This window comes from Hymenobacter fastidiosus (genome assembly GCF_039539565.1).
Taxonomy (GTDB): Bacteria; Bacteroidota; Bacteroidia; order Cytophagales; family Hymenobacteraceae; genus Hymenobacter; species Hymenobacter fastidiosus.
The window spans coordinates 1-49,844 of record NZ_BAABDJ010000019.1 but is presented as its reverse complement, the minus strand read 5'-3'; the positions used below and the strand labels follow the sequence as shown (position 1 = coordinate 49,844).

The window sequence follows — 49,844 nt, the reverse complement described above, 5'->3', positions numbered from 1 at the left end:
GCGCGTCCGTAGCGCCTGGCGGGCCTACGCGCCCGATAAACTCACCAACCAAGTCGAATAAGGTCTACTACAACGCAACCATTTCTGCCGGGCCAGGGCTCTTGTAGTTGTCTCACCTTTGTTTCACTATCATTCCTGTTGACTATGCGAATTTCTCTCCTCTTGATCGGTGTAGTAGGACTACTCAGCGGCTGTAAAAAAGAAGAAGCGGCTTCCTCCATTCAGAATACCCGCTGGATGTTGGTGCAGGTAGAGGATTTCGCCATCAATCTATCCAGCTACTCGCCCACCTTCAACTCGTACGTGCAGTTCAACCCCGACAACAAAACGAATGGCTTGGCTCCTTGCAACTCGTTTGGGGGTACCTATACCTTGGGCCGCGACACCCGGCTCAATGTGAGCGTACAGGCTTCCACCCGGGCTACCTGCGCCGCGCAAAGCATAGAAGACCGGTATCTGAGCGCTTTGCCGCGTACTGTGCGCTACGAGCTCAGTGGCCAGGAGCTGCGCTTGTTCGATGCTGACTCCGTAGCGCCCATTCTTATTTTCAGGGCCGCCGAATAGCGCGGCGTCCCATAGTACGCACCCAAGTGCGCTACGAAGTTACCCGCCGCAACAGCCCGGCAACGTTCCAAAAAACCGGAGCGTTGCCGGGCTGTTGATTTGCCAGGATGCGGTAAGGAAGGTGGGGCGTTCCGACGGTCCGGGCGCCGGGGCAGCTACGGCAGCAGCTCCTGAAAAGTACCGTATCATGGGTCGCATCCCGTTGTGCTGTCGCATTACCAATAGCTTGGTTTCAACTTGCACATTGAAACTCGCGTCGGCAAGCAAAGGCTGCCTTGTAAAGCGATAGGTTCCGATAATATTTAACTATCGCTATCTTCGATTTTCGAGCCGTTTTTTGCTCGGCTACTCCTTTATATACAGGGTACATGAAACTCGACCCGTTCCCGGTACCCGTTTCCCCGACCATGGACTCGCTGGCGGGCCTCTCGGAGCAGACGGCCCGCTACGTCGAGGCCGGTTTGCAGGGTGCGCCCAATACGGCGCGGGCCTACGCCTCGGACCTGCGGCACTTCACCCACTGGTGCCTGGCCAACCGAGTGGAAATGGTGCCGGCAACGGTAGACACGCTCGCCGGCTACGTTACCTACCTGGCCGACGCGGGCAGGTAGGTAGCCACCATTCACCGCCTCTCGGCCATCGGCAAGGCCCATGTACTACGCGGACTGGACTGCCCGACCGACAACAAGCAGTTTCAGGTCTTGCTTGACGGCATTCGCCGCGTGCACGGGGTACGGCAAAAGCAGGCGCCGGCCTTTACGCTCGCCCAGCTCAAGGGCCTGGTACGGGTCATCGATGCGAAGACTACCACCGGATTGCGGGATCGGGGCATTTTGCTGCTCGGCTTTACCGGGGCGTTCCGACGGTCCGAGCTGTCGGCCCTGAACGTGCAGGACCTGCGCTTCACGGAAGATTGCCTGATTGTCTCACTGGCGAAGAGCAAAACCAACCAATTGGGCGAATACGAGGAAAAGGCCATTTTCTACTCGCCCGAAGCCAAGGTCTGCCCGATTCGCTCCCTGCAGGCCTGGCTGCGCCAACTCGGGCGCGAGTCAGGACCGGTGTTTGTGTCGCTGCGCAAAGGCGAACGGTTGACGCAGGCGCGGCTTTCAGACAAGAGCATCAATGCCGTGGTGCAGCGTTACCTGGGGCCCAGCTACTCCGCCCACTCGCTGCGCGCTTCCTTCGTGACCGTGGCCAAACTGGCGGGAGCCGACGACAGCGAAATCATGAACCAGACCAAGCACAAGACCAGTTCGATGATCCGGCGCTATACCCGCCTGGATGATGTGCGGCAGCACAATGCAGCGCAGAAGTTAGGTCTGTAATGCTCACTCGCAAAAACGGTATAATCCGAACCTCACACCTGCCCTGTGCTTCTGCATGGTTCAGGTCCTGTCTCATTGAGGTTCTCTCATCGCCGGGTGAAACCAACTCCATATACACGGTGACCGGTACTTCGCAAGTAAACGGTAAAACGGCATTCAACTTTCAGCCAGAAACCAGCAGCCAGCCCATGCCCAGCAGGCCCGCCGCCAGCGCGGCCAGCAGGGTGGGCAGTAGGGTGTTGGCCAGCACGGCTTTGTGGTCTTTGATGTTGGCCACCGAGGCCGCCGCGATGATGTTGAACAAACAGATGGCATTGCCCAGCGATGCCCCCACCAGTTGCAGGGCGAGCACCAGCGGCGGACTGATGCCCAGCGCCACCGCCGTGTGCTGCTGCGACGCCCCGAATACCAGGTTGGAAATGGTGGTACTGCCCGTGATGAACGTGCCCACCACCCCAATAAAGGGCGCAAAAATCGGGTACAGCCGCCCCAGCCCGCTCAGCAGCTCGGCGAGGTAGCCCACCATGGACGGCTGCGTGACGCCCGAATTTATCATGAGCTGCGCGATGACCACCGATGGAAACAGCACCACAAATACGCTGCCCATCTTGCCCAGCGGCTCGCGCAGGGGCAGCGCGCCGGTTTTGCGTACAAAAGCCACGCCCAGCGCTACCGCCACAAACGGCAAGAACGGCGACTGCAGCGGCTTGATGCCGCCCCGGATGCCCGAGCCGAACAAGTCCTCAAATGCCAGCTCCCAGCTGAGGGCCTCGCGCAGCGGCGGCAGCAGCCTGGGCAGCAGCAGTAGCAGGGCCAGCCCGCCGTAGGGCAGCCAGGGCCACAGGTTCAGCCGGGTGCCTTTTTGCCGGAAATACAGCACCGCCAGGGCCAGCATGAGCAGGGCGCCCAGCACCGTAGCCAGCTCGGGTACCAGCCAGGCCAGCCCGCAAAACGGCAGCATGATAAACGCATACAGCAGCAGCACCTGCGGCCGGTTGGCCAGCGGGCCCTGCGCCCGGCCCACCAGCCGCAGCACCAGCGCCAGCACCACCAGCCCCGCCACGGCAATGAGCAGCGCCGCCGCCACGCCGATGGTCTTCACCTCGGCCAGGGCCAGGTTCAGCGGCACCTTCAGGCCGATGAGTACGGGCGTGCCCACCGCCCCAAACGCGGCAAACAACCCGTTGAGCAGCAGCACCACCGACACCGACAGCACTGCCTCGAACCCCAGCGCTATGAGAATAAGCGGCACAATGGCGCCGGGCGTGCCGAAGCCCGCCACGCCCTCAAAAAAGGCGGTGAGGCCAATGGCCAGCAGGAAAAAGCGCAGCTCTTTGGACGGGTGCAGCTCGTCAAGCGAATGCGTGAGCTGCGTTATCAGCCCGGTGTGCTGCATCACGCTGTAGAGAAATACCGCCCCCAGCACTATCAGCAGGATATTGACCGTGGTGAGCAGCGACACCGCCAGCGTGCCCAGCAGGTGGCTGCCGCCCGCGCCCCAATAGAAGAACAGGCCCGTGGTCACCGCGCAGCTGACCAGCACCGCCGGTTTCACGCCTTTGGTCAGGGAAATGGCCACCAGCAGCAGGATGGGCAGTAAGGCGAGGAGGTAGGTCATGAATACAAAACGTCAGATAAAAGGAACGTCGTGCGGCGATGGGCGCTGCACGACGTTCCTTTTATGGACCAAAAACGAACAACCAACCTTAAGCCTCCACGGCATTCACCAGCTCTTTCTGCTGCTCGAAGTCGCTGATATTCTGGAGTGTAATCTGGGCGATGTTGTGCATGGCATCGGTGGTGAAAAAGGCCTGGTGGCCGGTGATGAGCACGTTGTTGAAAGCCAGCAGGCGCATAAATACTTCGTCCTGAATGACTTTGTTGGAGAGGTCTTCGAAGAAAAGGTCGCCTTCTTCTTCGTACACGTCCAGGCCCAGGTACTTTATTTTCTCGCTTTTGAGGCCTTTGATGACGGCTTTGGTGTCGATGATAGCGCCGCGGCTGGTGTTAATCAGCATCACGCCGGGCTTCATTTTGGCAATGGCCTCAGCGTTTATCAGGTGGTGGGTTTCGGGCGTGAGCGGGCAGTGCAGCGAGACGATGTCGGACTCGGCGTAGAGTTGGTCGAGGCCGGTAAGCTCCACGCCCAGGGCCTCGGCTTCGGCGCTGGGCTGCACATCGTAGGCCAGCACCCGGCAGCCGAAGCCACGCAGGATGCGGGCCGTTATCAGCCCGATCTTGCCCAGCCCCACCAGCCCCACGGTGCGCCCGTACAGGTCGAAGCCCAGGAGGCCCGTGAGGGCGAAATTGCCTTCCCGGATGCGGTTGTAGGCCCGGTGGGTTTTGCGGTTCAGCGTGAGAATAAGGGCTAGGGTGTGCTCGGCCACAGCGTGGGGCGAGTAGGCCGGCACGCGCACCACCACGATGCCGTGGGCGGCGGCGGCCTTCAGGTCCACGTTGTTGTAGCCGGCGCAGCGCAGGGCCAGTAGCTTCACGCCGGCCGTGGCCAGCAGCGCCAGCACCTCGGCGCTCACGGTGTCGTTGACAAACACGCACACCGCCTCGGCGCCCTGGGCCAGCACGGCGGTGTGGGGGTCCAGCGGCACTTCCAGGAAGCGCAGCTCGTGCCCAAAGTCCTGGTTTACCTCGTCGAACGACTCCTGGTCGTATTTCTTGGCGTTGAAGAAGGTGATTTGCATGGTAAAGGAAGGGGTTAAGCGAGGCCGACTCCTGGGGGTGGACGAAGCCGAAGCGGTGTCGGCAAAGGTCAGCCCAATTGGCGTAGGAATCCGTTCAGCTAAACGTACCTGTTCTGATACGCCTGCCTGGAAAGTACGCTCAACTGGTCTACGGCGCGTTTTGCTGGTTCAGCGTAGAATTATGTCTACATACTAACTGCTGTTACGCAGTCTGTTTCTTGTTGCTGGTTGCTTGTTTCTGGTTGGCCGTTTTTTGGGCGCCCATTCAACCAGAAACGAGAAACAAGCAACGAGAAACAACTTGAAACACCAGTTGCCAAAGTTGCCTGCGTAACAGCAGCTACTAAAAGAACTCCGGTAAGCAATGCCCCACCAGCTAACCGTTTTCGACCGGGCCTGGTTTCCAGCCGCTTCAAGCCCTTGTAAAGCGGCAAGATTCGACTGTACAGCACTGGGTTGGAAGCCCGAGGGAAGAAAACGAAATCAGCTGCCGGAAGGTGCTCGGCGGCTTAAGTGCCGATATCGCGCGAGCAGCCATTACACTGGTGTTATACTCGTCACGAAGTGAAATGCGAAAAAGAAAGAGGTGAGGGTACGGGGACAAGCCCTACCGGGTACGACCCCGTGCCCTACGGCGGTTTTGCAAACCACTTCGGGCTGCGTGTAACAGCGCGTGACAAAATTAACTGATTCCGCAAAAATGTCACGTTGGTCTTGTGACACCATTTGCTAATCGATTTATTTTGTCACGCAGTCCGAGGGCAGGGCGGGCGGGCGGTGGCGGGCGCTGCCGGGAAGTAATTGTCCCACAAGTACTGGCGAAGTTCGGTCGTAAAATGCCCTCCATCACATCCTGGGACTATACACCTAATCCTTCTGTAGATATGCTATTCAAGGTAGCGGGCGGCACCTGACAGACAGCCAGCATTTCGGCAGTGGCATTTCAGTGCAGCCCATGCAGGTGTACCAGTACGTACTGGAAATATATAAGCGTCCCTCGGGGTTGGCGGTACATCAGGGACGCAGAAAACGGCTTCTTTTTTACAGGCAACGCAGACGAATAAGCCCAGCAGGAGACTTAAAAGCCGAAAACCGAACAAAAACTCATTTGGCGAAAATCTGGACATCGACGATAATTTGGCGACGTAACGGCACTCGCACCTTAATGAGACTTGATTCGGAAAAGGGTGCTAAGTTAACTCGTGCGAGGCAGCCGTAACTTTGGGGATGGATTACATCTGCCTACGCGAGAAGCCGCGCCAGTTCCTTGCCCTGACCAGCCTACACGTGGCCGAATTTGACGATTTACGCACCGATTTCGCCCCGGCCTGGGAGCGCTACCACCGCTGGCACACGCTCGAAGGCAAGCGGCGGCAGTTTGCGGCGCATCGCGAACGGCCCAATGCCGTGCTGGCGGGTAGCGACGTGAAGTTATTTTTCCTGCTTACCTATCTCAAAAACAGCAGCTTACAGCAGCATCAAGCGGCCAGCTTCGGCATCTCGCAAGCGCGCGTGAGTCAGTTGAGCACGGCGCTGCTAGGCGTACTGAACCAGGTGCTGGCCCGTCGCGGGCTGCTGCCCGTGCGCGATGGGGGCGCGTTAGCCCAGCACCTGGCCGCCCATGGCGAACTGGTTTTCGCCTACGACGGGGTCGAGCGCGGCGTGCCGCGCAACCAGGACCGCGAGGCCCAGGCGGAAGAATACAGCGGAAAAAAAAAGCCCACTGCCTAAAAAACATGACTTTGTGCGATTCAACGCAGTACGTGCACTACCTCTCGCCCACGGAAGGCGGACGCTGCTACGACAAGCGCCTGGCCGACGAGTACGCGCTACGGCTGCCCGCTGGCAGCGTGTTGCGCCAGGACCTGGGCCTACTGGGCCACGCCCCGGCGGGGGTGCTGGTGGAGATGCCCCACAAAAAGCCACCGAAACAGGAATTGACGTTTTTACAAAAGCTTTACAATCAGCTGATGAGCCCGTTGCGCGTCGTCATTGAGCACGCCCACAGTGGCATCAAGCGCTTGCGCATGGTCCAGGACACGCTGCGTTTACGCGGCGAGTGGCGGCGCGACACGGTGATGGCCGTGGCCTGCGGCCTGCACAACCTGCGCGTCCGTAGCGCCTGGCGGGCCTACGCGCCCGATAAACTCACCAACCAAGTCGAATAAGGTCTAATTGCAGAACTGAAAAAGATTGCAGCCAAATATGGAGGCATGAGAGGAAACCAGAGTTAAAACATCCGCCCCGCTTACCCGTCTGCCTGCTCATGAAGATCAAAGCAATTCTGACCGGGGCCACCGGCATGGTGGGGGAAGGCGTGCTGCTGGAATGCCTGAACAGCCCCGCCGTGGAACAGGTGCTCAGCATCAGCCGCAAGCCCAGCGGCCATACCCACCCCAAGCTGCGCGAAATCATCCACGCCGACTTCCACGACCTGACGCCCATCCAGGACCAGCTCACGGGCTACCACGCCTGCTTTTTCTGCCTGGGCGTGTCGTCGGTGGGGATGAAGGAGCCCGAGTACCGCCGCGCCACCCACGATCTGACCCTGCACTTCGCCCAGACGCTGCTGCCGCGGAATCCCGGCCTCACGTTATGCTACGTGTCGGGGGCGGGCACTGATAGCTCCGGACACGGCCGCAGTATGTGGGCCCGGGTGAAAGGCCAGACGGAAAACCAGCTGCTGGCCGCCGGCTTTGCCGGCGCCTATATGTTCCGCCCCGGCTTCCTGCGCGCCACCCCCGGCCAGCGGCACGTGCTGTCGTACTACCAATACTTTGGCTGGCTCTACCCGGCCCTGCGGAGTCTGGCCCCGAAATACGCTTCCACGCTCACGGAGCTGGGCCAGGCCATGCTGCACGCCGTGCAGCACGGCTACTCCAGGCCGGTGCTGGAGGTGCCGGATATCGTGGCGCTGGCGAAAGGGTAGGGAGAAGGGCAGGGAAAAAAAGAACGTCATGCTGAGCGAAGCCGAAGCATCTCTACCGCTTCGTTGTGATGGTAATTACTACTGCGGTAGAGATGCTTCGGCTTCGCTCAGCATGACAATGACTATTGCAACGATACCACGCGAGATTCCTCGGTCCCTGGCTTGATACGCCACATGCTCAGCATGACGTTCTTTTTCTCACCCTGCCCTGCCCGCCGGGTCCCGGCCGCAATCCGCTACCTTTGGCCGGTACCCAATCCGCCGCATGATCCGCACCGTCATCTTCGACATGGACGGCGTGCTCGTCGATACCGAGCCGCTCCACCACGACGCCTTTTTCCGCCACTTCGCCGAGCTGGGCATTGCCATGAGCCGCGAAGACTACGCCACCTTCCTGGGCTCCTCCACCCGCAACGTGTACCAGCAGCTGCGCCAGCAGTTTGACTTGCCGCAGGACGTAGAAACCCTGATACTGCGCAAGCGGCTGCACTTTGCCAAGGCCTTCGAGGAAGATGCCGCCCTGGAGCTGCTGCCCGGGGCCCGGGCCCTGATTGAGGAGCTGCACGCGGCCGGCGTACCGCTGCAGCTGGCCTCCTCGGCTTCCAAGGAAACCATCGGCCGCGTCTTCACGCGCTTCGAACTCCACCCGTACTTCGATAATCTGGTCAGCGGCGAGGACTTCCCGCGCTCCAAACCCGACCCCGCCATTTTCCTGCACGCCGCGCAGCTGGCCGGAATGCCGCCCCACGAGTGCCTGGTGATTGAGGATTCGGCCAACGGCGTGACGGCCGCCAAAGCCGCGGGCATGTACTGTGTGGGCTACAAGAGCGAGCATTCCGAAGGCCAGGACCTGCACCACGCCGACCATGTGGTAGCGCACCTGGGCCAGCTCAGCGCGGCGCAGCTCCTGGGGTTTGGGGTAGGTGATTAATTGGCAGGTACTTACCCCGGTTCTGGTGGTAGGCCCGCATGCGTCCGCCTGCGGCCTTGCCGCCAGCGCCACTGCGAATGCCGTACTTCGTACGGCCGGTAAAATTATGGCCTGCCATCGTTGCCGACGCTAGTCCGGGCTACTTTTGTGGCCGTGCCAGTCCATTTGCCGCCGTTTCCAGATTCATCCCCCATGTCCATCCGCCGCACCTTCGACCTGCTTGCCCACCTAGCCGCCACCACGCCTCGGGCCGATTGCCTGGTGGAGAAAAAATCCGGCACCTGGCAGCCGCTGAGCGCGGCCCGGGCGCAGGAGCTGAGCGACCACGCCAGCCTGGGCCTGCGCCAGCTCGGCCTCGGCCCCGGCGACAAAGTGGCCATCATCTCAGCCAACCGCCCCGAGTGGGTGGTGGCCGACTTCGGCATCGCCCAGCTCGGGGCCGTGAGCGTACCCATGTACCCGACCATCACGGTGGAAGACTACCGCCATATTTTCCAGGATGCCGGCGTGCGGGTGGTGCTGGTGGAAAACGAAAAGCTGCTGGCCCGGGTGCAGGAAGCCATAGCCGGCCTGCCGGACGGCCCCGAGCACGTCATCACCTTCGACGAGGTGGCCGGCACGCGCTCCTTTGCCGGGCTGCTGGCCCTGGGCCAGGCCGCCGACCCGGCCAGCCTGGTCCCGCTGAAAGCCGCCGTGCAGCCCGACGACCTGCTCACGCTCATCTACACCAGCGGCACCACCGGACGGCCCAAGGGCGTGATGCTCAGCCACCGCAATATTCTCTTCAACTGCGAAAACCTCACCGGCCACCTGCCGCTGCCGGCCGGCAGCAAGGCGCTGAGCTTCCTGCCCCTGAGCCATATTTTCGAGCGCACGGCCACGTATCTGTACCTGCTGCTGGGCTTTAGCATCTGGTACGCCGAAAGCGTGGAGCTCATTGCCGACAACCTGCGCGAGGTGCAGCCCCAGGTGTTCACCACCGTGCCGCGCCTGCTCGAAAAGATTTACGATAAGATCGTGGCCAAAGGCCAGGAGCTGACCGGCGCGAAGAAAAAGCTGTTCTTCTGGGCCCTGAATCTGGGGCTGCGGTACGACACCCAGCAGGATCAGGGCGGGTGGTACAATGCGCAGCTGGCCCTGGCCAACCGGCTCGTATTCAGCCAGTGGCGCGCGGCAATGGGGGGGCAGGTGTGCTACATTGTGAGCGGGGGCGGGGCCTTGCAGCCCCGGCTGGCGCGGGTGTTCTGGGCCGCCGGCATCCGGGTGATGGAAGGCTACGGCATGACCGAAACCTCGCCCGTGATTGCCGCCAGCCAGCCCGTGCCCGCGGGCAATCTGATCGGGGCCGTGGGGCCGGTGCTGCCGGGCGTGGAGGTGAAAATCGCCGCCGACGGCGAAATCCTGACCCGCTCGCCCTCCGTGATGCAGGGCTACTACCGCCGCCCCGACCTGACCGCCGAAACCATCGACGCCGCCGGCTGGCTGCACACCGGCGACATCGGCGAGCTGGTGCAGGGCCGCTTCCTCAAAATCACGGACCGCAAAAAGGAGATGTTCAAGACCTCCAACGGCAAGTACGTGGCCCCGCAACCCCTGGAATCGCGCCTTTCGGAGTCGCCGCTGGTGGAGCAGGTGATGGTGGTGGGCGAGGGCGAGAAGTTTGCGGCGGCGCTGCTGGTGCCGGCCTTCGGGGAGCTGCGGGCCTGGGCCGGCCGCCAGAATCTGCCCACCGACCTCTCCGATGCCGCGCTGGCCGCCCACGCCCAGGTGCAGCAGCTCTACGAGCAGCTGGTGCAGCAAACCAACGCCGCCTTCGCCCAGTGGGAGCAGATCAAGAAAGTGGCCCTGCTGCCCACGCTGTGGAGCGTGGAATCGGGCGAGCTGACGCCCACGCTGAAGGTGAAGCGCAAGATTATCAGCCAGAACAATCAGCAGCGCATTGAATCATTGTTCCGGTAAGCCGGGGCAAGAACTACCGCAATATCTGGCCGCCGGCAAATCTTTCCGCGGCGGCAGCTGTTACTTTTACGTACCATCACCTTCTGCTATCATGCGTAAAGGCCTCTTCGATTTCGGTCCCGCTCTCGGTTATTTCTTCCGCAAAAACGACCCCAACCGCCAGACTAACTTCAATCTGCGCAGCATGCACTTCATCAATAAGCTGAGCATGGCCATGTTCCTGGTCGGCCTGTGCGTGGTGCTTTACCGCCTGTTTACGAGGTAGTAGTTGTCAGCGGAAATAATACCAGAACGTCATGCTGAGCGAAGTCGAAGCATCTCGCGTGCTTCGTTGCAGTGCCAACTCAACGAAGCGGGCGAGATGCTTCGACTTCGCTCAGCATGACGTTCCTGAAAACCATATTTCGCATGAACATCGAAGACTTTCGCGACTACTGCCTGCTCAAGCCCGGCGTGACGGAGGAAACGCCCTTTGGTCCCGAAACGCTGGTGTTCAAGGCCGGCGGCAAAGTCTTCGCCCTCACCGACATCGACACCTTCGGCAGCATCAACCTGAAGTGCGACCCGGAACGGGCCGCCGAACTGCGCGACGAATACGACTACGTGCTGCCCGGCTACCACATGAACAAGAAGCACTGGAACACGGTCCGCATCGGTACCGGCGTCACCGACCCGCAGCTGCGCGAATTGATCGACCATTCCTACGACCTGATCATTGCGTCGCTGCCCAAAGCCAAACGCACCGAGCTGCTGGCTGGTTAGGTAAACTGCTCCCAAAAAATCGTCTGTCATCCTGAGCAAAGCGGAGTGAAGGACCTTCCTCTGCGTGTACTGCCCGCATCTTTCAATGCACAAAGCCCTTTGCCATACGCTGGTAAAGGGCTTTGTGCATGTATATGGCTTTCCGCCAGAAGGAGGAAGGTCCTTCATCTGGCGTACGCCAGATGAAGGATGACAGACGAGTGGGTCGGCTACTCTACACCACCACGTTCACCATGCGGCCGGGCACGACGATGAACTTCCTGGCTTCCTTGCCGTCGGCAAACCGCACCAGGAAGTCGGAGGCGCGGACGGCGGCTTCAATGTCGGCGGCCGTGGCGGTGGCCGGGAACTGCAGGGTTTCGCGCACCTTGCCGTTGATGGCCACGGGGTAGTTTACGGTGTCTTCCACCAGGTATTCCTCGCGGAACCCGGGGTAGGCGGCCTGGCTGATGCTGCCGGCCGCGTGGCCTAATTCCACCCACAGCTCCTCGGCCAGGTGGGGCGCGTAGGGCGAAAGCAGCACCACCAGTGGCTCCAGCACGGCGCGCTTGTGGCAGTCGAGGGCCGTGAGCTCGTTCACCGTAATCATCAGGGCGCTGACGGTGGTGTTGAAGCTGAACTTCTCGATGTCCTCCTCAACTTTGCGGATGGCCTTGTGCAGGGCCTTCAGCTCGGCGGGGGCCGCGGCTTCGTCGGTCACGGCGAAGTCGCCGTCCTGGGGATGGTAGAGGCGCCAGAGCTTCTTGAGGAAGCCCGCCACGCCGCTCATGCCGTTGGTATTCCAGGGCTTGTACTGCTCCAGCGGCCCGAGGAACATCTCGTACAGCCGCAGCGCGTCGGCCCCGTACCGTTCAATCAGCACGTCCGGGCTCACCACGTTGTACTTTGATTTCGACATCTTCTCGACTTCCACGCCGCAGACGTAGGTGCCGTTGTCTTCGAGGATGAATTCCGCGTTGGCGTATTCCTCCCGCCACTTTTTAAAGGCTTCCAGGTCGACCACGTCGTTTTCTACGATGTTCACATCGACATGCAGCGCCGTGGTTTCGTGCTGGTCCTTTTTGCCGAGCGTCACGAACGTGTTGGTGCCGTTGATGCGGTACACGAAGTTGGACCGGCCCAGAATCATGCCCTGATTAATGAGCTTCTGAAACGGTTCATTGGCCGTCACCAGGCCCAGATCTTTCAGGAACAGGTGCCAGAAGCGGGAGTAGAGCAGGTGGCCGGTAGCATGCTCGGCGCCACCGAGATATAAGTCAACATTCTGCCAGTATCGCTCGGCTTCTTCGCCCACGAAACGCTCGGCGTTGTGCGGGTCCATGTAGCGCAGGTAGTACCAGCTGGAGCCGGCCCAGCCGGGCATAGTGCTCAGCTCGTAGTCGTAGAGGCCCTTGTACTTCCAGTCCTTGGCGCGGCCCAGGGGCGGCTCGCCGGTTTCGGTGGGCTTGTACTCGTCGATTTCGGGCAGCACCAGCGGCAGGTCGGCTTCGGCCACGCCGTAGGCCACGCCGTCCTTGTAGTAAATTGGAATCGGCTCGCCCCAGTAGCGCTGCCGGCCGAAGATGGCGTCGCGGATGCGGAAGTTGGTTTTACCTTTGCCGATGCCGTTGGCTTCGAGGTGCTGAATCAGCTTGTGGGTGGCTTCCTTGTAGGTGAGGCCGTTGATCAGCTCGGAGTTGATGTAGCGGCCTTCCTTGGTCGGGTCGGCCTGCTCCTCAATCTGCTGGGCATCGGTAACGGCAATAATGGGCAGGCCGAAGTGCTGGGCAAATACGTAGTCGCGCTGGTCGCCGCTGGGCACGGCCATCACCGCGCCGGTGCCGTAGCCGGCCAGTACGTAGTCGGCAATCCAGATCTGCACCGGCTCGCCGCTGAGCGGGTTGATACCGAAGGAGCCGGTGAAGGCGCCCGAAACGGTCTTGGTGTCGGCCATCCGGTCGCGCTCCGAGCGGCGCTTGGTAGCATCGATGTAGTCCTGGATGTGCTCCTTCTGCTCCGGCGTGGTCAGCTCCGCTACCAGCTCGTGCTCGGGAGCCAGCACCAGAAACGTCGCGCCGTAAATCGTGTCCACGCGGGTGGTGTAGACCTTGATGGTTGGTTGTTGGGTATTGGTTGTTGGTTGTTGGTCCTCGGCGGATTCCTCAGCTGGATTCTGAATTCTGAATTCGACTTCGGCCCCGATGCTTTTGCCGATCCAGTTGCGCTGCATTTCCTTCACCGCGTCGGGCCAGTCGAGGGTGTCGAGGCCCTGCAGGAGGCGGTCGGCGTAGGCGGTGATGCGCAGGTTCCACTGGGGCATCAGGCGGCGCTCCACGGGGAAGCCGCCGCGCTCGGAGAGGCCGTCTTTTACTTCGTCGTTGCTTAACACCGTGCCCAGACCGGGGCACCAGTTCACGTAGGTATCCTGCTGGTAGGCCAGGCGGTAGGGATGCACGGCCTGCAGGCGCTGCTTCTCGCTGAACAGCTTCCACTGCCCGTTGGTGAAGCTGTGGTGCTCCTCTTCGTCGCCGGCCGCGCGGATACCGTCGCTGCCGTTTTCGGCGAACTTAGCGAGCAGGGTTTTCAGCGGCTCAGCTTTGTTCGTGTCGAGGTTGTACCAGGAGTTGAACAGCTTGAGGAAAATCCACTGCGTCCACTTGTAGTAGGCCGGGTCGGAGGTGCGCACCTCGCGGCTCCAGTCGTAGCTGAAACCCAGGGAGCTGAGCTGGCGGATGTAGGTGCCGATGTTCTGCTCGGTGGTGAGGGCCGGGTGCTGGCCGGTCTGGATGGCGTACTGCTCGGCGGGCAGCCCAAACGAGTCGAAGCCCATGGGATGCAGCACGTTGAAGCCCCGCAGCCGCTTGTAGCGCGACACGATATCGGAGGCGATGTAGCCCAGCGGGTGCCCCACGTGCAGCCCCGCCCCGGAAGGGTACGGGAACATGTCGAGCACGTAGTATTTGGGCTTTTCGGAGGCGTTATCGGCCCTGAAGGTGCGGTGGTCTTTCCAGTGGGCTTGCCACTTCTTCTCGATTTGCTGGGGACTGTAGCCGGGCATGGGCTTCCAATTAGAGTTGGTGCTGAGCTGGCGAAAGTAAGCGGAAATGCCGGGAAAGCGCCTCATCCCCGGCCTCCGCTCCGAAAAAGGCGCGGGGGAGCCGGCCGATAGGGGCGTTGGGGGCGGGGTGTTTGGGGTTGGGCGGAAGCAGTTCGATACGGCGGTTTACCGCGGTTTCCCGGTGGGTGGGGGCCGAAAGCTGCCCCGGCGGCAGCCCGCTTTGCCAGAGTGCGGCCGGGGGCTGCTATATTCGGGCCGACAGTAGCTGCGGCCCGCTGGCCCCGCCCCGGACGAAATGCAGCGCTCCTTAATCAGTCTTTACGCCCATGTTTACGCGCCAGTACCTTCAATCCCTGGCCTCGCCGGCGAGCTTCGCGCGGGGCGAAGCCTATTTCCGCGACGGCTCCGTGGGTAGCATCAGCCGGGAGGCCGACACGTTCACGGCCAAGGTGCGCGGCTCCTCCGGCCGCTACCAGGTGAAGCTGACGCTGCTGCCGGCGGGTGACCGGCTGCGCTGCACCTGCCCCTACGATTTTGAGGGCATCTGCAAGCACCGGGTGGCGCTGGGGCTGGCGGTGCTACACAAATTCGGGCCGCAGCTGCAAGCCGCAGCTTTACCGAATTCCCTGGAAAACAGTCCCAAAGCGTTGGAAACCGCCCTGCGCGATACCGCCGCCGACACGCAGCTGGCGTTTCTGGCCGAGCTGCTGCGCGCCCGCCCCGACCTGCGCCAGCAGTTTCTGGCCCGCGTCGCGCCCGCCGGAGCCGCCGGAGTCGCGCCGCCGGTCGCCGCTGCTGCCCCCGCCGAAGCCACCCCCGACAGCATCAGCACCGAGGTGTACGAAGCGTTGTCGGACCTGGCTTTTGATGACGAGCAGCTGAGCGAACACGCCGAATTTTACGAAGACTACCGCTATGACGAGGGCGACGGGATGCTGGAGCTGGCCGACGCGGCCATTGCCGAAGTGCTGGAACCCTACGCGCTGGCCGTGGCGGCGGCCGTGCAGGGCGGCCGGCTAACCGAGGCGCTGCGCTGCTGGATAGGCGTGTGCGAGGGCGCGGCCGCGGCCACCGAGCCGGCCGACGACGACTACGACCTGTTCAGCTACGAAGGCTACCCGCAGCACGTGCTCGAATGCTGGCTGAGCCGGCTGAGCGAGCTTGGGGTGGAGGCGCTATTGGAAACGCGGCCGTTTGCGGCCGCCGAAACCGAAGCCGCGCTGGCGCTGCTGTTTGGGCGCTATCCGGCCCCGGCGCCGCTGCCGGCCTATTTCCAGCCGCTGCTGTACGGCCTGGCCCACGACCCGGCCACGGCCACCCGCCTGCTGCCGCTGCTGGCACAGACGCCGATAACGACTATCGATCTGGCCCACGTGCTGCTGCGCGTGGCCGAAGTGCTGGCCGACGACGCGCTGTGGCTGCGTACGGCCGAGGCGTTTGCCGACCAGGACGTCGCGCTGACCATCCGGCTGCTCGACCACTACCGCCAGCACCACGACCGGCCGAATATGCTGCGCGTACTCAGCCAGTGGCAACCGCGCTTCTACCCGCAGCTCAACCCGTATATTCTCACCCACCTGACGCCCGCCGAAGACGAGCCCCTGTACCTGGCGGCCCTGGAGCAGCGCTGCCGCAACGCCCACAGCCTCGACGACTACCACGAGCTGAAACGCTACTGGAGTGCCGCGCGGCGGCAGCAGTTTGTGGAAGAGCAGCTGGCGCCGGGCGGTCGGTCGGAGGCCGGGCTGCTGTTTGGGGCCGAACTGCTGGCCGCCGAAAACCGCGACGCCGAGCTGCTGCCCTACCTGCTGCGCCACAACTGGGGCTGGCAGCGCACCAGCCCGGCCGTGCTGGCGCTGGCCGCCCGCACCCGGCCCAACGAATGCCTCGATGCCGTGATGGAACACACCGAAGCCTTATTGCAGGACAGCCTCAACGGCCGGGGCCGCGACGTATACCAGCGCATTGTTTCCTGGCTGACGGCGCTCAATGCCTTCGAGTCGCTGCGGCCGCAGGTGGCGCTATTTGCCGCGCATCTCTACGCCGAATATTCCCGGCTCAGCGCGCTGCGCGAGGAGCTGCGCGGGGCCCGGCTGGTGCGCGTAGAAAAGCTGGGCTCGCAGTACCGGCTGCTGCCGCCCACCTCCAAGGAAGACGAGCTGCGGGCGCTGATGCGCGACCGGCAGCAAGCCGCCAAATTGAAAAAGCGGTAAGCGGCTTTTTATCGGCCCGACGAGCGGGCGGCATCTACTTGTCGGGCGGCCGGCCGGCCGCCGCGGCAGCCGCGCTCCTACCGCGGCCGGCCGTCCCAGGTGCCTTCGGTGCCCAGCACCCGGAAGCGGGCAAACATCTCCTCGCTGTACCACTGCTCCTGGCGGGTGAGGCGGATAACTTCGCGGTGCTTCTCGCTGCGGTAGGCGTAGTCCTGCATGGCCTGCGCCGAGTCCCAGAGGCTCACGGTGGCCTGACGCACCACCGGTAGCTCGCCCAGGCCAATAGCGGCCCGCACGCCCGGCGCGTGGGCAATAGTAGCGCTGACCGGGGCCACGTAGCGCCAGAACCGGGGCGCTTTCAGCCAGTGAATGGAGGCGCGGGTCAGCACGGCCACGGGGCCCTCGGCGGTAGGGGATTCAGTTGCGTAGTCGAACGGGTTGACCCCATCCCACAGCCCGTGTGACTTGAGCGGAGCCAGCCGGGCCGTCCAGATTTCCTGGGCCCGGCGCTGGTAGTCGAGCCAGAGGGCGTGGGTCTGGAAGAAGGCTTCCGCCGCCGCTTCCGACTCCCACACCGCCATCAGGCCGTAGCGGTGCAGATTGGGCAGGGCCCCGAAGCCGCCGGCCCCGCTGCCCAGCAGCTTCTGAAACCGCAGCCCCGCCACCCGTTGCAGAGGCCGCTGCGCCGTGCCCATCTGGGCCAGCCCCCAGCGGATGTTGCCGGGCCGCAGGGTGATAATGGAGAGGGTGGTCAGCAAGTAAGAATTGAGAATTAAGAATGAGGAATCGGGGTGGTGCCACGACTTTTTTGGTCGTGGTACCACTATTCGTTGAACGGAATCCACGCGTCAGCACCGATAGTGGTACCACGACCGATACACGACGCTGTTCAACGATAGTGGTACCACGACCAAAAAGTCGTGGCACCACCTTGCCGGCAAAACAACAAAAAAGGGCCGGAATTGCTTCCGGCCCTTTGCACTAAAAGCAGGCTACAGCTTACTTCACGTTCACTTTGGCGTGCTCGTTTACGTCGTCGGAAGTGGCCCGCTCGCCAGTCACAACGGCTTTTGCATAGGCTACGGCCCGGCTCAACAAACCGCTGGGGGTATCCCAGTACTCGCCTTTCTCAATTTCAATTTTCAGGATCATGATGTTCGGATCGTCCTTGCCCTGGGCAAACCAGGCGCGCAGCGGTTCGCTCCAGAGCTGGTCGATTTCGGCCTGGTCGCGGTAGGCGTTGGCGCGGCCCGAAACGGACACGTACACGTTGCTGTCGGGGTTGCCGTAGCTCAGGTTGACGTGGCTGTCCTTCTTGACTTCGTACACCTTGGCCGAATCCTTATCGGTCAGGAAGGTCAGGGCGTTGGTGCCGTCGGGCTTCTGGGTGTACATGGGGCGGCTGCGCAGGCTGCCGTCCGTGTCCTGGGTGGTGAGCATGGCAATGCGCACGTCCTTGATTTTCTCGAGCAGCTTCGACAGATCGTTGGTAACGGGTGATTTATCGGACATGACGGGGGTGTTTTGGAGGAAAGAAAAGGTTGGTCGGCCCGCGGATGATGCCGCGGGCTGGTTACCTGTACGGCTCCGCGCCCCGCCGGGTTAGCCCCGCCGGTGGCCCGCCGCCCCGATATTGCCGTACTTCCCGCTACCGATGAACTTCCTCGCCCACCTGCTGCTTTCCGGCTCGCCCACTACCACGCCCGATTACGAGGATATCGTCGTCGGCAACTTCGCCGCCGAGGCCGTGCGGGGCCGGGCCGCCCTGGAAGCCTACCCGGCCGCCGTGCAGCGTGGCATCCGCCTGCACCGCTTCATCGACTCCTTCACCGATGCCCACCCCGTGGTGCGCCGCAGCACCGCCCGCCTGCGCGCTGCCGGCCTGGGCAAGTGGGCCGGCGTGGTGGCCGACATGGGCTACGACCACCTGCTGGCCCGCGACTTCCCCGACTTTCACGCCGCCGAGCCGCTGCCCGCCTTCGCCCAGCGCCAGTACGCGCTGTTGCAGGCCCGCCGCCACGAGCTGCCGGAGCGCCTGCAGCATCTGTTGCAATACATGCGCCGCGACGACTGGCTAACGGGCTATGCCCGGCCCGAAGGGTTGCAGCGGGCCTTGCTGGGCCTGAGCCGCCGCGTGCCCGCTGCTGGAGTGCTGGCTACCGGTGCGGCGGCGTTTCTGGCGGAGGTTGAAGCGTATGAGGCAGATTTTCGGGAGTTCTGGCCGGAGCTGCGGGCAGGCGTACGCCAACGGTAACAGCAAGCGGCAGCAGAAAGCCCCGTTGCCGTTCGGTGAAGAATAGCAACGGGGCTTATAAGACCAGTAGCGTCAGCGAAAATCAGCGCGTGTATGTGGCCTCTATCGTGGCCGAATTACCTTGTGCTATGACCGGACGGACATAGCTCATCACCAGCTTATTCGCGCTTAATTCCCGGATTTCCCGCGTCTGGTTCAGATGCTCAACCGGGGCTTTCAGGGTAATGGTATTGGCGGCGCGGGTATACGGCATTTCAAAATTCAGCTGACTATTGTTGTATTCCTGAAACAGGACATCCGTCAGGTGTATATAATCCCCGGACTTGCCAGTGAGCGTGTAGTCCAGTAGAAGCTGGCCGTTGGCGTCCTTTTCCACAACGTGCATGGTAGCCAGATTCCAGTGGCCTGGCAGAGGGGCCGGATCATCCTTTTTGGTAGAGCAGGCCGCCAGAGCGAGCAAGGGAAGCAATAGGAGCCACATAAAACTCCGAATGGAAAGCGTAGAAAAGGACATAGAGGGATTTTTTAAATGAGCGTTGGGGCAAAGAAAAGTAATTGTCACCATTTCCCCACGTTCGGATTTCATGCCTTTGCAAGGCAAAAAAGGCCGCGGCAGGTTGTTGATACAACCTGTTGCGGCCTTTTGCGTGGGGGCTGAAAAGAATTAGTGCTGATGCCCGCCTTCGCCGTGGGCGTGGCCGTGCTCCATTTCCTCGGCGGTGGCTTCGCGCACGTCGGCTACCTGGCCGTCGAAGTGCATGACCATGCCGGCCAGGGGATGGTTGAAGTCCATCTTCACGGTATCGGTGCCGATTTCGAGGACTTTGCCCTGCATGTGGTTGCCCTGGTTGTCGGCCATGGGCAGGAAGTTGCCCTCCTGGAGCATTTCCTCGTCGATCTGGCCGTCGACTTCAAACACCTGCTTCGGGATATCGACCACGGCCTGCTGGTCGTACTCACCGTAGGCCTGCTCGGGGGTGAGGGAAAACTTGAAGGCGTCGCCGGCTTTTTTACCGTCGAGCTGGGTTTCGAACTCTTCGGGCAGGCCGCTCTGGCCGAACAGGAACACCATGGGCGCGTCGGCCTCGGCCGATTCGACAAGCACTTTCTCCTGGTTTTCGTCGGTCACGCTCAAATCGTAGGTGATGGTGACGACTTTGTTGGGGCTGATCTGGGCCATAATCGGGAGGACTCCGGGGTCCGGGTGAGGGGTGAAAAATGGGTTTAGGCCGGCTAGTTACGGAAAAGGGGCGTAAATCCGGAACCGTCCGGCTCCGGGGCCTCACCCCCGGCCCCTCTCCTAGGGGAGAGGGGAGCCTGACGATGCGGGGGCGTCGGCTCTCGCCTCCGACCCCGCCAGCCACGAATCAAGTATCAGGGGGGGCAGAACACCAAAGCCTCAGCTGAGAAGCTGAGGCTTTGGTCCGTTCGCGCCAGCAGGCTCCCTCTCCTTGGGAGAGGGCCGGGGTGAGGCAAAGGCCCGGGAGGCCCTACTGCATTTCCCAGGCCGTGCGGTAGGCGCCGATGCTTTCCACGTAGTCGAGGAAGGCCTTGTAGAAGGGGTGGCCGCCCAGGGTGCTGGAGTCGCCGACGATGAGCAGCTTCTTGCGGGCCCGGGTCATGCCCACGTTCATGCGGCGGATGTCGGAGAGGAAGCCGATTTCGCCCTGGGGGTTGGAGCGGGTGAGGGTAATGGCGATGATGTCGCGCTCCTGGCCCTGGAACGAATCCACGGTGCCGATGCTGAGCATGCGGTGCTCCATGAGGCCCATGAGCTCGTCGTTGGCTTCCACCGCGTCGCGCAGGTAGTTGATCTGGGCGCGGTAGGGGGCAATGATGCCGATGGTGAGCAGGTCTTCCTCGTGGTCGGCAGGGTCGTAGGGCTCCAGCAGCTGGGCCAGGCGGCGCAGCAGCAGGTCGGCTTCCTCGGGGTTGGCCGTGGAGCGGCTTTCCTCAATGCTCAGCTCCTGGTAGCCGAAGCCGGCCGTGTCGAGAAACTCCACCGGCAGGTTGGGGGCAAAGCGCAGGTCGTAGGCGGGCAAATCGGCGTGGGCCACGGTGGGCGCGGCCTTCAGGCGACCCTCGTAGAACTGCTCCGAGCTGAAGGCCATGATCTGCTCGTGCATGCGGTACTGCACTTCCAGCATCCGGGCCGAGTCGGGCTGGCGCTGAATGCACTTCTCGAACAGCGTTTCGCGCAGCCCGTCGCGGGCGGCTTTTTCACTCTTTACCGTGGGCGGCAGCTGCTGATGGTCGCCGGCCAGCACCACGCGGTTAGCCTTCGTTATCGGAATCCAGCAGCCCGGCTCCAGGGCCTGGGCGGCCTCGTCGATAAACACGGTTTCGTAGGTGAGGTGGCGGATGGCGCGGTTGGAGGCCCCCACCAGCGTGCAGGTTATCACCTGGACCTTGTCGAGCAGGTCCTCGGTGATGTAGCGCTCCAGGTTGTCGGAGTCCTGGAGCATGAGGTGGGCCTGCTCCTTGAGCAGGCGGCGCTGCTCGCGCTCCTCCCAGCCGAAGTGGCGCTTGAACTTGCCGGCCTGCTCGCGGTACTGCTCGGCGGTCTGGCGCATGGCTTTCAGCTCGCCGTAGCTCTTGTGCTCCATAATCTGGGCGTCGAGCGTATGGTGCAGCAGCAGGTCCGACACCCGCGACGGGTTGCCCATCCGAATCACGTTCACGCCGCGCTCAGCCAGCTTTTCGGTGAGCAGGTCCACGGCCGTATTCGAGGGCGCGCACACCAGCACCCGCCGCTCCCGGCGGATGGTTTCCAGAATGGCCTGCACCAGGGTGGTGGTTTTGCCGGTGCCGGGCGGGCCGTGAATGATGGCCACGTCCTTGGCGGCCAGCACGTGGCGCACGGCGGCCAGCTGGGAGTCGTTGAGCGGGCTGGGGTAATAGAGCGTGGCCTCGGCCTCGTCGCGGTAGCGGGCGGGCCGGGCGCCCAGCAGCACGTCGCGCAGCTCGGCCAGGCGGGTTTCGTAGGCGCCCAGCACCTTGCCCAGGGCAAACTCCATCTCCCGGTAGCTCACCTCGTCGAAGGTCAGGTCCACACCCAGCTTGCCGTCGTCGATCCAGTCGGGCAGGTCTTCCTTGTTGGTGGCCAGCAGAATCTTGTTGCGCTTTACGCTGGTAATCACGCCCGAAAGCGTGGGACGGTCGGAGCCGGAGCGGCCGGGGATGTTGCCGAAGAGGGCGGCGTTCTTGCCCACCTGGAACAGGTGCAGGCCGCCCTGGCTGGCGGGGCGCTCAATTTCGAGCACCAGCTTGCCGCCGAAGCCGATTTCTTCCTTGACGATCTTGACCGGGTACCAGGTCAGCCCGCGCTTCTGCCGCTCGCCAATAGTAGACTGGGCACTCTTGATTTTGAATTGCTCCAGGTCCTCCTGCTGCTCGAGCTTCATGAGGGCCTGCACCTTGCGCAGCTCTTTTTCCAGCGCGTAAGGATCGGTAAACGTAGGTTGTTCAGACAAAAGGGTAGGCGTTTATTAAGGCCGTTGTAACAACGGAACCGGCAAAATGGTGGCCGAAGGTCGGGCAGAAAATCGGAAGGAGTCCGCTAAGGTTCAGAAAGCAGCCATTATAGCGGTTCCGCGAACGGTGTAGGTCCGGTCCGGCGGCTTTTTCAGCCGTCGGGCCGGTTGCCGTTCGCTGGCGCTGTTCGGGCGGCATGGCGCAAGCGACGACCGGTCCGACGGCTGAAAAAGCCGCCGGACCGGCAGCCACCCCGTTCGCGAAACCGCTGTGAGACTGTAATTTTACGTGCTGCAGACGAACGCTTGTAAAAGGGAACAAGCAGGAAAAGGACGTTTCTTAGTGCCTCGGTTAAGAAATAGCCCAGGGCCAAATAAGGACCGCTAGCGGCCCCTTATCGGACCCTATTCGAAAGACGGTGGCTGCTTACATCACCGTTTCTCTGAACCCATCAACCCTGGGAGTCCGCCATGAAGGTGAACTGCAATCTTGGCTTAATTGAAAGCCGTGCGGATGGAAATGAGGTAGCTCCCCCACAGCAGCAGGGGCAAGAGGACCAAGCACCGCTTTAGCCACCGATGAACGGGAAACCGGAGCAAGCAAGTGGCCGGCTGTATCCACGCCCGGGCCGTGCAATAGCTACTGACCAGCACAAGCCCTCCGGGCAGCAGCCCCAAGGGCATCAGCCAAACCCAGCGCCATTCCATCACCACGTTACCCAAAAACATCACGCTGTAAGGCAGGAGCAATCCACAGCCCAGGGCTCCGAGCCAGAGCCCGACACGGGCATGATAGACGAGGGTCGGGGCCGCCATCGCCGATAGAACCAAGGACCCGACGAGCGCGAGCACGGGGAAGGGACTGGCAAACCCAGCGGAGACGCCGTAGTAGAGCATCACCATGTAGAAACTCAACAGAGCCGCCAGCAGATAGACCACGTAGATTCGCATAGGACTTCCTAGTCAAGCGGTTTCGAGCCTTTTTACCGGTCCCTCTTACCGAAAGCAAAGAAAGCCATCTACGAATCAAAGTTTACGAAACTGGCAGAAGGGATGAGTTTCGCAAACTCGGAACCCGACGCCTCTACTGGGAGGAGTAAACAGAATTTTAGGGGCAGTGGGGAAGTACAAACCCTCCCGCCCTCATCTGGGATTTATTCCTTTACATAATCCTAGTTATAAGCGGGGTCTTGGAATAAGGGCAGCTTTTGCCCTTACTACCCCTATACTAAGATTATGGTACTTTAGCGGGGACTGGGCTTGCCTTTAAGCGTTTGACGAAAGGAGGGTTTTGCCTGCCGGCGCATTTAGCACACCTTTGTCCGGTACATTTCTCCCTGTCTGCTTCTACTGGATGCGCCCCTTTGCTATCACGCCACTCACGCACCTGTACGCCCTGCAGCACCTGTTCTATTCGCTCGTGGCGCTGGGATTTCTCTTGGCTGTGACGGGGTCTTATGCGTTGCCGGTGGTCTTTATCTTGTTAGCAATGGCTCCGTACTTCGCTCCTGGGCTCTACGTGCATGGGGAGTATTACCTGCGCAATCGCCACACGAGCGTCGCCGCCTTTGACGACCGGCTGGAACTGACGCATGTGGGAGCAACAGTCGTGCTGCCGTACGTGGAAATAGAGGCAGTCGAGTTACATGCTGCTGGGGGCGTGTACCTGCAAATAGATTGGGAGATTTATGCCTTTCAGTCCTACCACTACCTGAAAATACAGTGTCACGGACAGACTTATTACCTGACCTCATTGTTGGTCAAAAGTCCCTTGGAAAAGGTGTTCCCGCACTTGCTAGCAGCTACTGCTGGACGGTACACCCGTCACAAACGGTTCATGGCGTCGTCTCTCGATTGAGCCAACGTAGCCTAGGCTTCCTTCTGGTTAGTTGACTAACGCAACGATTCGTTCAAGAAAACGGTGGTTCAAATAAGCTAATAAGCCCTTTTACATGCTGTGAACGGTCGTTCACAACACGTAAAACCACGGCTTCAAAGGGCGTTTCCTGAGCCTTAACGGGCTGTGTTTTCCTTTTTCTGAGCACACCTCATCAAGCGGCGAAAGGGGCGGGGGTGAGGCGCCCGGTTGAACGACTACTTAAGCTTCAGCCGCCAGCCGCAGTTCCAGCTCCTGGGCTTCTTCCCGCAGCAACCGCTCCCGCAGAGTCAGATGGGCGCGGGCTAGCGGGCCGGGGCGGGCCTCGGCGGCGGTATCGGCTTCGAGGCGGGTGAGCCAGACCTCGGCTTCGGCGGGCACAAAGGTGGCATCGAGCACGGCGTGGGGCAGTGCCAGCGCCTGGCGCAGGGCACTCAGGCCCTGACGACGGCGCAGCAGGGCGGCATCCTGCAAGGCGATGGTTCCCAGCTGGCAAGCCAACTGGCTACCACCAGAGCTACCAGCCTTCACTTCGTTCAGGATGACAGACGGATTCAGAACAGGGATGAACGACGGGGAGACGGCCGGGCTACTCGAAAAAGTCGCTCGAATCGGTCTGGCTGAAATACTTGTTCAGGCTGCCCAGATCGGCGAAAACAGGGACGATGACGCGCATGAAGTCGTCCACGGCTTCCTCCGAGTCGGCGTAGAAAATCAGGCGGGCAGGGGTGGAGTAGCCGGTCAGGTGGTCGAGCAGATCGGGGCGCTCCTCCTCCAGAATGGTGCTGATGTGCTCCTCCCACGACTGCCCGCTGCCGCCGAAGCCGTACTTTTCAAACAGGTAGAAGTAGCCTTCCAGCGCCGGGTCGGCTTCCACGTTGGCCGTGATGCCGAACAGCGCGTCGTCCACCCGCAGGTGTTCGGGCAGTGGGATAATCTGGAAGGGAAAGGTAGATTCCATAAGGACGCGGGACAGGCCGTAAAGCTACGTCCATTAGTTGGGGCCTGGATCAGTTTTCGAGTCAGGGGCGGGGCTTGCCCCCGCCCGCCGTTCGCGCCGCGGCCATGATGGTTGGGCAACGACGGGCGGGGGCAAGCCCCGCCGTTCGCGCCGCGGCCATGATGGTCGGGCAACGACGGGCGGGGGCACGCCCCGCCGTTCGCGCCGCGGCCATGATGGTTGGGCAACGACGGGCGGGGGCACGCCCCGCCGTTCGCGCCGCGGCCATGATGGTCGGGCAACGACGGGCGGGGGCAAGCCCCGCCCCTACACGTTCTGTCTACCGGCTTGGAAACAGCTGTAAGGCCGGTAACGCGAAGTTCCACTTCGCGAAACGTTGAAAAGAAGCCGTGGCTGGTAGCCGCGCGGGGCGCGAAGTGGAACTTCGCGTTACTGCCCCAGCCGGCTCGTGTCGTCTTTGAGCTGTACTCCCGACAGATGCCGGCGAAAAGCTTCTGACAGCAGGAAAAACAACTTTTCCGCGGCGGCGGCATAGGGGAGGCCGGCCGGGCGGATGTTCGATACGCAGTTGCGGGCTTCGTCGGTCAGGCCGGGGCGGGGGGCGTAGGTGAAGTAGGCCCCCAGGCTGTCGGGGGCGCTCAGGCCGGGCCTTTCGCCAATCAGGATCAGGGCCAGCCGGGCACGCAGCGCCGCCCCGATTTCGTCGCTGATAGCCACCCGGGCCTGCTCGGCCACCACGATGGGGGCCAGCCGAAACCCGGCCTGCTGCAGCCGGGGCACCAGCAGCCGGAGCAGGGGCAGGGCATGCTCGTTGATGGCCGTCGCCGACAGGCCATCGGCCAGAATCAGGACCAGGTCTGCCGGGGCGGGGGCGTTTTCCAGTAGGGTAGTACGGGAGTCTTCGTGCAGCACGCGCCCCAGATCGGGCCGCTGCAGGTACTGCGGGCGGTTTTCGACCTGGCTGCGCACCGCCAGCACCGGCAGCGCCAGCGCCCCCAGCTCAGTCAGCAGCCGTGCCGTTTCCAGCTCCGAGTACACCGCGTCGCGGGCGTGGGCGTGGGCCAGCCGGAAGGCCAGGGCCTCACGCACCGGCACGCTGGTACCGGTGCGGCCCAGGGCAATGCGGGCGGCGGTAAAGGCGCGCAGGCCGGCCCAGGGGTCGTCGGGGGGCGGGGGGTGGTCGGGAGTACTATCCACTTATAGCGGTTTCGCGAACGGTGTGGGTGCCGGGAAGACAACTATCATTTATTGAACTCGCCAATGTGCCAGAGAATACCGGACGGGTCGTGTACGAAGCCCTCTTTGCCCCAGAGTTCGGGTTGGATGGCGGTAATTCTCACGCCTGCGAACTGGCCGGGTAAATCCAGCGCGCCCAACTCAACCCAGAACTTCTCAACGTCCTCGACTTCCAGAAAAAGCATGGTGTTGTCAATCCAGTCTTTCACGTAGGCATCCTGCAGGTAGAAGCCCACGCCCGGCAGCACGAAATACGACATGGCCGGCGACAACACCGTTTCGGTAAAGCCGAAGGCGCGGTAGAAACGGCGCGAAACGGCGAAGTCTTTAGCGCCGATGAAGGGCCGGAGGGAAAGGGCTTTCTGTTCCATGTCGTCAGGGGGGATGGGAGGGATTTTGCGGGGGGCGGTTGGTATTGCCGGAGCTAATATGGCAGTTGTCTGCCAATCGGAAGGCTATCCGGGGGCGGGTATAGCAACGGCCGTCCATCACTTATCCAGTCCACCCGCACCCAGCAGGCGGTGCGCGGCCGAAGCCGGCAGCAGCTGGCCGCGTTCGTCAAAGATACCCTGTTGGCGGAGCCAGGCTTCAAACTCCGGCGCGGGCTGCAAACCCAGGACCTGCCGCAGGTACAGCGCGTCGTGGAAGGAAGTGGACTGGTAGCCGAGCATGATGTCGTCGGCGCCGGGGATGCCCATGATGAAGGTGCAGCCGGCCACGCCGAGCAGGGTGAGCAGGGTGTCCATGTCGTCCTGGTCGGCTTCGGCGTGATTGGTGTAGCACACGTCCACACCCATGGGCAGGCCCAGCAGCTTGCCGCAGAAATGGTCTTCCAGGGCCGCCCGGATGATCTGCTTGCCGTCGTAGAGGTCTTCGGGGCCGATGAAGCCGACCACGGAATTGACCAGCAGGGGCTGGAAGTGCCGGGCCACGGCGTAGGCCCGGGCCTCGCAGGTTTGCTGGTCGAGGCCGTGGTGGGCGTGGGCCGACAGGGCGCTGCCCTGGCCGGTTTCGAAGTACATTACGTTCTGCCCCACCGTGCCGCGGTTCAGGCTCAGCGTGGCCTCGTGGGCTTCCCGCAGCAAACTCAGGCTGATGCCGAAGCTGGAATTAGTCGCCTCCGTGCCGCCGATGGACTGGAAGGTGAGGTCTACCGGCGCGCCCTGCTCAATCAGCTGCAAGGTGGTGGTGACGTGGCTGAGGACGCAGGTCTGGGTCGGAATCTGGTACTGTTCGCGCACGGCATCCAGCATTTCCAGCAGGTGGCGTACCACGCGGGGGCTGTCGGTGGCGGGGTTGATGCCCAGCACGGCGTCGCCGCTGCCGTAGAGCAGGCCATCGACGAGGCTGGCCGCAATGCCGCGGGCGTCGTCGGTGGGATGGTTGGGCTGCAGGCGGGTGGCCAGGTGCCCGCGCAAACCCAGCGTGTTGCGGAAGCGCGTAATCACCTCCACCCGGCGGGCCACGCCAATCAGCTCCTGGTTGCGCATCAGCTTACTCACCGCCGCCACCATTTCCGGGGTCAGCCCGGGCGCCAGCCGGTGCAGCACCGCCGGCCCGGCGGCATCCGACAGCAGCCAGTCGCGCAGCTGGCCCACGGTGCAGTGGCTAACGGACGCGAAGGCCGCCGCGTCGTGGGTGTCCAGGATCAGGCGCGTGACTTCGTCCTGCTCGTAGGGCACCAGGGCTTCGTGCAGGAAATTGCGCAGCGGCACGTCGGCCAGGGCGAGCTGGGCGGCCACGCGCTCCTCGTAGGTGTCGGCCGCCACGCCGGCCAGCGCATCGCCGGAGCGCCGGGGCGAGGCTTTGGCCAGCAGCGTTTTCAGGTCCGGAAACAGGTAGACCCGCTGGCGGATGGTGTGGCGGTAAGGCATTGTTAGCGCTTAGCAGTAGGGTCGTTGGCAAGTGTAGAAACGCATACCTGCGTCTTCTCGTTGAACGATACCAGTCCAAGTAGCGCCACCACCTCGTTCGGGCGGCTGGATCCATCGGCTTACGCCGCGAACTTGCGCCCGCAGCCGGCACACTGATACAGCGTAGTGCCGGCGTAGTACAGCCGCTGCCAGAACGCCGGCCGGGGAACCGGCTCCGTACCGGCACTGCCGCAGCGGGGGCAGCGCACGATGGCTACCACGGCCCGCCCGGCCTCAAAGGCTTCCACGATGGCGCGGGCCGCATCGGCTTCTTCTTCCTCAATGAGCAGCTGGTACCAGATACCGTCCCCGAAAGGAAAGGAGGGCGGGCCGCAGGTTTTGACCAGGGCGCTTATTTCCGCGTCCAGCAGCTCATTATATAGCCTCACCGCCTCCGCGTAAGTCAGGTAGTAAGCGGCGGGAATGAGCATGGGGTAGTTTTTTTCGTAGTCAGCCTTACTTTTCCCGTCTGTCATCCTGAGCGGCGCGAAGCAAAGCGAAGGACCTTCCTCGCCTCGCACTGCCAACCCATTTTCAACGCACCTAGCTAATCGCTCCACAGAAAAGAATCTGTTGGTTGAAAAAGGCTAGCTGCTGGAAAGAGGAAGGTTCTTCGCTTTGCTCAGGATGACAGACGATAAGAATGCCCGGAAGAACCCTTTACCTCCGAACCGCGCGGCGGGCGGGCTGGGCCTGGCCGCGCAGCCGGTAAATGTACCATAGCAAACCCGCGCACAGCCCGGCCAGCGCGGTGGCCAGCAGCTCCCGGCTGGTGCGGGCCTCGGCCGCTTCCTGGGCCGTGGCCTGGGCGTCGGCCAGCTTCTTCTCGCGCTGCTTGTCGCGGACCTGCAGGTTCTGAATCTGGTTTTCCAGGTCGTAGAACCGTTCTTTAGTCACCGACTGGTCGCCCTGGGCCACGGTAATCTGGCGCTCGGCCTGGGTTTTTTCGGCTACGATGCTGGCCGTGCGGCGGATGGAGGTTTCCTTAATCGACTGCACGATTTCGGTGTCCTTGCGGATGATGGCCTTGAGCACGTCCACCACTTCCTGCAAATCCTTTTTGGAAGCCTTGTTGCCAAACAGGCTGTTGCGCTGAGAATTAGCGTCTTCGTAGGCCTGCACCATGCGGCCGCGCTCCTGAATCAGCGGCGTCAATGGGTCGGGCTGAGTTGGCGGGGCAGGCGTCTGGGCCTGAGCGGTGAGTGAGAAAAACAACAGGAATACGGGGAGCCGGCACTTCATCATGACGCAAAGTAACGGCGAATCCGCGCCGGGAGTTGGACCCCTCCCCAACCTCTCCCCCAAAGGAAGGGGCTCTGATTCTACTTTTTAGATCCTACCGCTTTAAGCCTCTCCCTTTTGGGGAGGGGTAGCGGGTGGATTTTTCCTGCTGCTACGGTCATGCTGAGCGCAGCCGAAGTATCGCGCGGGCTGATGTCTGATTACTACTCCAATGATACCACGCGAGATGCTTCGGCTGCGCTCAGCATGACGGGCAAAAGAATTTTTACCCCCTTAGCACCGGCACGGGCTGGCGGATTTCCTTGGGCTTATGCTTGTAGAAGTACAGGATCAGAATCGGCAGCAGGGTCAGCTCGGCTACCACGCCGAAGAGCAGGGTGAGGCCGATGAGCAGGCCCACGTAGAACGTGCCGTCGAAGGAGGAGAAGATGAGCGTGCTGAAGCCCCCGACCAGAATCAGGGACGTGACGACCACCGCTTTGCCGGCCATCAGGTAGGTTTTGCGCACGGCTTTGAACAGGCTCGGCTCCTGAAGCAGCGTGAGTTTGAGCTTGCTGATAAAGTGAATGGTATCATCGACGGCAATACCGAAGGCGATGGTGAAAATGATGCTGGTGCTCACCTTCATGCTCACGCCCGCCAACCCCATCACGCCGGCTACGATGAGGATGGGCACCAGGTTGGGAATGAGCACCACCACCGTCATGCGCAGGCTGCGGAACAGGAACAGCACGATGAGCGTGACCATCACGATGTCGATGCTCATGCCCGTAATCATGTTCAGGGTGAGGTTTTCGTTGTTTTTGTCGATCAGGTTGGCCGAGCCGGTGAGGCGGGTCTGGAGCACCTGCGGGTCGGTGTGCTGGCGCAGGAAGCGGCGCAGGTCCACGTTCAGCGCGTCGGCGCGGATGCTGCCCACGTCGGGCATGCGGCCGGTGAGGCGGCCGGCGGAAGCGTCGGGCAGCACCAGGGCCCGGAACTCGGGCTTGTTGCGGAACAGCTTCACCCGCCGCACCAGCCGGGCCAGCTCGGCTTCCGAGCCGGGCAGCCGGTATTCGGCCAGCAGCCCGCCGTTCAGGGCCTTACGCACCGATTTGATGAGCGTGACGGGCGAGGCCACGAAGTTCAGGCCGTAGGTTTTTTGCAGGTAGCCCTCGATTTCCTCCGTTTCGCGCAGCACCTGCAGGTCGTAGATGGTACGACCAGCCGCGGGCTGCAGAGCCAGCTCGAAGGGCCGCACGCCGGCAAAGTTCTTCTCGAAAAAGCCGAAATCCAGCTTCACCGGGTCGTTTTTAGATAGGTCGTCGAGCAAAGCCGAGTTGATGCGGATGCGCGAGGCGGAGGCCACCGAGCCGATCAGGATCAGGGCCGACAGGCCCACCACCAGCCGCCGCCGGGCCAGCACCACCCGGAACATGCGGCCCAGCACCCCATCCCAGCTGTGGCCCTCGGCCCGCGGAATGCGCAGCTCGGGCTTGCGCAGCAGCATGAGCATGGCCGGCAGCAGCGTAAACGACAAGGCAAACGTGAGCAGCACGGCAATGCCGGTGAAGAGCCCGAAGTTGTAAATCGGCCGGATGGAGCTGGTCATCAGGGTGAAAAAGCCGATGCTGGTCGTCAGCGCCGACAGCCCCGAGCCGAACCCCGATTCCTTGAGCGTAATCAGCAGTGCCTGCTTCTTGGCTGTGCCGTAGCCCAGCTCCGTGTTGTAGCGGGTGATGATGTGGATGGTGTCGGACATGCCCACCACGAACAGCATGATGGGCAGCAGGGCCGTCATCAGGTCGATGCTGACGCCGCAGGCGCTCATCAGCCCCAGCCCCCACAAAATGGCCCCCAGCACCACCACCAGCGGCAGCACCACGCCCCACCAGGTCCGGAACGTGAGCCACAGCAGCCCCGTAACCAGCAGCACCGACAACGACATGAACACCACCAGCTCCCACTGCAGCCGATCCACGAAGATGGACTGGGCCACCAGCTTGCCGGCCAGGTGGTAAGTGTCGGGCGCGAAGCCCTGGCGGGCCAGCTCGGTGCGCACGGCACTCAGCAGCGAGTCGCCGGGCGGCTTGGTGATGTTGGGCGAGGTCTGAAACAGGATGGTGACGGCGCGGGCATCACGGGCAATGAGGTTGCCCACCAGTCCCGGCGTGCGGTACACCAGGGCCGAATCGGCGGCCCGGCGCGCGGGCTCGGCGGGGTGCAGGTAGGGCACGTTGAACACCCCGAAGCCCTCCACTACGGGGTTGGTGGCGTTGGTGGGGGAGCTGACGTGCACCACGTGGGGCCGGCCCTGAATAAAGCGCGTCAGCGAATCGACCCGGGTCAGGAACTCGGGCTCGAACACCGTGCGGCCGGGCGCGGCTTCGAGGCCCAGCAGCACGTAGTCGTTGTCGTTGCCGAAGCGGGCCGAGTACTGCTGGTAGTAGTCCAGGTCGGGGTCGCCGGCGGGGTAGAAGTCGTTGAAATCGTAGTTGAAGCGCAGCTGGGCCACGAAATACCCGCTCACGGCCGACAGCAGGGCCAGCAGGAGCAGGGTGAGATAACTGGCTTTACGAATCGTCATGCGCGGAATAAGCCCGAATCAGGGTTCGGGGAAGAGAAAAACGAAGTCGCCCGGGGCTGAACTTTCGCGTCGCTTCCGTACTTTAGAGGCAGCGGGCACCGGCTGGTCGACTTCGGGAAGCCAACCATACCCCGCCGGCTTTTGTTTCCTCCACCTCCCTGATTTCAACCCCATGAAAAACGCACTGCTGGCTTTGGCCCTGTTTGCATTTGTAGGAACCGCCGCCGCCAACAACGACGGCAAAGACGAGAAGAAAGGCAAGAAAGCCGCCAAGTCGTGCTCGATGGCCGAGAAAAGCAGCGCCGGCTGCTGCATGAAGAAAGGCGGCAAAACAGCCTCGGTGAAACCCGCCGAGACCCTGCCCGCCGCTCCGGTGATCAAGTCGCTGTAAGCAAGAACGCTCAACAGGAAAGCCGCTACTCTCCAAGGGTAGCGGCTTCTTTTTTAGGGAAACGTAAGAGTTTAGTTACGCTGACTTATTCTAGCCCGAATGGGGATTATTGAAGTTCAAACCACCATCCAGGGCCCCCCGGAAACCTGCTATCAGCTGGCATTAAGCATTGATCTGCATTCTATTTCAGCCACAAAAACCCAGGAAACCATAGTTGGTGGGGTGCGCAGCGGCATTCCAAAAGTTTTGGGCAGAACAAGCCTCCGCTAGAGAAGAGAAGCTTTTCTTTATGCTGCTCTTGGGCTGTATTACGCCGTCACGCTTTCCTCCAGCAGCTCGGCCAGACTCAGCTCCTCCACATCGGGCAGGACGGCAAAGCGGCTTTCGTGGAAGTTGGCCTCCGGAAAGCCCGGCGCCACCCCGGCGTTGTTGATTTCGGCCAGCGTGAGGCCGTAGCCGCGGGCGGTGTCGAACAGGCCGCGCACGAGGTAGATGGGGCCGCGCTTGGGCGTCTGGATGGCCGGGTTCTGAGCCAGCAGCACGGTGAAGTCGTCGTTGGTGCAGACTACGGCCTGCCCGGGATGAAATAGCGGGGGATTCATCCGGCAAAGGTACGGCGGCCGGCCGGTACTTCGGTGCCCGGCAGCTCCGCGGGGCGGCCACCAGCGCCCGGCTTTTCCCGGGCCGCCTTGCCCGCCCGGGGCCGCTTGCTACCTTTGCCTTCCGACCCTTAAGCCCCGCCCCATGCGCCAGTACCTCGACCTCGTCAAGCACATTCTCGACCACGGAACCCAGAAAACCGACCGCACCGGCACCGGCACGCTCAGCATCTTTGGCCACCAGCTGCGGTTCGACCTGGCGCAGGGCTTCCCGCTGGTCACCACCAAGAAAGTCCACCTCAAGAGCATCATCCACGAGCTGCTCTGGTTTCTGCGGGGCGATACCAACGTGCGCTACCTCCAGGAAAACGGCGTGAAGATCTGGGACGAGTGGGCCGATGCCAACGGCGAGCTGGGGCCGGTCTACGGCAAGCAGTGGCGCAGCTGGCCCCGCCCCGACGGCACCCACATCGACCAGATGGCCGAAGTGATCCGGCAGCTGAAAACCACGCCCGACTCGCGCCGCATCCTCGTATCGGCCTGGAACGTGGCCGAGCTGGACCAGATGCACCTGATGCCCTGCCACGCCCTGTTCCAGTTCTACGTCGCCGACGGCAAGCTCAGCTGCCAGCTCTACCAGCGCTCGGCCGACGTATTTCTGGGCGTGCCTTTCAATATTGCCAGTTACGCTCTGCTCACGCTCATGGTGGCCCAGGTTACGGGGCTGCGGCCCGGCGAGTTCATCTGGACCGGCGGCGACACGCACCTGTACTCCAATCATCTGGAGCAGGCCCGGCTCCAGCTCACCCGGGAGCTGCGGCCCCTGCCGCAGATGCGGCTGAACCCGGCGGTGCAGGATATTTTTGGCTTCCGGTACGAGGACTTCCGGCTGGAGAATTATGACCCCTGGCCCGCGATTAAGGCCCCGGTGGCGGTGTAAGAGAAAAGATCTTTTCTGCCTTCCGGGAGCTTTTATATTTATAAAATTCAATCTTCTTAAACAATTGCCATTTTTTTAGACTTTCTCCGAATATACGGCTCCTGAAGCCGTATCTTGCCTTGTATTCCGTAATACTGGTGGTGATATTTCTTGGCAAAAGCCAAAATTATATTGCGGCCAAATTAAACCTTGCTCTGAAAATCCAATCTGACGGCATATCTCGTATCTGCCGTTGTGCCCACTCGCCCGCCTGCTTTGCAACTTACTACCTCATTGGGGGCTTCGGCCACGCACCTGTCGCGGAAGCACCGGGCCCTGGTGGCCCTCTACACGCTGGACGCCAGCCAACAACCCCGGGAAGAAATTCTGCGGCTCAATAACGTTTCCGAAGCCGACGTGGCCGAACATGAGGAAGAGTGGCTGCGCCTACGCTGCCGGAATCAGCTCCTCACGTAGGCGGCCTGCTCCCAGGCCTGCAGGTTCGCCCAGAGGGCGGAAGTGGCTGGCATAGGCTGCCGGCCGATCTGGCGAATCAGCCGCAGGGCCGCGACGTTGGCGGTGAAGGCTACGTCAGCGGCCTGCAGCTCAGCTGGTTGAAAATGCCCTTCGTGGCAGGCCAGGCCGTGGGCCCGAGCAGTGCGCAATACGTGAGCCCGGCGGACCCCGGCCACGCAGCCCGTGGTCAGGGCCGGCGTAAACAGCTCTTCGTTCTTAAGCCAGAAAATAGCGGCTGCCCCGGCCTCGGCTACCTGCCCGGCCGCGTTGCACAGGATGATTTCGGCCAGGCCGCGCTGCTGCCGCTCGTAGGCCGCCCGAACATAAAGCCACGCCTGGGGCCCCTTGCAAAAGCTAAGCGGGGAGGCCAGAGTATGATTTTCGAGGGCGAAGTCAGCCTGGTCTATCGCGCTGGCATCGGTTTCGTACGGCTCCGCCGTCAGCAGCCACTCCGCCGTCCCGGTAAGGGGCGTATAGCGCCCGCCGCCGGCCCGCCAGATTTGCAGCCGCAGCCGGGCGGTGGGCAGCCGCATGGCCGTAGTCAGCCGGGCCAGGACCGCGCCTAACCCTTCGGCCGTAGCCAGAGGTGCCGGTAAGGCAAAGTGCAGGGCTGCCGCCGCCTGCTGCATGCGGGCGAGGTGGTCGGCGGCATAGCGCAGGTCCCCGTTGACGAAAACCAAGGTTTCAAAAAAACCGTCCCCGAAAGCCAGCCCGCGGTTGGGTAGTGGCAGAGTGGCAGAGGGCAGCAGGTGGTCGTTGAACAGCAGCATGGGCCGCAAGGTAGGGTGGGAGAAATCTACAACCCAAAAAAGGGGACGAACCACGCGGTTCGTCCCCTTGGCTACAACTGGCGGCGATGCAACCTATTGCACCTGCACGCGGTGGCTTACGATACCTTCGGCGTAGGTCACGCGCAGCAGGTACATGCCGGCGGGCAGCGTGTCGAGGGCAAGGGTAGCGGAAGCTCCGGAGAATTCCTGGTGGAGTACCGTACGCCCCAGGGCGTCGAGCAGGTCCAGCGTTTGGGCGTGGGCCGCGGCGTCGGGGGCCACGTGCAGGGTGGCGTGGGCGGGCACGGGCCAGACGGCGGTGTGCCCGGCCACGGCCCGGGGGGTGGCTACGTGCAGCACGTTCGGGGCCGTGATGCGGGCCAGGGCCATGCGGGGCTGCCCGCCGAAGGAGGTGAAGCTGCCGCCTGCAACCAGCTTGCCATCGGGTTGGGCCAGGAGCGTATGCACGCCCGCATCGGGGGCCGCCGTACTGGCAAACGTGGCGTCGGCCTGTCCGTCGGGCAGCAGGCGCAGCAGGTTGGTGGGCAGGCCGGGGCTGGTGAAACCGCCGCCGACCAGAATGCGGTTGTTGGGTTGCAGCAGCACTTTATTGATCGTGCCGCTGAAAGCCGGCGGCGTAAAGCCGGCGTCAAGGGCGCCATCGGCCTGCAGGCGCACCAGGCCCGCGCGGGCCTTGCCATCATAAGCCGAAAAGCTGCCGCCTACGAGAATCTTGCCCTCGGGCTGCACCGCTAAGCTGAAGAAGCTGAACTGTAAGGAGCTGGCAAATTCCCGGCCTTGAAAGCTGAGGTCAGCCGTCCCGTTGCTTTCCAGCCGCACCAGCGTCCTGAAGTCCTGGCCATTGGCGCCGATATAGGAGCCCGCCACCAGGATCTTGCCATTGGGCTGGAGGGCCATGGTTTCAAACTGATTCAGACTGCCCGGACCGGTTTCCGGCTGCGCGAACGTGGCATCGCGGGAACCATCGGGCAGCAGCCGGACCACCTTGGCAGATACCCGAACCGCCGCCCCAATGCTGCCGCCCACCAGAATGCGACCATTGGGCTGGACGAGGATAGCCCGGCTTGGGAAGTCCGCTACTCCCTGCGGATTCAGGGTGTTGTCGGGTAGGCCCGACGGGAGCTGGCGCCGTAGCACGCCGCCGCTGAGGGTTAACACCCGGTCATCGGGCTGCAAAGCCAAACCAGTGACCCTATTCCCCAACACCACATTGGCCGAAAAGGCGGCGTCCAGGGAGCCATCAGCATTGAACCGTACCAGGTGATGCACGGGCTGCCCGTTTACCTCGGATAGATTGCCCCCCACCACCAGCCGGCCATCGGGCTGCTGCGCCACCACGTTCACCGTACCAGGGGCCTGGATCAGCGGGCGGAAGGTGGCGTCCGGCGCGCCGGCACTCGTAAGCTGCATCAGGGGGCGGTTGTAAGTGCCGCTGAAGTCGGTGAACTGCCCGGCTACCAATACAGTGCCGTTGGTCAGCAATGCCAGGGCATAGGGGTTGAGGCTGGGGCCGGTGCCGGCCTGAAACGAGGCGTCGAGGCTGCCATCGGAGTTGAGGCGTCCTACCCGCGGGATGCCAAGACCAGTCAGGTCGTAATTGGTGAAAAACACTATTTTGCCGTCGGGCTGGACCTGAACGGCGTCACTGATGTAGGACGCAACACTATAAGCGCGCAGGGCTGTCGGCGGCGCGAAAGTCTGGTCGTTAGCGCCCGTAGGCAGCAGCCGGTCCAGTGTCGGGTGCGGGCCGTTTAAGTCACCGGCAAGTATGATGTTGCCGTTGGCCTGCACTACGATGTTGTCGACGCTGTTGTAAGCCCGGCCCCGCGTAAAGGTGTTATCAAAGCTGCCATCAGCATTCAGCCGGGCCAGGCTATAGCAAAGGGTGCCGTTGTAGCGCTGGAAATAGCCGCCAATCAGCAATTTACCCCCCGGCGCGGCTACGATAGTACCAATGGCCCGGCTGGCCCCGGTGCCCGGCGTAAAGCCGGCATCCACGGCACCCGAGGCCGTGAGCCGGGCAATGCCAGGGGCGGGTACGCCATTGAAGGCATCAAATTCCCCCACCACCAGCGTTTGCCCGTTGGGCAGGGCCAGTACGTCGTTGAGGTAGGAGCGGCGGCCCGCCTTGGTGGCTCCGGTGCCGGTGTTGAAAGCAGCATCAACGGTACCATTAGCATTCAAGCGCACGGGCTCCTGCCGGCTGACGCCCCCAATAGTGAGCGTCCCGTCGAAGGCATAGGAAGTAATCAGCAGCTGCCCGTTGTTGGCTTTGCGGACGCGGAAGGCGGCGCTGGCTGGGCCCAGGTTCTGCCGAAACGTGGCGTCCAGGCTGCCATCGGGGTTGAAACAGGCAATGGAAGGCGTGGCCGTGCCATTCACGCGGGTGAAAGTGCCCACCGCCACGCGCCGGCCATCGGCCTGCTCTACGACCGCAAATACCTGCCCCGGCGCGTAGATGCTGGCCGCCGCAAAGCCGGGGTCCAGCGTTTGGGCGGTGGCCGGTTGCCCGGCCAGGATAATCAGGACCACGCCGGAGAAAACAAGTCGAAGTTTTTTCATGCATCTAAAAAACGGCGGAAAAATCAGGAGTGGAAATAGGATTCAGGAAGAAGGCAGACAGACCGGCCGCCGGCCCGCTGGTTCTACCCAAAGGAGTGCTACAGCAGCCCAAACCGCTTGCCCGGCAGCGCTTTCACCACGCCCCGGAACTCCAGCCCCAGCAGCAGCGAAGCCACCTGATGCACCGGCAGCCGAAGCTTCCAGCTCAGGTTGTCGAGCAGCTCCTCGCCGGGCCGCAGCGCTTCGATAATTCGGAACTCTTCGGGGGTGAAATCGGCCGGGTCGTAAGCGGGGGCGGGGCGGGCTTTGCCGGTGGGGTGCAGGGCCTCGTCCCAGTTCAGCAGCTCCTCTAAGTCTTTGGGCTCCGAATACAGGGCGGCCTTGTTGGTCCGGATCAGCTGGTTGCAGCCTTCGGAGGCCGGACTGCCCAGGTTGCCGGGCACGGCCAGCACGTCGCGGTCGTAGCTCAGGGCCAGCTCGGCCGTGATCAGGGCCCCGCCTTTGACGGCGGCTTCCACCACCACCGTACCATCCGCCAGCCCGGCGATGATGCGGTTGCGGGCGGGGAAGTTGTAGCGGTCGGGGGGCGTGCCGAAGGGAAACTCGGTGAGCAGGCCGCCCTGGGTGAGCATCTGGTCGGCCGTTTTGCGGTGGGCGTGGGGGTAGAGCACGTCGAGGCCCGTGGCCATGACGCCCACGGTTTCCAGGCCTTCGTGCAGGGCCGCGCGGTGGGCGGCAATGTCGATGCCGTAGGCCAGCCCGCTGACCACCAGCGGGCGGTGGGGCAGCAGGCCCTGCACCAGGCGCACGGTCTGCTCGCGGCCGTAGTCGGTGGCCTGCCGGGTGCCGACGATGGCTATAGTTTTGGGTTGGTTCAGGTCGGCCGTACCCTGGTAGTAGAGCAGGGCGGGAGCGTCGGCAATCTGCCGGAGGCGGCGGGGAAACCGCTTGCTGGTATAGAACAGCAGCTCGATACCCTCGGCGGCGGCTTTCTTGAGCGTGGCTTCGGCCTGGTGCAGGGCGGCGCTGCGGGCCGCACCGGTCAGGGCCAGTACGGTGGCCGGGCCCACGCCCGGAATCTTACGCAGCTTGCCCGGGGGCAGCATCAGCACGTTTTTGGCCGAGCCGCCGTAGCTCATCAGCTGGCGCGTAAGCTGGGGGCCGACGCCGGGGAAGAGGGTGAGGGCGACTTCGTGGAAGAGGAGTTCGTCGGGAGCAGCAGGCATTATCGGCAGAAGTAGATATCGGATGCAGAGCGCATAAGGCTAAAAATTACCTGTCATCCTGAGCTTGCGAAGGACCTTCCTCTTCATTCTCTGTAAGTATAATTTACTGAGTTCAGCCCTTGCAAAGTGCGCAGTAAAAGGCTGAGATCATCTAGAGCGTGTGGACACTTAGCTAAAAGGGCCTTTGAAGCCATCGAAACAGTCATGCTGAGCTTGTCGAAGCATCTCTACCGAACGTTTTGCCGCAAAAAAGCGGTAGAGATGCTTCGACAAGCTCAGCATGACCGCCTTTTTCGTTAAGTGTCCACACGCTCTAATAGTGGTAAGTAGCAACGACGAGGAAGGGCCTTCGCAGGCTCAGGCTGGCAGACTCAGGAGTCAGCCAGCCTTGTTTATCGCCTCAATCTCCTTTTTCATGTTGAGCAGAAACCCCCGTACTTTCTCCAGGCTCTGAATCACGTCGATCTTCTCCTTGAGCTGGGGCCCTTTCTGCTTGAGCATATCGCGGGCGCCGGGAATGGTGTAGCCGCGCTCCTTGACGAGGTGGTAGATGGTGCGGAAAATGTCGATGTCCTGGGGCGTGTAGAGGCGGTTGCCCTTCTTGCTTTTGCGCGGGCGCAGCTCCTCAAACTCGGTTTCCCAGAACCGGATCAGCGACGGGGCCACGTTGAACTGGGCCGCCACCTCGCCGATGGTGAAGTACTGCTTCTCGATTTCGCGGTCTTTATAGGGCATCGGGTAGGGAATTCGGGGCAAAAAGAATGTCATGCTGAGCGAAGCCGAAGCATCTCTACCGCTTCGTTGGAATGCTATTCAGACGAAGCGGTAGAGATGCTTCGGCTTCGCTCAGCATGACAACCAGAACAGGGCGTTGTGGAGCGGCAATTTCGCTTTCCGGCTTAGTCGGCTAACTTTGCCGGCAGCGCCTTTCCGTCGGAAAGGCGAAAAGTAGCCAAAATCCCGGCCGCGGCCAATTCCGGCGGCTCTGCCATCCACGAACCTTACGACTCGCGAAGTCAACCTTCGCGGTACTGCTTATGTCCCTTCCCACCGCCAGCCACGTCCGCCAGCAGTTCCTCGACTTCTTCGCCTCCAAGGGCCACCACATCGTGCCCTCGGCGCCCATCGTGGTGAAGGACGACCCGACGCTGCTGTTCATCAACTCGGGCATGGCTCCGTTCAAGGACTACTTCCTGGGCAACAAGCCCGCGCCCTACAAGCGCATTGCCGACACCCAGAAGTGTTTGCGGGTGAGCGGCAAGCACAACGACCTGGAGGAAGTCGGCTACGACACCTACCACCACACCATGTTCGAGATGCTCGGCAACTGGTCGTTTGGCGACTACTTCAAGAAGGACGCCATTGCCTGGGCCTGGGAGCTGCTCACCGACGTGTACAAGCTGCCCAAGGAGCGCCTCTACGTCACCTACTTCGAGGGCGATAAAGGCGACCAGCTGGAAGCCGATACCGAAACCCGGAATCTGTGGCGGCAGTACACCACCGACGACCGGATTCTGCCCGGCAACAAGAAGGACAACTTCTGGGAGATGGGCGACACGGGCCCCTGCGGACCGTGCACCGAAATCCACATCGACCTGCGCGACGACGCTGAAATTGCCCGGCAGGGCGGGGCCGGGCTGGTGAATGCCGACCACCCGCAGGTGGTCGAAATCTGGAACAACGTGTTCATGGAATTCCAGCGCCTGGCCGATAAGTCGCTGGTGAAACTGCCTGCCCAGCACGTAGATACGGGCATGGGCTTCGAGCGTTTGATGATGGCCGTGTCGGGCGTGAAGTCCAACTACGACACCGACGTCTTCCAGCCCCTGATTCAGTTCATTGCCAACGAGGCCGGCATTCAGTACCACGGCACGGCCCCGGCCAAGGTGACGGACCAGCCGGCTACCGAAAACGAGAAGACCGACATTGCCATCCGCGTCATTGCCGACCACATCCGCACGATTTCCTTCGCCATTTCCGACGGGCAGCTGCCCTCCAACGTGAAGGCCGGCTACGTGATCCGGCGGATTCTGCGCCGGGCCGTGCGCTACGCCTTTTCGTCGCTGGGCTTCAAGCAGCCGTTTCTCTATAAGCTCGTGCCGGTGCTGGCCGAGCAGATGCGCGACATCTTCCCCGAGCTCAAGCAGCAGACCCAGTTCGTGCAGCGCGTAGTGGAAGAGGAGGAAATTGCCTTCCTCAAAACCCTCGAAAACGGCCTGCGCCGCCTCGACGCCCTGGAAGAAGCGGCCCGCCAGAACGGCAACCGCATCGACGGCAAAACCGCTTTTGAATTGTCCGATACCTTCGGCTTCCCGCTCGACCTCACCGCCCTGATTGCCCGCGAAAAGGGCCTGACGGTGGACGAGGAAGGCTTCAAAAAGGAGCTGGAGCAGCAGAAAAACCGTAGCCGCAACGCCCAGGAAACCGAGCAGAGCGACTGGACCGTAGTAACCGAATCCGACGAGCAGCCGGCTTTCGTGGGCTACGACCTCGACGAGGCCCCGGCCAAGATCCTGCGCTACCGCAAAACCACCGCCAAGGGCAAGACCGAGTACCAGGTGGTACTCGACCAGACCCCGTTCTACGCCGAGTCGGGCGGGCAGATCGGCGACACGGGCTACCTGACCAGCCCCCTGAGCAAGGTGCGGGTGATTGACACGAAAAAGGAAAACGACCTCATCGTGCACACCGTACTGGATTTGCCCCTGGACCTGGACGCCGACTTCTCGGCCAGAATCGACCACGCCCGCCGCGAGCTGATCCGCAAAAACCACTCGGCTACCCACCTGCTCCAGGCCGCCCTGCGCGAGGTTATCGGCAGCCACGTGCAGCAGAAAGGCTCGCTCGTGAACGATAAGCTGCTGCGCTTCGACTTCTCCCACTTCACCAAGGTGACCGACGAGCAGCTGCGCGAGATTGAGCGCATGGTCAACCAGCGCATCCGCCAGCAGATTCCGCTCGATGAGCGCCGCAACGTGCCCATTGCCGAGGCCAAAACCCTGGGTGCCATGGCCCTGTTCGGCGAGAAGTACGGCGAGTTCGTGCGCGTCATCACCTTCGACAAAGACTACTCCGTGGAGCTCTGCGGCGGCATTCACGTGCGCGGCACCGGCGAAATCGGCTTCTTCAAAATCACCTCCGAAAGCGCCGTGGGGGCCGGCGTGCGCCGCATTGAGGCCGTGACCGGCGAAACGGCCGAAGCCTACGTGGACCAGCAGCTCGACCTGCTCAGCCAGGTGCGCGAGGCCCTGGGCAACCCCCAGCACCTGCTGCCCGGCATCCAGAAGCTGACCGAGGAAACCGCCGGCCTGCGCAAGCAGCTCGAGCAGTTTGAGCTGCAAAGCCTGAGCCAGCAGAAGGAGCAGCTGGCCGCCCGGGTGAAGCCGCTCAACGGCATCAACTTCCTGGCCGCCCAGGTGCAGGTGAGCAGCGCCGATGGCCTCAAAACCCTGGCCTATCAGCTCCGCCAGACCGTGGAAAACCTCGTGCTGGTGCTCGGCGCCGACATCGACGGCAAGCCCCAGCTGGCCGTGATGCTCGACGACGACATCGCCAAAGCCGGCAAGCTCAACGCCACCACGCTGGTGCGCGAGCTGGCTAAGGAAATCCAGGGCGGCGGCGGCGGGCAGCCGTTCTTCGCCACCGCCGGCGGCAAGAACGCGGCCGGTTTGGGGGCGGCCATCAGCAAGGCTGAGGCGCTGGTGGAGAAGTTGTTATGATGAAAATGTGCCTGCTCGCCCTGCTGCTGATTCTGAAACTCCATCTGGATTGCCAGACCCGGAAGGCACCAGTGGTGAACGCCAGTACAGCGCTGGCCAACCGCGGCTACCGGCAAGCCTTGCAGTATTTGGACCGGCACTGGGTAGCGTTGCGTACGGGCCCGGCCGGCGCGTATGGCTACGAGCGCCACGACCGGATCGATAGCGTGGGCCTGCGCTGCGCGCTGCGGCGCTACACGCTGGGCTCGGGCCGGCGGCGGCTGGAGCAGCCGGCCCCACCGGGTGCAGCCGTGTACGCCGGCTACGGGATTCAGCCAGTGTTATGAACATGTTTGAGCCGGGCGACAACAGCCCGGCCGAGCACCGCCGGGTGGGCAAGCTGGTGCAAGGGCCACCGCAGCCGGCCGTGCTCATCGGGCCCAAGATGGCCGCGGCCGCGGCGGTGGCCCGGCCCGCACCGCACTTTGCCACCAAGGCCGAAGCGGCAGAGTGGCTGCGTCAACACCCGGTGCTCAACCGGCAGGTGCTGGTGAAGGGCAGCCGCGGCATGGCCCTGGAAACGTTGGTGGAGCTGCTGTAGCTCGCCCGGTAGCTGGCGGTAAGCCAACGCCGCCGGTTGATGGGCCACCCAGCGCAACACCACCCGCTCTGAGCAACGGGCTGGCAGGATGAGGCAGATGATGGGGCACGGCCTTCTGCAAATTGGGTGGGGTGCTGCAAGCAGTAACCTCAATCCGCTTTCAATGACTCTACGCCACGCCTTTCGATTGGGGAGCTAGTTGCCCTGGCGTCAAAAAATAGTCTCGCCTCGGCAGGAAGACGAGCACCTGCTTTAATAGCTTTACTATGAACCTGTTTAGGGTTTCGGTTTTTTCGTCGTTTGTCATCCTTCATCTGGCGTCCGCTTGCGAAGGACCTGCTCACGCCTGCTCATGTTGGCCTAATTCCAAGTGGTACGGACGTGATAAGGTCCTTCGCTCCGCTCAGGATGACAGCTTTTTCGAAACCCTAAACAGCCTCTGTTTCTGTTAATAACAAATCTCTTTTTGATGATTATTTAACTGAAAAGGATGGATAGTTTTGTGCCGCTTTTGGGCTCCTGCTTGCCGGTAGCCGCGGGCTACGGGCAAGCCTGGCGTCTCATCGGTTATCCTGTATTCCTTCTCTTTTTCTGTTATCGCATGGATGCACACTTACTGCTGTTGAACCTGACCAATCCTACGCTGCTGTTCTTCGTGCTCGGCATTGTGGCGACGGCGGTGAAAAGCGACCTGGAAATCCCGCCCACCACCATCAAGTTTATTTCCCTGTATCTGCTGTTTTCCATCGGCTTCAGGGGCGGGCAGGAACTGGCCCATAGCCCGTTCAACGCCGAGATACTGTATTCGCTGGGGTTCGGGCTGCTGGTGTCGGCGCTGATTCCGACGTACACGTTCTTCGTGCTCAAGCGGAAGCTCAGCATTGCCGATGCCGGGGCCGTGGCGGCGGCCTACGGCTCGGTGAGTGCCGTCACGTTTGTGGCGGCCACGTCGTTTCTGGAAGCCCAGCAGCTGCATTTTGGCGGGCACATGGTGGCCGTGATGGCCCTGATGGAAGCCCCCGCCATTATTGTGGGCGTGATGCTCATGCGGCGCTACGAGGCCGACGACACCGGAGCCGCCCCCCAGATGGGCTCCATCGTGCAGCACGCCTTCACCAACGGCAGCGTGCTGATGGTGCTCGGCAGCCTCGTGATTGGCCTGATTGCCGACACCAAGCAGGCCGACGGCATCAAGCCCTTCACCACGGATATCTTCAAGGGCTTCCTGGCCATTTTTCTGCTCGAAATGGGCATGGTTACCGCCCGGCGCTTCACCGCTTTCCTGCGCTACGGACGCTTCGTGACGGCCTTCGCCGTGCTCGTGCCCTTGCTCAACGGCTGCGTGGTGGCCGTCGCCAGCCGCGGCATTACGGAGAGCGTGGGCAACCGGTTCATCTTTGCCATCCTGGCGGCCAGCGCCTCCTACATTGCCGTGCCGGCGGCCATGCGCCTGGCCGCGCCCAAAGCCGACCCGGGCCTCTACCTGCCCATGGCCCTGGGGGTCACGTTTCCCCTAAACATTACGCTGGGAATGCCGGTGTATTTTGCGCTAGTTCAGCACACGTAAGGCCCCGGTCAAAACCCCGGTAAAACCACAGCAATTAGCTATTTTGCAATAAAGGGATTTTCACAAAATCAACTCCATGCTGTTGTTGCTTCCTTCTGACTTGAGGTGACCCGCGAAATAAAAGCAACTTTTGCCGCTCGCAGGGCGTCGGCCAGTGGGCTGTTCTGTTCCTTGTGCAACCTCGTACCCACCTGCCCCCTTGCTATGAAACACGTAGTCCTGGCCCTGCAGCGTGGAATGCGTTAGAAGACCCGGCTACGGTTCCTGGTTCCCGAAATACCCGGCAGGAATGCGTTCCGTAAACACCCTCAATTGAGGCTCTGCCCCCGCTAAAGTACCACGCCGGCAGCCAGCATCACCGCAGAGCCAAAACTGCCACTATTTCAAGGCGGCGGGTATACCTGGCCTTATGTTAAGGGACAAAAGGAAGGAACAAGAGGGGAAAGAACACCCCCGCGACCTTGCCCAAAATTCTATTTGTTTAACAACTCCCATTCTTGAGCGATAACGTGGCCAGAGGAAAATCTTTGTTTTCGGCCAACCACTCTTCCCTTTTCTGCATCTGGTGAATGCATCCATCTCATGAAGTTACCGCTAACAGCTTAGCTCTATGTCCTACCGAATAAAGTCACCGATGAGACTATTGATTTTACCGCTAATAGTGGCTGCGAGCAGCTTGTTTGCCCAAACAAGAGAGCCAGACGCTAAGCCCTCTAAGGAGGTTGTGCAGTACATGGATAGATTCCAACAGATAATAAAGAAGAACTCTCTGTTTGCTGATTCTATTGATTGGGGTCAGTTGAGAAACGAGGTCCAGGAAAAAGTACAGGGCCTGGCAACCGTCGAGGAATGTAAGCCCGTCATCGACCATATCCTGCTCACGCTCCGAAACGCGGGCGATAAGCATTCTTTTTTCATGCCGAAGGAAAAAGCTGCCAACTGGACCTCGTCGAGCTATGAGGGCAAGCAAGCCGAAAGCAGGTACTTGGGAAATGGGATAGGTTACATAAAGGTGCCGGAATTGGTTTCGATGAACGCATCGGCAGGGCAGACCTTTTCCCACGGCATACGGAGCCAGCTGGAGGCGCTTGAAACCCAAAACAAAATAACGGGTTGGGTTGTCGACCTGCGGCATAATACGGGCGGAAATATGCACCCCATGATCAATGGGCTCCAGGCACTCATCGGAGAGGGGACTTACGGCTACTTCATCTTGCCACGGCATAAGTATAAAAAGGAAAGACCTCTGCGAAGCTGGAGCGGTAAAGAAAAGGAACAAAGAGCAGCGGAAGCTGCTACAACGCAGCGTAGGGTAGCTGTTCTGATCGACTCCCTAACCGGGAGTAGCGGCGAGATGGTAGCCATCGCCTTGAAGGGGCTTGGCAACGCGAAGTTCTTTGGTCAGCCTTCTGCAGGGTATACCACCACAAACCAGAACTTCAAGCTTTCGGATGGGGCGTACCTTTTCCTTGCAACAGGCTATATGGCGGATAAAAACCGTAACCCGTATTTGAACGGCATAGCCCCTGATGTTGTGGTGGAGCACTCGCCGGATGCTGCCCAGGATAAGACGATAGAAGCAGCGAGAAGGTGGTTGCTGGAGCCAAAGTAGGGCAACCTCCCGCGTAGAGCATTTTACAAGGTGATACGCTGATGTGAAAGAAGATCCACCGCCCTAATGGCCTTGGTTAAAAGTTTGGTCCAAAGGTTAACTAGTGAAGGGGGCGCACGATAGTAGGAACGGAAAACAACACTAAGCCTTTTTGGACCCGGAAAATGAGCCTATTTGGGGTGTTGTTACACAAATAGGGTAAAACCTCCGAGTCCGCAGTCAAATAGTTTAGTCGCTTGTGAGGAGGTGCAAACGCGGGGTAAGAGCATCGAAAAACAGGTAGCCTTACACGTCCCTTAACGCAATCGAAAGCAGCTAGCGCAAATGAACGTTAAGACTATCGTTATACCCGCATGTTGGGTAATGCATTGTCAGCCAGGGTTCTCATCATGAAAATCAGACAGCTGTGCGCCTGAGTCGGAGGTTTTCCCCTATTTGTTTAACAACACCCTAGTGGGCGGGGGCGGCAACAAACCGGGCTCTTACTGATACGGCGACGGCCGGGACCGAGGTCAGGACAAAACGAAGTTTTGTCGGGCGCCCGACAATTCGGGCGAACAGGCCACCGCGTTGGCCCCACCGGGGCTTCAGGTTCGGGCGCATCCCGGTATTTGGTGCAGCTTTCGTCGCTGTTTCATTTACCCCAACGGAATGAGCTGTTCATGGGCCAAGTAGTGACAACCCTTTGTAAAACAACGCCGTTACCACGGGGGTTAAGGTAGACCTTTAATCCCGAAATCATGAAAGCACTTGTTTACTACGGCCCCTTGGATGTGCGAGTATCCGACGTGCCCGACCCTAAAATTGAGCAACCCACTGACGTGTTGGTGCAGATTACCACCACCAACATTTGCGGCTCCGACCTGCACATGTACGAAGGCCGTACCAACATGGAAGCAGGCCGGATTTTAGGCCATGAGAACCTGGGTAAGGTCATCGAGGTCGGCACGGCGGTGGTGCACGTTAAAGTAGGCGATATGGTGTGCCTGCCTTTTAACATCGGCTGTGGCCATTGTAGAAATTGTGAGCGTCAACTCACCGCGTTTTGTCTGACGATGAACCCCGGTTTTTCCGGGGCGGCCTATGGTTTTGCCGGCATGGGGCCGTACGAGGGCGGGCAGGCCGAATACCTGCGCGTTCCGAACGGGGATTTCAACTGCCAGATATTGCCGGAGGATGCCAGCGAGAAGGAAAATGATTACGCCATGCTTTCCGACATCTTCCCGACGGGCTACCACGCCACGGAGCTGGCGGGGGTGAAACCAGGGGAATCGGTGGTCGTTTACGGCGCCGGGCCGGTTGGGCTTATGGCCGCGCTGTCGGCCCGGATAAAAGGGGCCGACAAAATCATGGTGGTGGACAGCCACCCCGACCGGCTGAAACTGGTGGAAGAATTGGGATGCATCCCCATTGATACGACGAAAGGCTCTCCCGTTGACCAGGTGTTGGAACTAACGGACGGCCAGGGTGCCGACCGGGGCTGCGAATGCGTGGGCTACCAGTGCTGCAACAGGCACGGCCAGGAACAGTCCAACCTAACCATGAACGAACTAGTCCAGGCGGTGAAATTTACGGGCTCGATTGGGGTGGTGGGCGTTTTTGTTAACGCAGACCCGAAATCCAAAGAGGAACTGCAGAAAAAAGGCCACATGGACTTCGACTTTGGCAGCTTCTGGATGAAGGGACAGCGCATCGCAACGGGCCAGACCAATGTGAAATCATACAACCGGGAGCTCTGCGCGCTGATTTCTTCCGGCAAAGCCAAGCCTTCCTTTATCGTTTCCCACGAGCTTTCCCTTGCGGAGGCCCCCGATGCGTACAAGCACTTTAATACCCGCGATGATGGATGGACCAAAGTGGTGCTGAAACCCGGCAAAACGAGCAGCAAGAAGTAAGCGGCAAGCCAGGAAAACGAAGCCTGGAGTAGTTGCGAAATGACGGACAGCAGACGGATTCACCCGTCTGCTGTCCGTCATTTCGGCTGTTGGCCCAACACGAACGGCTTGCCGCCCACCGTGCTGGCCCCGCCTCGTTCCCCGCGTCCATCCCCGACTGGTGGGCGTTGTTAAACAAATAGGGGGAAACCTACGACTCAATCGCATAGCTGGTAATACTCGTGATTATTGCTCTGCCTGACAATGTCTTACGCGGCTAAAGCTGCGCCCGAAAATAGGTCCACGTGAAATAGAGCACCGCCCCTTGCAGCAGCGTCAGCGCCAGGGTGATGCCCCAGAAAGCGGCTTTGCGATTCTTATGGTGCAGCAGGAAAATAGCCGCCCACGCGCCGGGTGCCGCGCCGGGCAGCGTGGCCAGGTGCAGCGTTTTTTCGGCAATGCGCCGCTGGCCCCGTTGGGCTTTGCGCTTATCCAGGGCGAAAAGCAGGAAACACAGGACATTGAAAAGCAACAGGCAACTCAAGAGTATTTTCATTGTGCGGGTGGCGGGCCTTGCTGATTAGGCTGTTCAGGGTTTCGGCCGGGGTGGTCGCTGCGCTGTTCTGACCCGGTTTGGCGGGTTCAACAAGGCCTTTTTACAGCAGTGGGAGGATGAAATTACGCGAATCCTTTCGGGGCAGCCGTGCTTTTAGGTGAGCGCGGCCTGCAGGTGCTTGCGGTAGCGCTCAACGCTCGCGCGACTGATGCCGGTCAGTTCCGCGGTTCCGGCCACCGCGAAGCCTTTTTTCAACGCTTTTTTTACTTTTCTCAAGTTGGGTGTTGTTAAACAAATAGGGTAAAACCTCCGAGTCCGCAGTTAAATAGTTTAGTCGCTTGTGAGGAGGTGCAAACGCGGGGTAAGAGCATCGAAAAACAGGTAGCCTTACACGTCCCTTAACGCAATCGAAAGCAGCTAGCGCAAATGAACGTTACGACTATCGTTTTGCCCACACACCGGGTAATCTATTGTCAGCCAATGTGCTAGTTATGAAAATAAAGCAGCTGGGCGTCCGAGTCGGAGGTTTTTCCCTATTTGTTTAACAACACCCTGCTTTCCAGCGAACGAAACCAGCAGTGCTGAGAAAATGCACTTATACTGCGGGGACATTTACTTTTATGAGAGGTTTTTCTTCCTAATTAGGCAGATTTACAGGCTAAGCCTGAAAATAGCCGATTATCAGAAAAGGCAGTTGAAAAACAACTGCAAAAAGGGCGGTTCTGAGCAATGTAGCAGGAGAGTTGAGGGTATCACAAAGGGAATCCTTTTTAATAATCGCCTTGCATTATCTGTGCTGGCATAGCAGAAATGAGGATGTATCGCTTTACCGTGTAAATCCACCCTGTAGACAGAAGAACCCCAGCGCGGGCGGAGGGCGGAGCGCCAGGGCTGCTGACTGGACCCGGTCGGAATGCACGAACGGCTACTCCACCCCGCCGGCGGCCCAGCGCAGCGTGGCCTGGGTTTGGGCGTACTTGGCCTGCAGC

46 protein-coding genes are annotated in these 49,844 nt (G+C 61.5%); 22 read left to right on the top strand and 24 right to left on the bottom strand.

What is annotated here, in order from left to right; translation table 11 throughout:
* Positions 1-144: 144 nt before the first annotated feature.
* The 3 genes from ABD833_RS10960 (at position 145) to ABD833_RS10950 (ending at position 1,892) form a co-directional block, all read left to right on the top strand.
* Entirely contained in the window at positions 145-564 is a 420-nt protein-coding gene (locus tag ABD833_RS10960) for an META domain-containing protein (protein ID WP_345072974.1), read from the top strand.
* Between the two features lie 368 nt (positions 565-932).
* Positions 933-1,175 carry a hypothetical protein gene (locus ABD833_RS10955; RefSeq protein WP_345072972.1) on the top strand — a complete coding sequence of 81 codons (243 nt, stop codon included), beginning with the start codon at positions 933-935 and terminating at the stop codon, positions 1,173-1,175.
* Positions 1,176-1,265: 90 nt separating this feature from the next.
* Positions 1,266-1,892: a site-specific integrase gene (locus ABD833_RS10950; RefSeq protein WP_345072970.1), complete on the top strand. Its 627-nt coding sequence runs from the start codon at positions 1,266-1,268 to the stop codon at positions 1,890-1,892.
* A 163-nt stretch (positions 1,893-2,055) separates the two neighbouring features.
* On the opposite strand, the gene ABD833_RS10945 is transcribed toward ABD833_RS10950, so the two are convergent.
* Entirely contained in the window at positions 2,056-3,510 is a 1,455-nt protein-coding gene (locus tag ABD833_RS10945; protein ID WP_345072968.1) for an L-lactate permease, read from the bottom strand.
* 88 nt (positions 3,511-3,598) lie between these two features.
* Positions 3,599-4,591 carry a 2-hydroxyacid dehydrogenase gene (locus ABD833_RS10940; protein WP_345072967.1) on the bottom strand — a complete coding sequence of 331 codons (993 nt, stop codon included), beginning with the start codon at positions 4,589-4,591 and terminating at the stop codon, positions 3,599-3,601.
* A 1,227-nt stretch (positions 4,592-5,818) separates the two neighbouring features.
* Here ABD833_RS10940 and ABD833_RS10935 point away from each other — a divergent pair.
* The 7 genes from ABD833_RS10935 (at position 5,819) to ABD833_RS10905 (ending at position 11,172) form a co-directional block, all read left to right on the top strand.
* Positions 5,819-6,322, top strand: a complete 504-nt coding sequence (locus tag ABD833_RS10935) for a helix-turn-helix domain-containing protein (RefSeq protein WP_345072965.1) — start codon at positions 5,819-5,821, stop codon at positions 6,320-6,322.
* Between the two features lie 5 nt (positions 6,323-6,327).
* Positions 6,328-6,759, top strand: a complete 432-nt coding sequence (locus ABD833_RS10930) for a transposase family protein (protein ID WP_345072964.1) — start codon at positions 6,328-6,330, stop codon at positions 6,757-6,759.
* A gap of 98 nt (positions 6,760-6,857) precedes the next feature.
* Positions 6,858-7,520 carry a Rossmann-fold NAD(P)-binding domain-containing protein gene (locus ABD833_RS10925; protein ID WP_345072963.1) on the top strand — a complete coding sequence of 221 codons (663 nt, stop codon included), beginning with the start codon at positions 6,858-6,860 and terminating at the stop codon, positions 7,518-7,520.
* 265 nt (positions 7,521-7,785) lie between these two features.
* A complete protein-coding gene (locus ABD833_RS10920; protein WP_345072962.1) occupies positions 7,786-8,451 on the top strand; it encodes an HAD family hydrolase in 666 nt (221 codons plus the stop codon).
* A 192-nt stretch (positions 8,452-8,643) separates the two neighbouring features.
* Positions 8,644-10,410, top strand: a complete 1,767-nt coding sequence (locus ABD833_RS10915) for an AMP-dependent synthetase/ligase (protein ID WP_345072960.1) — start codon at positions 8,644-8,646, stop codon at positions 10,408-10,410.
* A 91-nt stretch (positions 10,411-10,501) separates the two neighbouring features.
* Complete coding sequence (locus tag ABD833_RS10910; RefSeq protein WP_345072959.1) at positions 10,502-10,675, top strand: DUF6728 family protein; 174 nt, start codon at positions 10,502-10,504, stop codon at positions 10,673-10,675.
* 143 nt (positions 10,676-10,818) lie between these two features.
* Complete coding sequence (locus ABD833_RS10905) at positions 10,819-11,172, top strand: MmcQ/YjbR family DNA-binding protein (protein ID WP_345072958.1); 354 nt, start codon at positions 10,819-10,821, stop codon at positions 11,170-11,172.
* Positions 11,173-11,386: 214 nt separating this feature from the next.
* On the opposite strand, the gene leuS is transcribed toward ABD833_RS10905, so the two are convergent.
* Entirely contained in the window at positions 11,387-14,209 is a 2,823-nt protein-coding gene (gene leuS, locus ABD833_RS10900) for a leucine--tRNA ligase (RefSeq protein WP_345072957.1), read from the bottom strand.
* Between the two features lie 326 nt (positions 14,210-14,535).
* Here leuS and ABD833_RS10895 point away from each other — a divergent pair, with 326 nt between their 5' ends.
* Positions 14,536-16,422 (top strand): SWIM zinc finger family protein, encoded by a 1,887-nt coding sequence (locus tag ABD833_RS10895; RefSeq protein WP_345072956.1) that lies wholly within the window; start codon positions 14,536-14,538, stop codon positions 16,420-16,422.
* Positions 16,423-16,499: 77 nt separating this feature from the next.
* On the opposite strand, the gene ABD833_RS10890 is transcribed toward ABD833_RS10895, so the two are convergent.
* Positions 16,500-17,180: a spheroidene monooxygenase gene (locus ABD833_RS10890; protein WP_345072955.1), complete on the bottom strand. Its 681-nt coding sequence runs from the start codon at positions 17,178-17,180 to the stop codon at positions 16,500-16,502.
* Between the two features lie 241 nt (positions 17,181-17,421).
* Positions 17,422-17,934: a pyridoxamine 5'-phosphate oxidase family protein gene (locus tag ABD833_RS10885; protein ID WP_345072954.1), complete on the bottom strand. Its 513-nt coding sequence runs from the start codon at positions 17,932-17,934 to the stop codon at positions 17,422-17,424.
* 142 nt (positions 17,935-18,076) lie between these two features.
* Between ABD833_RS10885 and ABD833_RS10880 the strand changes: the two genes are divergently transcribed.
* Positions 18,077-18,676, top strand: a complete 600-nt coding sequence (locus ABD833_RS10880; RefSeq protein ID WP_345072952.1) for an acyl carrier protein phosphodiesterase — start codon at positions 18,077-18,079, stop codon at positions 18,674-18,676.
* A gap of 82 nt (positions 18,677-18,758) precedes the next feature.
* Here ABD833_RS10880 and ABD833_RS10875 read toward each other — a convergent pair whose 3' ends face one another.
* From ABD833_RS10875 to ABD833_RS10860, 4 genes are all read right to left on the bottom strand, one after another.
* On the bottom strand, positions 18,759-19,262 hold the full coding sequence (locus tag ABD833_RS10875; RefSeq protein WP_345072950.1) for a hypothetical protein: 504 nt from the start codon (positions 19,260-19,262) through the stop codon (positions 18,759-18,761).
* A gap of 78 nt (positions 19,263-19,340) precedes the next feature.
* Entirely contained in the window at positions 19,341-19,856 is a 516-nt protein-coding gene (locus ABD833_RS10870) for an FKBP-type peptidyl-prolyl cis-trans isomerase (protein WP_345072949.1), read from the bottom strand.
* A gap of 310 nt (positions 19,857-20,166) precedes the next feature.
* Complete coding sequence (locus tag ABD833_RS10865; protein ID WP_345072947.1) at positions 20,167-22,149, bottom strand: AAA domain-containing protein; 1,983 nt, start codon at positions 22,147-22,149, stop codon at positions 20,167-20,169.
* A gap of 495 nt (positions 22,150-22,644) precedes the next feature.
* The gene (locus ABD833_RS10860) at positions 22,645-23,100 is read right to left on the bottom strand and encodes a hypothetical protein (protein ID WP_345072945.1); all 456 of its coding nucleotides are present in this window, start codon (positions 23,098-23,100) and stop codon (positions 22,645-22,647) included.
* 403 nt (positions 23,101-23,503) lie between these two features.
* Between ABD833_RS10860 and ABD833_RS10855 the strand changes: the two genes are divergently transcribed.
* A complete protein-coding gene (locus ABD833_RS10855; protein ID WP_345072943.1) occupies positions 23,504-24,007 on the top strand; it encodes a hypothetical protein in 504 nt (167 codons plus the stop codon).
* A gap of 240 nt (positions 24,008-24,247) precedes the next feature.
* Here ABD833_RS10855 and ABD833_RS10850 read toward each other — a convergent pair whose 3' ends face one another.
* The 8 genes from ABD833_RS10850 to ABD833_RS10815 all read right to left on the bottom strand — a co-directional run bounded on the left by ABD833_RS10850 (position 24,248) and on the right by ABD833_RS10815 (position 31,943).
* Entirely contained in the window at positions 24,248-24,526 is a 279-nt protein-coding gene (locus ABD833_RS10850) for a hypothetical protein (RefSeq protein WP_345072942.1), read from the bottom strand.
* 88 nt (positions 24,527-24,614) lie between these two features.
* Positions 24,615-24,986 carry a hypothetical protein gene (locus ABD833_RS10845; RefSeq protein ID WP_345072940.1) on the bottom strand — a complete coding sequence of 124 codons (372 nt, stop codon included), beginning with the start codon at positions 24,984-24,986 and terminating at the stop codon, positions 24,615-24,617.
* A gap of 429 nt (positions 24,987-25,415) precedes the next feature.
* Entirely contained in the window at positions 25,416-26,183 is a 768-nt protein-coding gene (gene eutC / locus ABD833_RS10840) for an ethanolamine ammonia-lyase subunit EutC (RefSeq protein ID WP_345072938.1), read from the bottom strand.
* A 44-nt stretch (positions 26,184-26,227) separates the two neighbouring features.
* A complete protein-coding gene (locus tag ABD833_RS10835; protein WP_345072936.1) occupies positions 26,228-26,593 on the bottom strand; it encodes a VOC family protein in 366 nt (121 codons plus the stop codon).
* A 117-nt stretch (positions 26,594-26,710) separates the two neighbouring features.
* Entirely contained in the window at positions 26,711-28,096 is a 1,386-nt protein-coding gene (locus tag ABD833_RS10830) for an ethanolamine ammonia-lyase subunit EutB (protein WP_345072935.1), read from the bottom strand.
* Between the two features lie 119 nt (positions 28,097-28,215).
* Complete coding sequence (locus ABD833_RS10825) at positions 28,216-28,566, bottom strand: hypothetical protein (RefSeq protein WP_345072934.1); 351 nt, start codon at positions 28,564-28,566, stop codon at positions 28,216-28,218.
* A 229-nt stretch (positions 28,567-28,795) separates the two neighbouring features.
* Complete coding sequence (locus ABD833_RS10820; protein ID WP_345072933.1) at positions 28,796-29,380, bottom strand: hypothetical protein; 585 nt, start codon at positions 29,378-29,380, stop codon at positions 28,796-28,798.
* Positions 29,381-29,642: 262 nt separating this feature from the next.
* Positions 29,643-31,943, bottom strand: a complete 2,301-nt coding sequence (locus ABD833_RS10815) for an efflux RND transporter permease subunit (RefSeq protein ID WP_345072931.1) — start codon at positions 31,941-31,943, stop codon at positions 29,643-29,645.
* 172 nt (positions 31,944-32,115) lie between these two features.
* Between ABD833_RS10815 and ABD833_RS10810 the strand changes: the two genes are divergently transcribed.
* Positions 32,116-32,334: a hypothetical protein gene (locus ABD833_RS10810; protein WP_345072930.1), complete on the top strand. Its 219-nt coding sequence runs from the start codon at positions 32,116-32,118 to the stop codon at positions 32,332-32,334.
* Between the two features lie 308 nt (positions 32,335-32,642).
* On the opposite strand, the gene ABD833_RS10805 is transcribed toward ABD833_RS10810, so the two are convergent.
* Positions 32,643-32,936 carry a hypothetical protein gene (locus ABD833_RS10805; protein ID WP_345072928.1) on the bottom strand — a complete coding sequence of 98 codons (294 nt, stop codon included), beginning with the start codon at positions 32,934-32,936 and terminating at the stop codon, positions 32,643-32,645.
* Between the two features lie 142 nt (positions 32,937-33,078).
* Here ABD833_RS10805 and ABD833_RS10800 point away from each other — a divergent pair, with 142 nt between their 5' ends.
* Together ABD833_RS10800 and ABD833_RS10795 are read left to right on the top strand one after the other, a co-directional pair.
* Positions 33,079-33,873 carry a thymidylate synthase gene (locus ABD833_RS10800; protein ID WP_345072927.1) on the top strand — a complete coding sequence of 265 codons (795 nt, stop codon included), beginning with the start codon at positions 33,079-33,081 and terminating at the stop codon, positions 33,871-33,873.
* 255 nt (positions 33,874-34,128) lie between these two features.
* Positions 34,129-34,329, top strand: a complete 201-nt coding sequence (locus ABD833_RS10795) for a hypothetical protein (RefSeq protein ID WP_345072926.1) — start codon at positions 34,129-34,131, stop codon at positions 34,327-34,329.
* On the opposite strand, the gene ABD833_RS10790 is transcribed toward ABD833_RS10795, so the two are convergent.
* From ABD833_RS10790 to ABD833_RS10775, 4 genes are all read right to left on the bottom strand, one after another.
* On the bottom strand, positions 34,314-35,138 hold the full coding sequence (locus tag ABD833_RS10790; RefSeq protein ID WP_345072924.1) for an aminotransferase class IV: 825 nt from the start codon (positions 35,136-35,138) through the stop codon (positions 34,314-34,316). The genes ABD833_RS10795 and ABD833_RS10790 overlap by 16 nt on opposite strands.
* 93 nt (positions 35,139-35,231) lie before the next feature.
* A complete protein-coding gene (locus tag ABD833_RS10785) occupies positions 35,232-37,721 on the bottom strand; it encodes a T9SS type A sorting domain-containing protein (RefSeq protein ID WP_345072923.1) in 2,490 nt (829 codons plus the stop codon).
* Positions 37,722-37,819: 98 nt separating this feature from the next.
* Complete coding sequence (dprA, locus tag ABD833_RS10780; protein ID WP_345072922.1) at positions 37,820-38,947, bottom strand: DNA-processing protein DprA; 1,128 nt, start codon at positions 38,945-38,947, stop codon at positions 37,820-37,822.
* Positions 38,948-39,325: 378 nt separating this feature from the next.
* A complete protein-coding gene (locus tag ABD833_RS10775) occupies positions 39,326-39,682 on the bottom strand; it encodes a MerR family transcriptional regulator (protein ID WP_345072920.1) in 357 nt (118 codons plus the stop codon).
* A gap of 302 nt (positions 39,683-39,984) precedes the next feature.
* Here ABD833_RS10775 and alaS point away from each other — a divergent pair, with 302 nt between their 5' ends.
* From alaS to ABD833_RS10745, 6 genes are all read left to right on the top strand, one after another.
* Entirely contained in the window at positions 39,985-42,666 is a 2,682-nt protein-coding gene (gene alaS / locus ABD833_RS10770) for an alanine--tRNA ligase (RefSeq protein ID WP_345072918.1), read from the top strand.
* A 5-nt stretch (positions 42,667-42,671) separates the two neighbouring features.
* The gene (locus ABD833_RS10765; RefSeq protein ID WP_345072917.1) at positions 42,672-42,992 is read left to right on the top strand and encodes a hypothetical protein; all 321 of its coding nucleotides are present in this window, start codon (positions 42,672-42,674) and stop codon (positions 42,990-42,992) included.
* Positions 42,989-43,246, top strand: a complete 258-nt coding sequence (locus ABD833_RS10760; protein WP_345072916.1) for a hypothetical protein — start codon at positions 42,989-42,991, stop codon at positions 43,244-43,246. The genes ABD833_RS10765 and ABD833_RS10760 overlap by 4 nt, the downstream gene beginning before the upstream one ends.
* 601 nt (positions 43,247-43,847) lie before the next feature.
* Complete coding sequence (locus ABD833_RS10755) at positions 43,848-44,813, top strand: sodium-dependent bicarbonate transport family permease (protein ID WP_345072914.1); 966 nt, start codon at positions 43,848-43,850, stop codon at positions 44,811-44,813.
* Positions 44,814-45,423: 610 nt separating this feature from the next.
* The gene (locus ABD833_RS10750) at positions 45,424-46,425 is read left to right on the top strand and encodes a S41 family peptidase (protein ID WP_345072913.1); all 1,002 of its coding nucleotides are present in this window, start codon (positions 45,424-45,426) and stop codon (positions 46,423-46,425) included.
* 740 nt (positions 46,426-47,165) lie between these two features.
* Entirely contained in the window at positions 47,166-48,320 is a 1,155-nt protein-coding gene (locus tag ABD833_RS10745; RefSeq protein WP_345072911.1) for a glutathione-independent formaldehyde dehydrogenase, read from the top strand.
* 256 nt (positions 48,321-48,576) lie between these two features.
* Here the strand turns inward: ABD833_RS10745 and ABD833_RS10740 are convergent, their stop codons facing one another.
* Positions 48,577-48,855: a DUF1294 domain-containing protein gene (locus tag ABD833_RS10740; protein WP_345072910.1), complete on the bottom strand. Its 279-nt coding sequence runs from the start codon at positions 48,853-48,855 to the stop codon at positions 48,577-48,579.
* A 153-nt stretch (positions 48,856-49,008) separates the two neighbouring features.
* Entirely contained in the window at positions 49,009-49,131 is a 123-nt protein-coding gene (locus ABD833_RS10735; protein ID WP_345072909.1) for a hypothetical protein, read from the bottom strand.
* Positions 49,132-49,844 lie beyond the last annotated feature (713 nt).

Coding starts and splice junctions, on each gene's coding strand:
- ABD833_RS10910 (WP_345072959.1), top strand. CDS start 10,502: ATGCGTAAAGGCCTCTTCGATTTCGGTCCCGCTCTCGGTTATTTCTTC.
- ABD833_RS10935 (WP_345072965.1), top strand. CDS start 5,819: ATGGATTACATCTGCCTACGCGAGAAGCCGCGCCAGTTCCTTGCCCTG.
- ABD833_RS10785 (WP_345072923.1), bottom strand. CDS start 37,721: ATGAAAAAACTTCGACTTGTTTTCTCCGGCGTGGTCCTGATTATCCTG.
- dprA (WP_345072922.1), bottom strand. CDS start 38,947: ATGCCTGCTGCTCCCGACGAACTCCTCTTCCACGAAGTCGCCCTCACC.
- ABD833_RS10945 (WP_345072968.1), bottom strand. CDS start 3,510: ATGACCTACCTCCTCGCCTTACTGCCCATCCTGCTGCTGGTGGCCATT.
- ABD833_RS10740 (WP_345072910.1), bottom strand. CDS start 48,855: ATGAAAATACTCTTGAGTTGCCTGTTGCTTTTCAATGTCCTGTGTTTC.
- ABD833_RS10805 (WP_345072928.1), bottom strand. CDS start 32,936: ATGAATCCCCCGCTATTTCATCCCGGGCAGGCCGTAGTCTGCACCAAC.
- ABD833_RS10915 (WP_345072960.1), top strand. CDS start 8,644: ATGTCCATCCGCCGCACCTTCGACCTGCTTGCCCACCTAGCCGCCACC.
- ABD833_RS10860 (WP_345072945.1), bottom strand. CDS start 23,100: ATGCGAATCTACGTGGTCTATCTGCTGGCGGCTCTGTTGAGTTTCTAC.
- alaS (WP_345072918.1), top strand. CDS start 39,985: ATGTCCCTTCCCACCGCCAGCCACGTCCGCCAGCAGTTCCTCGACTTC.
- ABD833_RS10810 (WP_345072930.1), top strand. CDS start 32,116: ATGAAAAACGCACTGCTGGCTTTGGCCCTGTTTGCATTTGTAGGAACC.
- ABD833_RS10800 (WP_345072927.1), top strand. CDS start 33,079: ATGCGCCAGTACCTCGACCTCGTCAAGCACATTCTCGACCACGGAACC.
- ABD833_RS10790 (WP_345072924.1), bottom strand. CDS start 35,138: ATGCTGCTGTTCAACGACCACCTGCTGCCCTCTGCCACTCTGCCACTA.
- ABD833_RS10925 (WP_345072963.1), top strand. CDS start 6,858: ATGAAGATCAAAGCAATTCTGACCGGGGCCACCGGCATGGTGGGGGAA.
- ABD833_RS10905 (WP_345072958.1), top strand. CDS start 10,819: ATGAACATCGAAGACTTTCGCGACTACTGCCTGCTCAAGCCCGGCGTG.
- ABD833_RS10815 (WP_345072931.1), bottom strand. CDS start 31,943: ATGACGATTCGTAAAGCCAGTTATCTCACCCTGCTCCTGCTGGCCCTG.
- ABD833_RS10775 (WP_345072920.1), bottom strand. CDS start 39,682: ATGCCCTATAAAGACCGCGAAATCGAGAAGCAGTACTTCACCATCGGC.
- ABD833_RS10870 (WP_345072949.1), bottom strand. CDS start 19,856: ATGGCCCAGATCAGCCCCAACAAAGTCGTCACCATCACCTACGATTTG.
- ABD833_RS10880 (WP_345072952.1), top strand. CDS start 18,077: ATGAACTTCCTCGCCCACCTGCTGCTTTCCGGCTCGCCCACTACCACG.
- ABD833_RS10930 (WP_345072964.1), top strand. CDS start 6,328: ATGACTTTGTGCGATTCAACGCAGTACGTGCACTACCTCTCGCCCACG.
- ABD833_RS10820 (WP_345072933.1), bottom strand. CDS start 29,380: ATGATGAAGTGCCGGCTCCCCGTATTCCTGTTGTTTTTCTCACTCACC.
- ABD833_RS10895 (WP_345072956.1), top strand. CDS start 14,536: ATGTTTACGCGCCAGTACCTTCAATCCCTGGCCTCGCCGGCGAGCTTC.
- ABD833_RS10960 (WP_345072974.1), top strand. CDS start 145: ATGCGAATTTCTCTCCTCTTGATCGGTGTAGTAGGACTACTCAGCGGC.
- ABD833_RS10745 (WP_345072911.1), top strand. CDS start 47,166: ATGAAAGCACTTGTTTACTACGGCCCCTTGGATGTGCGAGTATCCGAC.
- ABD833_RS10845 (WP_345072940.1), bottom strand. CDS start 24,986: ATGGAATCTACCTTTCCCTTCCAGATTATCCCACTGCCCGAACACCTG.
- ABD833_RS10920 (WP_345072962.1), top strand. CDS start 7,786: ATGATCCGCACCGTCATCTTCGACATGGACGGCGTGCTCGTCGATACC.
- ABD833_RS10755 (WP_345072914.1), top strand. CDS start 43,848: ATGGATGCACACTTACTGCTGTTGAACCTGACCAATCCTACGCTGCTG.
- ABD833_RS10940 (WP_345072967.1), bottom strand. CDS start 4,591: ATGCAAATCACCTTCTTCAACGCCAAGAAATACGACCAGGAGTCGTTC.
- ABD833_RS10855 (WP_345072943.1), top strand. CDS start 23,504: ATGCGCCCCTTTGCTATCACGCCACTCACGCACCTGTACGCCCTGCAG.
- ABD833_RS10955 (WP_345072972.1), top strand. CDS start 933: ATGAAACTCGACCCGTTCCCGGTACCCGTTTCCCCGACCATGGACTCG.
- ABD833_RS10825 (WP_345072934.1), bottom strand. CDS start 28,566: ATGCTCATTCCCGCCGCTTACTACCTGACTTACGCGGAGGCGGTGAGG.
- leuS (WP_345072957.1), bottom strand. CDS start 14,209: ATGCCCGGCTACAGTCCCCAGCAAATCGAGAAGAAGTGGCAAGCCCAC.
- ABD833_RS10885 (WP_345072954.1), bottom strand. CDS start 17,934: ATGTCCGATAAATCACCCGTTACCAACGATCTGTCGAAGCTGCTCGAG.
- ABD833_RS10835 (WP_345072936.1), bottom strand. CDS start 26,593: ATGGAACAGAAAGCCCTTTCCCTCCGGCCCTTCATCGGCGCTAAAGAC.
- ABD833_RS10760 (WP_345072916.1), top strand. CDS start 42,989: ATGAACATGTTTGAGCCGGGCGACAACAGCCCGGCCGAGCACCGCCGG.
- ABD833_RS10830 (WP_345072935.1), bottom strand. CDS start 28,096: ATGCCTTACCGCCACACCATCCGCCAGCGGGTCTACCTGTTTCCGGAC.
- ABD833_RS10875 (WP_345072950.1), bottom strand. CDS start 19,262: ATGAAATCCGAACGTGGGGAAATGGTGACAATTACTTTTCTTTGCCCC.
- ABD833_RS10750 (WP_345072913.1), top strand. CDS start 45,424: ATGTCCTACCGAATAAAGTCACCGATGAGACTATTGATTTTACCGCTA.
- ABD833_RS10765 (WP_345072917.1), top strand. CDS start 42,672: ATGTGCCTGCTCGCCCTGCTGCTGATTCTGAAACTCCATCTGGATTGC.